The sequence below is a fragment of the Bdellovibrio bacteriovorus str. Tiberius genome, assembly GCF_000317895.1.
Classification (GTDB): domain Bacteria; phylum Bdellovibrionota; class Bdellovibrionia; order Bdellovibrionales; family Bdellovibrionaceae; genus Bdellovibrio; species Bdellovibrio bacteriovorus_F.
Window position 1 is genome coordinate 1,144,541 of sequence record NC_019567.1, and the last position, 57,671, is coordinate 1,202,211.

The window sequence follows — 57,671 nt, forward strand, 5'->3', positions numbered from 1 at the left end:
TGAACCATGCAAGGTTATGAATGGAGATGCAATGGGTGTACCGAGTTGCTTTCTTCTTGGAATAGTAGAAGGAACTGAGGTGTCAAAATAATGGACGGACACCTCAGACATGGACATTAGATTTCTAGTAAGGGGCAGTGCTTTTTTACAAAGATCTTGAGTTCCGAATCGCTGTATTTTAACGAAGGCTCCCCAGAACCGTATTTGAAGATATCTTTGTTTTTGATCCGGCAGGTTCTGTTACGTAGGTCCAGAAGTTGCGCTGTCCGATCCGGAAAACTTGAAGGGGACGAGCCTGTTTTGAATCCTAAATCTAGAAGTAAGCCATTAAAATTTTCGATTTCGACACCGCCGTTGTTATTAGGCGAGATATTAGGGGAACGGCGCAATGTGGCTCCGGACATGGCCAGGACTTCTGCGTCTTCATAGTCAAAGTAAATCTCATGGTCAGAGGTTGTCGATACTATTAATCGGCGATCTACATCGTTCCATCGGTATTTCGGTGCTTTTGCCTTGCGCGGAAAAAGATAGAATTCACGAGCGCCGGTCATTCGGCTTTCGGAGCCTGCGCCAAAAGAGTTGAATATCATAAACCTCCCGGAAGAAGTGAAAAGATAGCTTCGATATCGCGGATCAAAGTTTTTATGATTCCTAATAGAGACGTAGCAGGTGTTGCCATCGGCAGAAGGAAATCTTTGAACTTGAATGCTACCTTTTTTTTCAGAAATTCTTACGCAATCGGTGGTGTCTGCAAAGGTTTGAATGCTAAATAGGCTGAATGCGAGAATCGACTTTACTAGAATGGGCATAGGATTAGACCTCCAAAAATGGTTTTACCGTTTTTGGAGGTTCTGTCATCTTAAATATCATCAATGGAAAAAAAAGCATCAGCAAGAGAACATTGATTAAGCTGCGGGGGCGTTTTCAAAGCCCTCGTTCTTTTGTTCCTTTTGACGCTTTTCGCGTTCGATTTTTTCCAAAATATGGGCAGGAGGACCTTGTTTTTCCGGGACAGTGTAAACATCGGTCGGGACGGTGGTGCTGCGCTGGCGAGCCCTTTCGGTAATAGCCTCTAGCATTTCAAAGTAAGAACTTAGAAGCTTGTCTGATGGCCGACCTTTTTCGGGATTCAGAGCATCAATTTCTTCTTTGTGTTTACGATAGAAGAACTCGTTCCAAGTTTGAGTGTGCTTTAAATTCCTTGCAAGAGCTTTGTCTCGTTGAGGAATAACGTATTTTGAATAATTTGTAAGAAGCTTTCTGGCCGTGATATTATCGCCTTCCGTCATAATCTTATAGATGGCTTCGGCAGCGGATTCCCTATTTGGATAGAGGGTATTAATCCAACTGTTGAAGGAAGCTTCTCTGGCATATTTGCGGGCAAGTTCTTTTGGTTCAGGTAGCACAAGGAAATTAGAAGTGGCTTTGAGTTGCTTTTCGTTAAAAAGAGATTCCCCAGCTACCTGAAGCATTGATCGAATAACGACGTCGTGGCCATTTTTATCTACATGCTCGAAGATATAGTGGCCTACGCCAGGTTCAATGACCACTTCTGCGCCTGCTAAAACGTTGTGTACGGCCCTTTCCATGTCATAAGTTCGAGGGTCTTTTGTTGGTAAACCACGGTGGTCCAGAGGACCGGGGACATATTCCTCACGTTCCCCGGTCACAACCAAGACTTTAACTCTCGGATTCACGACAGTGGGGTCTGGGCTTTGAGTGGTTGGTGGACGATGCCAAGTGTGTTGGGAAGAGATGGCGCCAGCCCAGGCGGAGCCATCTTCATTGACGATAACTTCTCCCCAGAGTGCGCTCATATGAGCAGTTTTTTCAATGAACCAATCCTTAAGCTCTTTTGTAAATCCTGCGGGAGAGATCATAGCGATACCACTTAATGATTCGTTGTGTGGGTACCTTTTAAAGTATTCTGCCATTACATCAGGTCCGAACGAGTGTCCGACAAGGTAAACTGGCATGTCCTTTCTGGCCGTCTTGCGTATGAAGGTATCTAACATTGCATAGAATACCTTTGCGTCTCTCATTTTAGGATTGCGAGATCCTTCTGAGTGATACGGCAAGTCTATAGAGATCATCGAATATCCCATGGCGGCCATTTTGTTCATCTTGTAAGCGAAGTTGATGCCGCTGGCCTTATTTGTCCCGGAACCATGAAAATAAATAAAGAGACCACGGGATTCAGGGTCAACTAAAGGAAGCTCACCTTTTTGGTTTGGCAAACCGGTCGCTGTGAAGAAAATGCGGGTATCGAACTCCTTAGAAAAGATGGATCGAACAATGCCGGCCTTTTCTGATTTCTTTTTTTCCTTCAGATAGTGATAGTCATTCAAGTAGTTGAATTCTTCTTGGGTAAAAGAGCGTGGATCTTTTTTGAAATGCCATCTATAGACATTGTCGAAAAGACGGCGAAAGTATGGTTTAGGAGCTAGGGGGCTCGTCCCTTTGGAATCGAGTGCTTCGGAAAAAACCGCACTACACTTTTCAGTTCCTAACGAAGTCGCGGGGTAGGCACTGGTGAATAGAAGTGCTGATGTGACCAACATGATATTTATGAAGAAAGATTTGTTTGGCATAAGATACTCCCAGCGAACTTGTTTAAGTTATGCAGTGCCAGTTACATGCCAAGGCCGATTAATTTTTTCCTGTCGTAATTTGAAATTAATATGTGCAGACATGCCGGACATGGATGCTGGCCGGATTTTATTCTTTTCTTCACTTTGTATTTGCGCATGGTAGTGTTTAGTTAGATAAGCCAAATATGAATATTTTTCGAGGAGGATAAAGTGCTGAAGTGTCTTGTGACTATGCTATTGGTTTCCGGTTTTGCCATGAGTTCATTTGCTGCGGATAAGAAGGGGACGAAAAGAAAAGTCGCTTCTGATGAAGTTCAATGTTCTGCTAGTCCTGGTGATGGCGTTGATGTCGAGTATGTGGCACGCAAGATCAAAGAATCGGAGTCGTGTTACGATGCGAGCTATATTGTTGAAGGTTGCGGCGTTGGGACATCTTTGGATAACGTGATGGTCGAAGTTGCTGTGTCCGTTTGTGATAAACTCACAGGAAAGCTAAGTAAATCTGATACAGAGTTAAAAAGATTGATGAATGCGAGATGTGCTAAAGTGTGCAATCCGGATCGTGATGGCACGATGTGTATTTCCCGAGTCGCATATTGTAGTCTTGCTGTTTCTAAGTTCTTGAACTCGGTTAGTCGATAGTTCTAATATTTGACGAGGTCGGCTGCTGTAGACCTCGTCAAATATCTCTTTTATTCACATGTTGCTGAATATTCAGCTTGAATGCCGTCTTTGCCTTTTACAGTGATCAGATAGTTTCCGTTTTCATCAGAATCTACCAATGAAATTCGTCCGTCTTTGCTGAGATTCAATGGTGTTTGAATAGATGATAGCAGCCTAGCGTAAGTAGGTTGCCCCTGAGTTGTTACCAGCAAGGCCGTTGTACTCATTTCTTCTGTTGCATCCGCTAGGATCACAAAAGACATGGATAGATCTTCGACCCGGCAGTTCAAGATTGTTGTGATTTCATAGGCATGCACAGGAGTTGTGAACATCCACAACACAATCGCAATTAAGAATTTCATAGCATTTCCTCCAGTTCGGCATATTTTTATATGCGATATTGATGCCAACGTTTAGTTTGCAAATTGGTAATACGTGGAAGCACCCAATATCTGGTCAATGGCGTTTCCCGCCTGGCTTCATAGGTAGACCAGAAACACAACACAAGGCACACCGCTATTGAATCTGAGTACTTATACCGAAATATGTACCTACAGGAATTTGAGGGGGATGCTATGAAACGTTCTTTGAACAATCGCGGTATTGCATTGGTTCAGGTGATGATTGCGATCGGATTGATAGGAGTTATTTCTCTCGGTGTAATGACCTTGGCCGACAATATGTTTAAGAATCACGAGAGGGCTTCTAGGCTTCAGGAAGAGCTGGAGTTTAGACAGACCTTGATTAAGCACTTTTCTGATCAGGCGAGCTGTACGAATAGTATTAAAAATATTGGACCGGCAGGAAGTGCATCTGGTGACATTGCGGCAGGGGCAACAGGCACACAATCAATTAAATGGGATGGGTATTTTTGGGGAACTTTACGTGGATCAGATGGCAAGTTGATCAATTGTCCCTCTGCTCCTGCAACAACGAAGTTTTGTCCTTCCTATAACAATAACACAGAGCTTAGCTTCGGTAAAATTCGTACGAATCGAGTTTCTACTTTGAAGTACGATGCTACTCCGGGATTTAAAATGGCCGAGCTGACTTACGGATACTTGTCTGCTTCTGGGGAAGATAAGACTGGAAAAATTAAGATTTGGACAAAGGTGGATACGGCAGGACGCATTGAGTATTGTGCAGGGGCGGAGTCTGTTGACTATGACAAAGTGACAGCGACGATTTGCGAGCAATTCAATGTCGATGGAAAAAAAGGCGTCTATAATCCGATTGCCAAATCTTGTACGCTAGAAGCGACACATACGACAATCGTTACGTCTCCGGCGCCAACCGGCACGCCGGTTCCGCCAACTGGAACCTATGCGGTTGAGGTAGTTGGCTTTAATGGTCCACAATTCGAAAAATCGTGTCCAAATGGGGTGTCGAGCTGGAATCTTTCTTATTCGAAATGCTTCGGATTTTCAGGCACCTATCCAGGGATGGGGGACCAGGCTCAGTGTACGCTTTCTGGGAATGCGGTTCGATGTACTCAGCCCGCTTGTAATCAGGGGGCTTACTTGACTACAGAAGGTATCGTTAACTGTAAAAATGGTTCTTAGTGAGGGTGAATATTCTCCGTAGCTAATAGGCTTAATAAGACGAGGGAGGGGAGATGCGATCCTTACTACTTATCAATTTTGGTTTGGTCCTATTGTTCGCTCAGTCTTCATTTGGTGGCGATGCGCAGGGATTCGCGCGTTGCTACGCTCAGATCGTAGCTCGCCCAGTTCCAGTTCGTCATGAACTTCTTTTAAAAGTGAAGTCGGGGCAGATTTCTCTTGCAGATGCATGTATGTCACTGCTGGATTGGGGTAACATGACAGCGGACGGCAAACTGCAGCGTACTGACAGTCTTGCAATTTCGGTGTTGAATAACTTTTATAGTTTTCACAGGACTTGGTTTCCGACTGCAATTAAAGATCAAGTTCTAGGGTATCAGCATGAATTTGACTTTCCAACGGACTCATTTGTTGAATTCAGTGCGCCTGCACTTTTGATGACCTCTTCATTGTTTAATAAAACACCGTACAAAGATGTTTTATCGGGAACTGCCGTGGTGGCGCCTCATCGAGCGGTTGCGCCGGTGAAGGTTGATTTTGTTGAAAGTCTCGCGGTCCGAGGTCTCGCCATAAGAGCGGGTACAGAAGCCCCTTTTTCCGGGACGGGACTTCTAACGGGATTGTATGAGTCCAAGGCCTCTGTTGTCGTCGGTGACTATTTCGTACCGAAGATGGGCGACTTCGGTAAAGTGGCGCAGGATGTTGGGGCTACGCCGTTAGTTGATATTCTAAAAGGTCTTGGTGGGGGAATTTTAGGGCAACCGGGATTCTTTCTTTTGAACAGTGGACATGCCAAAGGTGTACTATATGACGGAGCTAGTAAGCTGCCCCGAAAATGGGCAAAGGCAGCATTGGAAAGTATGCTGTGTCTGAATCTTCCTGCGTTGCGAGAACGCGATATTTCCGAATACTACGCACCAAATTCTACGACTCCATTTAGAGCTTCCTCAAGTTGCATCACCTGTCACGCGACCATGGATCAGATGGCTCTTTCAGCGCGGAATCTATTTGTCGCAGAGACTGCCGGCGGTAATAACCAGAAAGTGATCTTAGTGGGGCGCTTTCCTGCCACTAAAGAGGTTAGAGGGTATTCCTGGCCGTCAGAGCCCGTGGCGGACTTTTATAAAGAGTCCACTAAAGGACGTATTTTCTATCGTTCCTTCTCTACAGGTCAGCTTGTCAATGAAACAACGGAAAATCTTGAGGATCTTGGTGGGAAGCTCGCCAATAAGGACGAATTTTACCAGTGCGCAGCGAAGAGATATTTCAAGTATTTTACCGGCTACGATGTTGCTCTGTACGACAGATCTGATCCTCAAAATGAATCTCTAAATCGTTCATTGGCCGCGAAAGATATCGAACTGAGAAAGTTTGTTGAAGGCCTTGGTCAAGGATTGAGAGAAACCCAGTCTCTGCGTGATCTTGTTAGACGAATAATCGATTCACCATACTATCAATCTTATAATCGAGGTGCTTATGAATAACGGGCGAAGAGGATTTCTGAAGAAAACAGCCGTTGTTGGTGGCTCGATTCTGACGGCAGGTGTTGTTGAAACATTGCTATCTAAAATTGGAGCAGGTTTTATTCAACAAGCCAGAGCGGAGTCTTTGGGTATGCATAATGATACCCGGAGACATATTGCTGTGTGGCTGTATGGAGGCCCACCACGGTATGCCTTTGATCAATGGGTCAAGGCATATGATGGAGATAATATTGTCTCTAATCCTTATGTGGCCACCGCGTTTACCAAATCTGGAAGTAAATATTCGGGCATGGAGTATAAGACCTTTAAGTATAATGGGTTTAACGTGCCTCATTTGTTCAGTCTCAATTTGAAAGATGGTCAGGGTAACATGCGTCCGGCCGTTGATGTGCTGGACAATATGTTGATTGTGCGAGGATTTGGCACCGGATTTGACGGTCATGATACGAACAAACTATTGGTTCAGATTCCCGTAACTGGCTTACCTAGTATGAGTGGCCTTTTAGCAGATCAATCGGAACGCCTATTTGCATCGATTCAGTTTGGGCGGACCGGGGTTCCGTTTAGTTCTCAAAAGAACAAAGCTGTAACTATTGCTGGTTCAGGATATTTGAATGATTTGATGAGGGGATTTGCCCTGGGTTCGGACGTGCAAGGCATTTCATTGGGGAAAGAGCAGTATTCAAGTGCATATGATAACACGATGGCATATTTAAAATCATACGCGCGTTCCAATAGACTTGGGGCTTCGATTTTAAATAAAAATCTTGAAAATGCTGCAAAGAAGATGAAAGAAGGGATTTCAGATGCCGACGCTTTTTGGGCGCCGGCCGTAAGCCGGTATAGAAATGCAATCGAAGGGTCTGCTCAATTGTTGAATATTGCAGGCATCAATGATGGTCCCATATTGGCACAAAATCTTTCCATGCAGGATTTGCTAATCTTCGGGATGGTAGATTTGACCGTAGATGGAAAAAGGATTACCCAAGCCCAAAATGTTAAGTTAGCCAATGATTTTGATTTGGGTTTGCTTATCCGAAACTTGAAGTTTAATGATTTTGCAGAACAGATGGCACTTGCTGAGTATTGCATTGTTAAAGATCTGACCTCATCGGTTTTGGTTGGGGCGACCAACTTTAATAATATCAATGTTCGAACACCGACTGGAACAAACGACGCCATTCACGATGCAATGAGTGAGGGTAAGAGGAATCTGCCGTACTGTCACACAGACATGGACAACCAGACTCACGCACCTGTGTCCGTCATGTTGTCACATGGTTTCTATTCTGGCATTCTTGGGGGAATTTTAGAGATGCGTGATGCTTTGAAGAAGCAAACGAGCAACGGAGTGAATCTTTGGGATGAGTCTGTTATTCAAGTCTCGAGTGAGTTTGCTAGAAATGTGGATACGAATGGCAAAACCACGCCGCATGGGTTTCAAAATATGGTTACCAGCGCATTTTCAGGAGCCATCAAGCGCGGCCCGTATTTGGTCGGAAATATTTTGCAACGGACCGGAACACATGGAACGAATGGGTATGGGGCGGCTATCGGCGAGGGTTATCCAGTAAAAGGAATTCCAGGGCCTGCTATGGTTAATGCCACATTGGCGCAAATTATGCGCGTCAAGGAAAACCCGTGGGAAAATACAGCGCCGTCCTTAATTGACTTCAATGAATCAACGGGCGTTGTCAGTTCAAGATTTGGAAAAGCTAAAGTTGCTTAGTGTCCGAGCCATAGGGGGATGCTTATGAAATCAAGTTATTTCAAGGTGGGTGCTGGGATATTGGTGTCATTTGCTTTATTGCAGGGATTCCAAAACTGTGCCCCCGCCTTGCAAATGTCAGGTCAAAGTGACGATTTAAGGTCTGTAGAGACACCAGTAGCGCAACCTGTGGATCATCCTGGCGGAAGTAAGCCGGGACTGACATCTCAGCACCCATTAATGGCCAATAGGAAATACGTCGCGGCTTTAATCGAAGATGTATTTACATTTTCTGGCATGACTGATCCTCAATTCAATGCGCTTAGAGCAATGGTGAACGCCTGGGTTAACAGAGAGCCCGGCTTATTTGGCTATCCGTGTGACCCGAAATTCGAGGAAGTTCATTGTAATGGGACCATTTTAGCGCCCATGGATGCGGGCGCTAATTCTTTGCGGACTGCATATAAAATGCAGCTTTGTCGGGCCATTTTAGATAAGAACGAGTATGTCGAGGGACTGATGGTTAAGGTTGCAGGAAGCAAAACTGCCGCGCCGACAGAAACCGCAGTTACGAATCTATACGAGCTTTTCTATCGTGGAGATAGTGTGGCAGATGAATTGGTATCAGCATTCTTAGCATCAGATAAAGGAATGTTGACCTTGAATCCGAAGATTTCCGTGATAGATAGATGGCGCTATTTGACATTAGCCATCTGCGACTCGTCTGGATGGGAATTGCTGTGACTAGATCATGTAAAATCCTGCCCAGGTTCTGTCTCTCTCAGTTCCCGGGCAGATTTTTTGTGGAAATTAGTTAGCAGATTCTAAAAGCCTCAGATTATCAATAAGCTGTTGTACGATCTCGTTGTCTCTTTGAATTAGGATAGCATTTGATTTCTTAAAGATGCCGCTTGCTTGAACCTGAATACCAATTACGGTAGTCTCCGCTGGACCGGAATCGATAAGATCTTCTTCTACTAGATCACCAACGCATAACGTTTGAGCCTTTCCCTTAAGGCAGGTCCCAGAGCCAATCGCAAAAATTTCTGTTCCGTGTGTTGGTACGCCATTTACCGAGTATAGAAGGCGCGTGTTGCTACCATTCTGATATCTGATGTCAGTGATTACACCCCTTCTAGGCAGGCTGAAGTCTTTATTCACTAAAACTGGGTCATTCATATTAAGCTTAATTTGTCGACCATCTTGAGTGGTGACGGCGTGAGCCTGACTTGTGACCAAAAATAGTGATGCAAGCGCCATAAGAACTTTTTTTGCAGCTGTTTGATTCATATATATCCTCCAAATAGGTATATGTGAAACTTATGCAGCAGCTATGCCAATATCAGTACGTATGTAATGTCGCCGCCGCCATATCCGGCGGCAGCGACATGCGGGACATGTGTATTCTTCTTAGAGAGATGTTATTTTTTTGGCGATGATATCGGCTGCTTTTTTTACACTAGCTTCGTCAGGGTGTAGACCATCGACAGTTTTGAAGTTGTTCTTCCATACATCTAAATAGATAACACCTGGAATTTGGGATACCTGTTGCTTGAATCTATTTACAAGATAGTTGTAGTCATTTTGATTGATCAAGTTAGGAAGCTGGAAAGCTGCACCGATAATAGTAAGATCTAGGTCTTTCCACGCAGGGTAGCCTGTGACAATAAGTCTAATTCCATTAGAGGAGGCAATTGAGGCCGTTTGTCGCAGGCTTTCAATAAGAACATTGTCGATATCTGCCGTAGAGCAAGGCACAGTGTGAAGGCAGTCATTCATAAGACTTGTTACAACGAATTTCGTTCTATTGTTGCCGTCGATCCAATGGGTGCGTGCAAGGAGCGCGTTCAATTGTGATACATATCCTCGATATCCAGTTCCTGGAAGATCATAGCTACGTGCGCCACCCTGAGCCGTCGTTTGAACCCGTAGTTTTTTGGAAATAATTCTATTGTTTTTGGTTAACGCGGTAGACAGCGTTTCGTGTGAACAACCAGAGAAACCCATCCCAGCAAGAGGTGATTGTTCTGGTGCGGCACATTCAGAGAAAGAGGCACCGATCATCCCAATGACAGAGTTTGTCGGCCATTGCTGAGCGAGGGAGACTGCTGGAACACACGCGAGCAGTACCGTAAAGATCATTGTTTTCATTAAAAATCCTTTTTGTTGTGTGTAGTCATCATGACTACGGTGCAATGATGTCCCTGAAGGTAATCAGTGGTCAAAGCTATATATACAAAAAGTACTTTAGTTTAGGGTTGGTGGAGGGAGTGTTTCCACACTCACGGCTAATGATGTGCGGAAACAGTACCTATGGATTGTTTCGATTCGAAACTCAAGAAGTCCAATTGAGTAGGCGCGTAGACTTTTTATAGAGATGTTATCGTTTTTGCGATGAGATCTGCCGCCTTTTCTACGCTGGCCTCATCCGGATGCAATCCATCGATAGTTTTGAAATTGTGCTTCCATACATCTAGATAGATAACGCCCGGTATTTGAGAAACCTGCTGTTCGAATCTAGTTTTAAGATAGTTATAATCTTGTTCACTGATCAAGTTTGGAAGTTGGAAAATGCCACCAATAAGAGCAAGATTGAGGTCTTGCCAGTCAGGATAACCGGTAACAATTAGCTTGATGCCTTTGGAAGAAGCAATTTGTGCCGTTTGGCGAACACCTTCTATAAGTACATTGTCGATGTCAGAGGTAGTGCATGGTACAGTGTGAAGGCAATCATTCATAAGACTTGCGACTACAACTTTTGTTCTGTTAGTGCCATCAATCCATTGAGTGCGTGTAAGAAGTGCATTTATTTGTGATACGTATCCTCTATACCCCGTGCCAGGAATGTCATAGCTACGTGCGCCACCTTGCGCCAATGTTTGCACTCGCATTTTTTTTGAAGTGATTCTGGAGTTTTTTGTCAGCGCAGTAGAGAGCGTTTCGTAGGAGCAGCCGGCAAACCCCATACCCGCAAGTGGCGAGTTTTCCGGGGCTGCACACTCGGAGAAAGAGGCTCCGATCATTCCGATAACGGGGTTGGTAGGCCACTGCTGTGCAAGTGTTAGGGTTGGGATAGACGCCAATAGAATCGTTAAGATCATGGTTTTCATAAAAAGCCTTTGGTTATTTGTGCCTATATTGAACAAATCGAACGGTTTTCGCGGATGATGGTCCCGAAAAGAAGCCTGGTCAAAGGGATATACAAAAAATGCTTTAGGGCAGAATTGGTTTGAGGAGGTGTTTCCGGGTTCGAGAATCTTTTACACGGAAACGGTAACTGCCATTTAGCTCGAATGGAGGCTCAGGATGTCTTGTTAAGAACCGATAAATTATTGAGGTTCCCTCGGGACAGGATTCATTATGAGACCATATTGGGTAGCACATTGTAGGGTATTGTGGTTTGTGATGGCGAGTATCGTCCATATTGTACTTGTTTTTGCACCGGTTTCTTTTGCTGAGAGTCTGGAAAAAAAAGAAAGATACTTTTATGTAGTTGGCTCAGGAGAATCGTTGGGGATGATTCTGCGTACTTTAGGCATATCCCCGAAGTGGGGAGTTGGCGGAGCCGTAGATCGAGTGGTAATGGAAAATACACAGGTATTTTCAAGTGAAAAGTCTGCAAATTTAGTTTTTCCCGGAGAAAAGATATTTTTCGATGCCATAGATCAGAAACAGATAGATATTGGAATTGCGGCCGGATTTATTAGCCGAACCTCTCATGGGCACATTCAATTTCTATGTTCTAAAGAGGCTCTTTCCGCCTGGGAAGCCTTCCGGAGAGAGCTTGCAATCGATGTTGATCCTTATGATCCCCGTTACGCAACATTGGCACGAAAATGTCGCCATACGTTGGTCGGCCACCAAAGGATAATCGCATCAGATCTTGAAGAACCTATAAATATTGATAGCAATGGTGCAAAGCTCATAAAGTATGAGTCCGTGGACTTAAAGACAAGGCGCTCGGGGTTGGGTCTGAATATTGGATTTGGATTCAGTAGGGAAGATTCGACTGACACGTCAAACGGTGCTTCAGCAACGTTACTAAGTGACCTTACTGTAGGATATAGCTTCGATTGGACTCAATATTGGTCAGAACGCTGGCAGACTGCATTCACTTTAAGTGCTGAACAAGCCAAATACAGACAGGTTGTCAGCGGGGCGGCTCAGAGCGATGAAATAGTGCTTGGGGGATTTGGCTTCTCAGTTGGCTATATTGGCAGTTGGGCGCTGTGGGATATTTCTATACGGCATCAACAGGAGCCTATAGTGCGTGCTGAGCAGATTGGGGATGCGACTATTGATGCTGTCGCGCAGACATTTGTCTCCGGAAGTGCTACTAAAGAAATAGTTTCTGCTGGTACTTTGTCCGCTGCTGGATTTGCGGGATTTGAATACGGCCTTGGAGCTTCGGTCGGGACTTTATATCGTGTGCAGTCTAGTTCTCGTTATTTTGGGGGAATTCTTTTAACTCAGGACTTGGTCGAAGGGCTACTGAGGTTACAAGTGAAGTTCTCTGAGCAGGAAACTCTTACCACCATTTCGGCCCAGCGTTCGAAGGATGTCCAAGCTCAGCTGGGATATGTATTCTTTTTGCCTTAGTGCTGTGGAAAGCCCCTGGTGAAGCAGGCAGGGGCCAGAACAAGCTACTTAATTAAGAAGAATTGCTGGTTGTTTCCAATAGTGAACATAAGCTGTCTATCTGCAGTGTGTGGAATTGTTGCACCAGTGGTTCTGTAAACTCCTTTGGACATTCTCTTAAAGCTGATCTGTGCTCCAGCATCGCCGCGCGCCTCGTTTAACTGGATTGTGACGTTCTCGGGATCAAGAGGATTTAGATATAGATCGGTGAACAACAATTGGAAAAACAGAATGTCTGACTTTTCCCTAAAAGGGGCGATCTTCAGGCAAATGCCTTCATCTTCGAACCAAAGGTCACAGATCTGAGGTTTAAATGTTTTGCCGGTTGACGGCGTTGGCTGCTCCAAATGAACGCAGTCATAGTTGGATTCTGTAAAAGGAGTTAGAGAATGGACTCTACCTTGCGATGGTAGCTTGGTGTATGGATCAATAGTCAGGAAATAATCATTTGTTCTGGCTCCATCTATCACCTCAGCAGAAAAGAACGATGTGTATGGAGTTTGAGTCATTTCCATATATCTCGTCACCTGACGTTTTTCCGTCTAGAGATTCGGCGCAACTTTTTTGAGTCGGATATTCAGGGCGATGATAATTGGTTACTCTTGATGTCAATATTGCCGGATCCTTTGTGATGGCGGCTGATTGAAATATAAATTGTGCTTCGACGTCGAAGCAGTGTTTCCCTTTTGTGTTGTTGGCTTCAACCCTCTGAACAACAACATAGCATTTACCTCCAGTGGGTTTTTCATTCACCAACTCTAGTCCTTGTAAAGTTAAGCCGGGATAGGCGTTAAGGGCACGGGCAAAGGCACTGTCTTGGCAGAATAGAAGTACCGTGAAAAGTATCAGATTGATCACTTTAGATTCCTTTTTAAAATTGTGGATGGTTGCTTTATCAATATCTAAGTTTGCCGGTAATGCAGCAAAGTGTTGCCTATTTTGCCCTGCTGTTTCCCGGGGGTCGCAAGTTGCCGAAGGAAACGTTTAATGTCTAAAGCGAGCGGCTGTGAGGAAACAACATATCTGTAATGTGGCCTTGAAGTCTTGTTGAACAGCAGCAATTCATCGAAAATTTAGGAGTGCGTAGTGCAAATGAGACGCTTTCGGGAGACTTCTGATGAGAGAGATTTTAGTAGAAATTGATGGCCAATATCTGATGGAAACTCTGAAAAATGCCGGGATTGCAAATATCACTTTTGCTAGAAGTGTCGGCGTAAATGTTAAGACTGTCCAGCGATGGATTCACGGTCAGGTGAAAAGAGTGACTGTGTCGACAGCAGAAAAGATCCTTGCTGCGCTTCCTTGTGATCGACAGAAGTTGGTCCTTCCGGACAGTGAAACAAAAATTGTATCTCAGGACCCAACGTTGGCGACGCTTCTTGATTTTAGATTTATCAATTCTTTAGAGACTAGGTCCCAGTTGTTGGTTCTTTTTAAAAGCCTAAAAACATTCTCAATTAATGACCTGTCAACAAAGCAATTCGCATTGTTGTATTCGGTTTTGGGCTTCATACACCTTAAGATTGGTAGTATTCGAGCAGCAAAATTTCATCTTACCTCATCTGTTACTACCTTCAGGAAGGTAGATGATAAGGAAAATACAGGGTGGGCATTGTACTATCTGGCCGTCGTTCGTGAAAGAGTAGGAGAGTATCAGGAGGCCTTAAACCATTTAGAGAGTATACGAAATGTCTACGCCTACTCAGATGACCTTGCTGTAAGAATGCATCATCTTCAAGGGAAAGTATTTAGCTCGATGGGAAGCACAGATCAGGCAGAGGACTCCTTTAGGTCCGCAATCAAGGTCGCTAAAGAGCAATGTCTTTGGACCGATGAGCTGCAGTTATCTTATTATCGTCTGGGGTGGATCCAGATGCAAAAGGGCCTTTTTGACAAGGCAATATGGCTGTTTCTGAGATCTTTCGTTGTGAGTAGAAAGAATGAGGACGGATTTGCGCAATTGATAAGTTATAGATCATATAAAGTTGCATGTACTTTATTAGGCAGATGTCCCAAAATCGGCCGGATCAATAGACTGATAAATCGGGAGTCTAAACTTGTTAAGACGAGAAGTCAGCGAGAGATTGTCGCACAAATCGATTTCTATATGGCTCTTGCAGAAAGAAATTTTGAATTGGCTCAGTCAATTCTGAATGAAAGAGCTGCGAGAAGTATTTCGAAGCAATCCACCCGGACAGCGGTTAGCTCGGATACGGAATTGATGAGAAGGATCGCCGGAGCATCAGGTCAAGCTGAGAGTTTTACGATCTATTTAAATGCAATTTAACCTTTCTAAGGTGGATGTTGATTTATGAGTCAGATTTTTAAAAAAGTCGGAATTTCCACAGCAAAGGCTATTTTCTCAAATGCAAAGGGACTTGGTTTTTCTGTCAGAGTAAAAATGGCAACCGGAGGCCGGATAGATGCCCAAGTTCGCGGATTGCAGGGTGATAAGTTGGTATGTGTATTATCTGAAGAGATGGTGGTTCCGATTGGTCGTGAACGCGTGACAGTCTGCTTAATTGGAGCGGAAGATAAGTATTTCTGCCAGACTGATTGTTGGTTTTTCTCTAAAGAAGTTTATATTGAGCTAAAATGTGATTTGTACCATCTGCAGCGCAGGAAGTATCATAGAACAATAATCCCCAATGAAGTTTTATTGGAGTTTGAGTTCGGATCTGGAAAGTACAAGGGTATCCGGGGTAAAGTTAGAGATATTAGTGTTGGGGGGGCTAGTCTTCTGTTTATTTCAGATGAGCCTGTTGCCGAAAACGAACAAATTTCTGGTCGTCTTTTTATGGACAAGAAGATTGATTTAAGGATTCAGGCAGTCGTTATGAGAGCAGATCCACCAGTGTCTGATGGTAGGCAATCGGTTGGGATTGAGTTTTTCCGTGGCGTGAATCACGAAGGAGTGATGTACTCACTTATTAGTACCATAAAGGCGAAAATTGCGCCGTACGAGCAGGCTAGCTAACTATGGATCTGATAGGGGTAGGCTCGTGAGGCTAATATAGCTTACGACAGGCGAGTCTGCGTCTTGGTTGATCGTCCGAATTTTTTGGAACGCCTCCTTTAGAATAGCATTCACTTGCTCAATACTTTCTGAGGGAAGAATGAGGTATGATGAGTATGCCGCTGTTTTCTGGGACAAGGCTTTGGAGTGATCAATCATCTTTCGGAGCTTGCTCGGATAATATTCGTTGAGATTTAATGGATCTTCAGAATGATCGAATTTTTCAAGATCCTTTTCGAGAGGTGTGATTTCTCGGGTATAACGATTGTATTTAATCGCACCTTTTCCTTTTAGGGCCATAAGATGCTTTTTTAGGACTCGTACTGGTGTTTTGAATTTTTCGCTTAGTTCCTCTGCAAGAATAGGTTCTCCGCGAGCGTGAACATAGGTGTGGATTGCAGCAGCTAGCCAGCTGTCAGCGCTATTATGAGCTTCCTCGCTGCTTGCGGGTGCAATCGAGGGAGATTGTGCTCTTTGAGGGGCAAAGGCGAGTTCGAGTTCGGCCTTTTCTTGAGGTGACAAGTTGCTGTCCTCAAGAATTGTGTCAAGTAGTGTCTCGGACAATTTACATTTACCATTTAGAGCAAGGCTCACCCTTGTTGGGGAAATGCCTAGGTCTCTTGCGAAAGCTCTTAGGGAATAGCGTTGATTTTTTTGCTGGCGTCTACTGAAAATGCTTCTAATTACGTCAATAGCTGTCATATGAATTAAGATTACAATATTGAAATGTTAATAAAAACGTCCAGCTCGCATTTTTGTGTTTCCCGAAGTGAGGACAAATTCAGAAACAGAAAACTGTTCACGGGAAATTCGGCCATTACGTTTTGGCAATAATGCATACTTTTATCCTCATATCTATTAAGTGTGATTTGACAACGGCGCTTCAAATTGCCCTCTTGTGGATGGACGCAGTATTGAGCGCATTCATTTTTTTTAGGCAACAGTCCAGATTGTACGCAAATATCGAGTGATTTTTTGTATTAATTCTCGCCTGCGTACAAATCCAAGGCTCTATTTAATGATTGGTTGGACTCAGAGCTCGGGCCTTGCTGAAGAGAATCTTGCAAAATAAATGAGTCATCGATGAATGTGCAAACGTTGTAGGTATGAAGTTTGTTGTGAAGACTGCCATCACGGGCGCCTTTGGATGCGCAAGTAAAATTTGGATCGGGATTCGATGTATTCAAGTATGACTCTATGGCCGTAGGAATCTCGAATTGAGACTTGTAAATAACGAGGGAACTTGCTGAAAGAATTGCATCGCCCAACTTACAGAGTGCGACTTCCTTCTTGCCGTCATTGGCGAGCTCATAAATGCCACCGCTTGTCATGCATACCCTGATCCAGGGGTGAATAGGATGCCCCGCTAAAGACAGGCTTGGCTGAATTAGTAAGGCCCACAGAATGAAATGTCTCATATTTCCTCCCAAATTACTGTGTTCCAAGAAATTACAGGAGCATTATTTTATTGTCCTTAACCTATGTTAAGTTCTGTGGATATTCCGAATTCCGGCCGATCTGCAATTTTTGCCCATCCACTTAGTCCCTTTTTCCAAATATGGTCGCTCCTCTTTACTTTTTTTAGGGCCAAGTTTGTACGTACTTCAGAGGTGCTGTAGGGGCCCGTTTGAATAAAGGCATTAAGTCGCCCATCGTAGGAAAGGATTGTCCAGAGTTCAGATATGGCTTCTAGAAGTTCAGTGTTGACCTCTTGAAGCGCAGGGAAATGTTTCGCCGGAAAGTACTGCCAGGTCGATGCTGGCTTCCAGTGTGCTTTGGTTCCAAGTGAAACAGGAGATGATGGGGAAAGGTCTCCTCTTCGGGCGAGAGAAATTATCTGGTCCTTTGTGAATGGGCCGATGATTTGTCGATTTATTATGGCATACCAGATCCGCATTGCATCTCCTGTGTACTATAAGGTAAGTGCTATGTTTATCTGAATGCGATCATTTTGAGAGTCTAGATCCGTGTTGTGTCTTCGAATGTGTTTATCACGGCTCTATCTTAATGGCGGGAAACGCAAATGTATTGGATGGGCATCTGAGGGACGGTATGTGGTCCCTCAGATTGAAAATTATGGCGAATGCTGTGGACTCTGGTCGAGACTTTCGAAACTTCGTACAATGTCGCAAAGCTCTTTGTTCTTAAGAGGCTTTTGATAGAACGCTTTGAAATTTGCGCTCTGATAGGCTTCCCTTTGGAGGCCCGCATATCCGGAGATAAAGACTACCGGAAGAGAATAAGGCAAAGTGTCGATCATTTTTAAAAGCTCTAGGCCATCGGCAATGGGCATTCTTATGTCCGACAGGACAAGTTGCGGGGATTCTGTGCTGATTTTTTCGAACGCCTCAAGTCCATTTTCGGCGGTAACTACAGTGAATCCTGCACGAGTTAGAAATAGTTTGTATAGCACTAGTATGTCTTTTTCGTCATCGACGACTAGAACTTTAAATCCCACATTAACCTCCATAGTATATTGGAATTTCAAAAATAAACTTTGTATGCTTCGAATTTCTATCTAGATATAGCTGTCCGCCTGCGTTCTCCGCGATAGATCGTGCCGAGCTAAGTCCAAGTCCTGTTCCCTTACCAACATCCTTGGTGGTGAAGAACGGCTCCATGATCATGGATGCAATATCGTCTGGAATAAATCCTGGGTCTCCGACTGAAATTTCTAAGTAAGTGTTCCGACTTTCCACATTAATACTTATTAGGCGCTCCTTGTGACCGTCTACGGCATCCAAGGCATTATCTACTATACTGTGAATCGCCTGATAGGCATCTTGCTCAGGGCATTGAATCGTACAAGAGGAAGGAGCTTGAAAATGAAACTCTACTTGTGCGTGAACTTTTTGTATTTTTGGGTTTAGATCCCTAAGAGTCATTTCAAGAACTGCTTTAATTTGAGTTCTTTGTCGTTCTGGTTGAAGCTGATCTCCCGCAATATGTCTTAGTTCGGTAGTTATCTTTTTCATTTGTAAAACGGCGGACTCGATACGCGTGCAAGACTGATCGACGTCGTCGCCATTGAGCTCGTTGCTTCGACTTTGCTCTCTCATGATTTCGACGTGCCCAAGAACGACTGCAAGTGGGCTGTTTAGCTCATGTGCTACGCCGCCGGCAAGTCGTCCAATGGTGGCTAGCTTTTGTGATTCCCATAAGTCCTTTTGAACGGATGTGAGTTCTGCGGCTTTGTCGGCGATTTCTTTCTCTAGTGAACGGGTTCGGACTGATAGATCATGTTCTGTTGCTGTCATTGGCATTAATACGGCGAGCAGATGATAAAGTCCGAACGCAAAAATTGCCCCCGGCAAGAAAAGATCTACGTGTTCGCGCACGAAAGGCCAGTCGATAAAATGTAGGGTTAAAATAAGGCCGGTAGCTATAAACAGTTTTTGGGCGATAGATATTGGAGTAGCTCTGTTCTTTCTTGCTAGGTAGGCAGCATAAGGGAAAGATACTACGGAACTCGCAATGGCGGGCAGGGCGTATATGGTGAAAGAGCCTCCTAGGGCCCAAATAGAAATAGTTAGAAGAATCCCTACCCCGTAAATTAAAAGAAACCGGCGGAATGGTAAGCTTATTGAGTGAGTGTGGGACAAGACTGAGCTTAGAATTAGCTGAGATATAAAGGTCCCTATGCTGCTGACAATTACCAACAGAATTGCGGGGAGGGTTGGGATGCTATTGGCTAATGATGAAACAAATACACCAGCCCAATAGAAGAAAATAATTTTCTGCAGGCGCGATCGGGAACTTGCATACTGAGTAAGAGAAATTGCCCCATTTAGAATGGTCGTTCCTAGGTAAAAATACATTAAAAGTGTAGTTGCAGAGGTCGTTGTGTCCACGCGTTCCCATTAATTCTTTACGTAAATTGTGGTCTAACAGTTTAAGCTTCGCAATATTTTTTTGCCTTTGTCTTATATAGGATAGTCACGGAATTGGCTACGAAGTGCTTTCTTACAAGTTTGTAGTGTTGACGGTGCGGACACGAATGACAGTACTGTTTCTCAAGGATGAGAGAGTGAATACGAAAATCAGAATAAAGAGAGAGGAGCAAATGTCAGTTTGTTTTGCCAAGTGGCAGTGTATCCTATTATTGGCGCTATGGGGGGCGATGGATGAGCAATGTTGCCTTGGTAAAGAGTGAAGGAAATAGATTTGTTATCGAGGTGGAAGGGCACTTGTCGGGAGGCAGCTCTAATTTGTACGCACTTGCGGTGCCGAATGACTGTGAAATTCATCTTGTCTTTAGGCGCTCTTTTTCTGTAAGTGCCGTTGGATTAAAAAAAATGGGAGAGTGGCTGCGGTCTATTTTGTCAAAAACAACGGTCATGCATCATTGCCCGTCTGGTATGGTTTGGCACCTTAGTTTCTTAAAGGGGGCTCTGCCTGAAAATGTCGAGTTTCAAAGTTTTTATGTGCCGTACTACTCTGCAAGCTCAGAGCTCGAATTGGACGTTTTGTTTGTCAAAGGCACGCACTTTAGCAAAGAAGGAAGTTCGGTGGTTCTTAAGGAACCCGAGGTCCTGGATGAGGATGGAAAAAGAATGAGTTTAGATATTTTGGACGGGAAATTTTTTGTTTTCTTGGAGGAGTATTCCAGATGAGTGATGGAGTGAAGGGGATCGTCGTGAAAAGAAAGATCTTCGGAAATGCAGCTGAAAAGATAGATACGTATGAAGAATCCATGGAGATTGAGGCGCCGGTATCCGTTGATGAGCAGAATGCGGCAAGGGAGCAAATTAAACGAATTTTAGAGAGTTTTATCCAGGCAATTGCCCCCGGCGTGGAGGCGAAGGTGTCATATGCATGTGGGCCTCGCACAACCGTTTACAAAATCGATATGCCCGAGAATTTGAGGGGGCGACTGATTGGCTCACAAGGGCGGAATATATGTGCATTGAGGCAGGTTTTAGCTGCCATGTCTGGAGCGGCTAAGTTTAGGGCAATTATCGACTTAGTTGTTTGAGGAAAATCCGGCTTCAATGTTTAAACGATACTCTGTGGAGATTCAGGGAGACTGCTCTGCTTGATCGCGAGCGAGTTATCACGAGAGGCGGGTACCTTGGGCGCTCAGGGTACCCTTAAGTTCCAGCATCGGGGACTTTGGTTCGCAAGTTGTAAGAATTTATAATTGTCTCAAATCTGCCAGAGCGTTTGAACTTGTCGATGGCAGCATTTAGATTAGAAATGGGAATTCCCGCATCCTTCGATATGACGCATTTTGCTCGCACCTCGCCGAGGTCGAAATTGAGTTTGGATATTTTGGGGTGTCTAATTTTGAAATAGTTATATTCGATATCGGTCATAATAGCGTAGTCGATTCGTCTATTAAGAAGTTTGAGGAGATTGCTTTGGGTTGTGGGGGCATCTTCTCTTATGACGAAATGTCTCTCAAAGTAGCTTTCAAGCTTTGGGTAGCGATAATTGACTAGTGTACCAATAGTCTTTCCTTCTAGCTTATGTATTTCGGTCTTCTCTAACGTCACAATAACGTCTCGGTTACGATAGAGATCTGTCGACCAAAGAACGTCGGTTTTCAGAGATTGCCAGCTTTCATTCATATGGCAGATCATTTGTACTTTCTTTGTTTTGAATGCTTGAGTTAGCCTTTTTTTAGGAATTGTCACGGTTGTCGTCGTAAATCCTATTTCTTTGAGAAGCTCTACCCCTATTTCAAGGAGAATGCCTTTTTCCACTGTAGGATTGGTATAGTTTTCGTAGCTTATATAGGCTAGCGGCGGAGTGTGGCTGGATGTGATGGCATATAAGATATTTCTCTTAGTGCGACCCTCTGCGGATACAGAAGTTAAAAGGAATGTGACGATCAAAGATAATAGGAACGGCATTTTTCTCATGGCTGTTCTATTAAGGTATTCGATGCAATAAAGGGATTACATGAAGGTTATTTAAGGAGAAACTGTTTCCCGGTGTATATCTTGAAGCTTTTTTTGGCGTCTTTGTGCGCGAAGCCGGCTTAGGGAGACGGCATTCACTCCGAGATATGAGGCAATCAAGTACTGCGGAATGCGATTTATGATCTCAGAATAAGTGTGGTTGAAGTTTTCATATCGTTGCATTAGTGGCAAGCAGAGCATGTCGTATTCCCTCTGCTCCTTTTCGATAAGTGCTTGTTCGACTAAACACCGGCCAAGGATGTTCCAGCAGATATGGCGTTGGTAAAGTTCCGCAATATCTTTGTATTGAATGAAAGTAATTGAAGTTTCTTCTAAGGCCTCTACGGAAAATGAACACAATGTTGAGCCTTTTGGGAGAGTCGTGTAAGGCGAAGTGATACGGTTTTCCCAGGAAAACTTTTTAACTTTAGGTTCATTGTTGTGATCGTTGTAGTAGGATACTAAGAGTCCTTTTTTTACGTATGCCACGATATCAGAGGGTTCGTCTTGTCTGAAAAGAAGCTCTTTCTTTTTTAAAACCTTATCCTTTGTCAGATGACAGAAGTAATCCCATTCCTCTGGAGGAATATCGGCTAGTTGCGAAAGTCTTTTAAAGAGAGGTATTGCCATTGGTTTGCCTAAAAGTGAAGTCCTTTACATATTAGACAATAGCCTATAGTAGTAGCCGATAGCCGGGATATTAAGGTTAAATCATTTTTTACTGTTTCCTTGCCCGCAGCATAGTGCTGCGGAAACAGATCAGTTAGAAGTACGACTCTCCCCAGCCAAGAAGAATGCTATTTATCCATGAAACCCTCTGTTGTTCGGTCATTTTTTTACTTTTCTTCATAAGGTCTAGCGTGAGACTCCGAATTTCTGTGGCAGTTTTCTTGGATAGAATCAAGGTGCCAGCTTCGGTGTCATGAATGAAGCTGCGATGGTTGAGGTTTATACTGCTGATGAAGCTGAGCTCGTTGTCGATAACTAGTATTTTGGCGTGCATTATGCTTTTGGGTATTTGCCACAGAAGGATATCCATTTCATTGAGGTGCCGATTTAACCCGTCTTTGCTGACGTCTTCTGCGATCTTGGGTGTCCCGTCTCCACCCAAATTAATACTTGTCAATAATTTGATTTTAACCCCGCGGGTATTCGCTTTGCTCAAGGCTTGGCTAATAGCGTTTGTTGGTCGGAAGTATGGAGTCGTGATTAGGATCTCCTTTGAAGAGCTATTGATTAGATCGACATAGATCTTTTCGAGTTGGAAGTTGTCGAAGTAGGGAACCGATAGGATGTGTCTGACAGCGAGGTCTGTTCTTTGGGTGGCATCTTCGGATCTTGTTGGAATGGCGGTGGAGTGGTAGCCATCCCCCTTAATGCTCCTGTGCCAAAAGGCTAAGGTCTGACTTAGAACGGATTCAACATATTCTGAGCCAGTGATTTTTATCTCGAAATCTTCGTAGAATACGTATGGGGCTTCGCCGCCTGCGTAATTTGTTAGTCTTAAAAAGCGAGCGTAATTTGGTCTTTCTCGAAATAGATATGAGTCGCGGATATTTCGCCCGCCGGTAAATACGAAGTTTGCAGATGGAGTAGTGGAAGAATGACCGATAAGAAGCTTGATGTGATTGACACGATGGAATTGATCAAGGAGGTCCCCGTCATCATTGTTGGAGGGCGTATAGGAATAGTATTGGATTTTTACATTGTGTGTATTCACTGCAAGCGATTCTAGTATGGCTCTATCTTTTTGTGCCAAGGCAAATCCGTAGTCTGGTACGATGACTCTTATTTGGGTTCCTTTGAGGGCATGATAGCGCAGCGCTCGTGCAAGAATGAGTCCGTGAAAATCGGCCGAGAAGTTGAGTGAAGATATCCAAATGATATCTAAATTTGGTGCTTTGGAAAAATCAAGATGGGCCTCCGGATTGTTTTTCAGAAAGTCTTCTTTGGACAAAGAGCTACCAGTGAGGGCCTTCACTTTTTCGTTTATGGAGTCGTAGGTTTCTTTTAAGGGCATTATCTGCGCTGCGGGTTGTGGGCATGTAACATAGCGGTAGTCAGCATCGTAGAAAACGCGTTCTGGCCCACTTAGGTCGTTATTGGATGGGAGCGAGCAAGTTTCTATCTGCGTAGCGATCTTATAATACTGAGGAGACAATAGTTTGATGCTAATAAGGTTTATTTCATGGCTCCAGGTATTGGTCTGTTCGGGGTCATAGAATAGAAATTTGCATTTTGTAACTTCCGGACTAAAGCTATAGCGATATAGATGGCCGCTGTCATTTTTGTTTGACCAGTTAAATTCGACGCTGCGGCTAGTTGTGTCTGTCAGGAAAAGAAACCCGCTCCTATAGGATATGTCACCGTCGCATTCTAAGCGTGCTTTCAAAGGTTTTGAGACCTTGGGTTCGCCACTGAATCCTTTTTTTGATTGTGGCAATTTGTTTTCCAAGCGTAATGTATATGAACGAAAGAGATTGTGTTCAAGCGGAAATGGACTTCCTGCTTCTGCAGAGCCAATGCGATAGCTATTTTGCTCCGTTATCGATAGGACCTCTTCTTTATTGTGCAAATAAATTGGTGAAAGATGTGTTGTTCCGTAACTGCCGGTGAGATTGTTAGCTTTTTCAGCGTAATAGCTTCTTTGTTTCAAAAGATGCTCTCCAAAATTTAGGTCTTCAATGGCAGCATCCCTCTTAAAGTTAATTGAAAAGACATCGCGGTGTTGAATATGTAGCCAATTTCGGTTCCAGAGTTCAGCAAGAGCGCTGTCTATATCGAGAACCTTTAAAATGGCGTCGTCGACGGATTGTGCTCCATTTGGAGTTCGTTTTATGCTTTGACATGAAAGCAACAGGCAGATTGAAAAAATCGTCGATAGTTGTCGGAACTTCATGACTCTCCTTTGAATCTTGGTGAATGATATACACCTCTTCGGCATTCCCCTTTCAAAGTAAATACGAATAAGTGCAAGAACGTTGTTTTTGGATGGAGCGGGCGCATGTCTGGCATGTCTGGCTTTATGTCCTGCAGGCAGATTGGTGCGACCTTAATTTGTATTCGATTTGGTTAGATTTCGAAAGGTCGCAAATTTGCATGGGATTGAGACATAAGGAGAGTTTATGAAAATTTCAAAACTATTTTTGGTTCTGGTTCTAGCTGTGACGTCAGGGGTTTCGACAATTGCATTTGCCGAACAAAATGAGCCTTTGATGGGCAAATTACAAGTGAATTCAGGCAATGCGGAATGTCCCGCGACGATTATAGTTGCGGAAGGAAATGAAAAGTATTGCGCAAAATTTGAGTTTGTAGATTCTTGGTTACAGCAAAGCGTGGCCCGCATGTTGGTAAAGCATGAGTCTTTGATCTTTTTCGGGGAATTCGAAAAACGGCAAGTAGCGCGAGGCTCTTCAAAGTATATTTATCTCATTTCTTACGTTAGTGCCGCCTTGGAGTAGGGAGGTCGCTATGCTTAGTCGGATTACAGGCTTCTTGTGTTTGATGTGTCTTGTGTCTCAGGCTCAAGCAAAAGCTAATCTCTGTGAAGTGTGGCAGCCGGCGTATTCTCAGAACGCCGAGCTACCAGCTCATCACTTCGGTGTATTGAATACAGGCGGGGGAGAGGTTTACTATCGGTATTTCGATGATGGCTCAACAGGTCCACTCGTTGTGCTGTTCTCAGGGCTTCCTGGAGCGAATTACCTCTCCGATTTTGCTGCCCGTCTGTATTCGAAAGGCAAGAGTGTTTTGATTTTGGACTATCCAGGAAAAATGAATACTTCGCTTGCGGGCAAAGCATCGATCCAGTTTCTTATGGATCAGTTTTATCATGTCTTTCATGCTCTAGGCATTTCCAGGCATGAGTCCTGGTACTTTGTTGGTGTTTCTATGGGCGGCCCCATTGCCGCGGGAATGGCCACGAACGCAGATGGCCGCGTGAAAGGTGTTATTTTTATGAATCCGGTGGGCCTGGATGTGAAGTATTCACCAACACAAAAGATCGCACAGGTCCCTGGGTTGAATTTGATCGTCGCCCCATGGGTGATGAAATCAGAAGTTCGGAAGAATATTGAGCAGGGGCTGGGTTGTTCAGGAAGATATTTGAATTTGCTGCGGGAACAGAATCTCTATTTGAGGTCTTATCAAGATAGAGTCAATTATCTGAATCTGATTTCCAACTATGCGATGAAGAATTCGACAGGAGTGTATCGCTCATTCGCCAAGGCTCATGTCGCGTCTCTTATTATTGGCGGCGACGATATGCAGGATTCTCGGGCGAATCGGGAGCAGATTAATCAGTTACGGGTGATTTTGCCAAAAGCTCGATTTGTAGCCGTCAGGAATACCTCTCATTTTCCTTTTATAGAAAATCCGGCAGATACCCTTGATGAGGTAGTTCGATTTGTGGATTCACTGAATTGATTTCCGGCGGGAGGTCTGATGTAAGTGTCCAGTGTGTCTGGATAAATTATTTGCACGTTTAATGTCCCGTTTTTACTTTGGCAACTGTTGTGATAATGATTCATTTTTTACGAAGGCCCTAAAATACATTTTTAAATAGGAGAAATTGAAATGGATAGACGTACTTTTCTAAAAAATGCTGGCATCGCGGCAGCTGCTGGCACAGCAATGAGTGTGAATGGAAATGCATTTGCGATGGCTCGTAAGCCAACGCCCCCTACTGGGAACGATTATCGTAAATACCTTCAAGCGAAAGATATCTCAAAGACAACATTGTCAGCGATGAAAAAGATTCAGCGAGAGGAAATCTTGGATCTTGCGCTGAAGAGAATTCCCACTCCAGATCGTGTAGAGCAAATTTTTGAAACGGTAATGACTCACATTGTTGCTGAAGAGCAGAACGATGTTGAGATGACAATGAGTACTATGATCGAGAACCCAGTATTCGAGGATGTTGCCGCCGGTGCGATTATCCAAGGGCACAAGAATATTGCGGCGGACTATGCGGGAAGATTCAACTCTTTCCCATCGATGAAGAGAACAATTACAAACTTTATGGTTGATGCACAAGGGGTTTGGGTGGAGCTAATCTGGGAAGGCTATCAGAGAGATTCCGTAAAAGGGGTCAAGCCTCCCAAGAATGTTGAAAAATTTGTGCTGCCGGTTGCCGCGTACTTTGATGTTAATGAACAAGGTTTGATTTCTCGCGAGACGGCTTACTATGACCAGTATTTGGGGTTAGTCAATTTGGATATTCTTCCAGATGTAATTAACAACAAGGCATTGTTGTTATTGGTGAATCCGGGGCTAGTTACTCGTCTTGATAGGAAGGGATATAGATAGGATTGCCAGAGCATTCCTATCTGCCTACGCATCGGGCTGCCGTTGTCGAAGACGACCTCGTCGACCACAAAATCTGGCCCGATGCAGAACTTGCGATCGTGTGGTTAAAAGTATAGGCGTCTATTCTAGAGGCGTTTGTTGAATTTAAAGTCGCGGTCCAGGCATTCTTGTTTGGATTGTCTGGAATTACGTATCTCAGCCCATTTTTCTCGGCTTCCAAGTAGTCCCAACGTGTCGGTAGGCGCCAAGCCACTTTCGGACTAGAGTTGATTCCGAGGCCAGCTTTTGAAGCATTGTCGATCGAGGGATCAGTAGAAGTAAAGTGACTTCCATCGTCTTCGTAGCAGCCACTAATTGCTTGCCCGGTGGTTGCTTGGTAGCTGGCGTTGTCACAGTAGTCTGCAGGGTCGTCCTGTGCGAAAGGGTTCCCTGTGATGTTGTTGCTTCCAGAGGCTTTGCACCAGTTTGTGTCAGTGGAGATCAAGGAACTCCAGATCAATCCAGTGGCCTGATCTTGCCAAACTTCACGGCCCTTTGTCGTCAAGCCGGCACCGCTTACAGCGCCGGTTCTTGTAACTAGTTTCCATGTGGATTGGCCAGCATGGCCATTGGTTTCTCCATTCCAAGTTGCATTGGTTCCGAACGTAGTTGCGCAGTCGGCAATACGGCCACTGATCGTACTCTGAGTCGTACCGCAAGTGGTAGCTCCCCAGCCAGTCCTGTTTACCACGGTAATACTATTTCCGTCTTTACCCTCATCGTCCTTTAGAATGTCGGGAATCGGTCGGTAGCCTGAGGGCAGCACATTGGTCCCTGCAAAAGTGGATGTTTCTGCTCCTTGGGATATTTGTACAGTTCCCTTGGTTCGTGCCATATTTGACCTTTGGGGGCTATAGGATCCTGTCACTCCGAGGATTGTTATTCCTAACTTAATATTGCTAGCCAAGAGATTTGGTTCTGAAACGGAACACGTATGGGTTCCATTTTGATACCCTGTAGGAATGGAGGCTGAGGTGCTGCCGGCGATAGAAATGTTACCACCCGCAGTATCAGAGACATATCGGTTTGCTGCCGTAGAGCATTGCGCGGTATTGAATTGGTTATCCGAGCAGTTGTTGTGGGCTATTGTAGCTGTTCCCGATACGCCGAAAATAGTCTTTCCTGAAATAATATTTGAGGCCGTGAGGTTTACATCTGAGACACTGGCGGTGGATGATCCGGTGTAGTATCCCGTTGGAATTGAGACGGATAGCGTATTGGTACCTGTGATGTTGGTACCAAGTGTAGGCGTAACGTAGCGATTTGAGGCTGTCGAGCATTGGCCCGAGTTGAGTTGATCGTCGGAGCAGGGGGCGTAAGCGACGGTGGCGGTTCCTGCCACGCCAAAGATGGTTTTCCCTGAAATAACATTTGATGCCGTGAGGTTTACATCTGAGACACTGGCGGTGGAAGATCCGGTATAGTATCCAGTCGGAATTGAGACGGATAGCGTATTGGTACCTGTGATGTTAGTGCCAAGAGTGGGCGTGACATAACGGTTTGCAGTTGTAGAGCATTGGCTCGCATTCAGTTGGTTGTCGCCGCATAGAGAGTATGCAGGAGTAAGGCTTCCGGCAACTCCGAAGACAGACACGCCGGACCTAATGTTTGCTGATGTTAGTGCTGCATCGGTGAATGAGCAGGATTTACCACTATAGAATCCCGTAGGGATGCTGCTGGTTAGTGTAGTTGAGGCTAAAATATTCGTCCAAAGTGAAATATTACTACCGGCCGTGCCCGTGACATAGCGATTGGCTGCCGTGGAGCACTGGCCGGCATTGATTTGATCATCCGAACAGGCTGCATAAGCAGCGGAGGCGGATCCTGCAACACCAAAGATAGATTTACCGGAAACTATGTTGGCGGATAATAGGTTGGAATCTTGGGCGGTGGCCATTGAGCTTCCATCATAATAACCTCTTGGAATTGAGATGGATAGTTGTCCGCCGAGTGAAAAAATATTGTTGCCGAGGTTAGAGGTTACATAGCGCCCAGAGGTGTGACATGGTTGCGGATTGAATATGTCATCTGAGCATGTCGGAAGACTGCTGGGTGTCTCAGGAAGGCCTGCCGAATAGGTAGGGTCTATATTTCCCGAGTCGTCTGCAAAAGGATTTTCGCACCCTAATAGGTGAGGAATTGTAAAAAGTAAAGTTACTAACGTGCTGGTTTTGAACATTGTGTTCTCCGTCCAAACTCTTCATCCGTGAATTTGGGGCTAATTAAGTGCATTGCACACTTAAGTTATCGGTTCTGATTTAACCTTTCTGAACCGCTGCCACCAATAGTCCGATTATTACTGTTCCTCGCTCTTGTCTCTTTGTAAACATCAAACAATTTATTTAGTGTGGTGAATTTGCTTTTTTGATTATGGTTCGGACTTAGATACAAAATAAGAGATTGTTATACGCTCTGAGCTTAGAACTCTCACAATTGCATTGAAGCATTTCAAGGCAAAAGGGGGAGAGAGCGACGGCATGGCCGGACCTCCAAAATATGCATAGAGTTGTACAACATTTTCTTTTTCGATCTTAGTGCGGAGCCCCCCTGTGCAGACTACGCCGGTCTGTAGGAATATCTCACGCAGTTCTTGGTCTGGCCAAGGTAAGACTGAGCCGATTGTGATTGTTCCGCCTGCAGCAATTGGAATATCTATGGTGCTAGAGTTTTTTTGGGGGGTAATTCGCAAGTTTTCAAACCTGATATTGCTAAAAAACTCGGCGCCTGTAGATCGATGGTATTCTGCGGGCTTTGTGGGCGCAGTAATCGGGAAAGATAGGAAGGCTGCAAGGAAGAGAGAAGCTATTCTATTCATAGTGACTCCTGGATCAGGGTGGTGCAGATTTGGTGCCAAAGCGGGATGTTTCCAGATCGTTACTGCGACAGTGGGAAACAGTAAATGATCAAATAGCTAATCGCATTGTCTTTTGTTTCCGATATGATTGCTTATGGAACATTTAAGTAGAGGACGCTTCTTTTTCAGATACTTCATCGTTGTTCTTTTCCCCTTTTTTTGCGGTTGCAGTCTAGAAGCTGAAATTGCAGGAATAAAAAGTGATCCACTTACCATTTCGCCATCGCCGTCGATGCCGGGAATCGGAAATACTGATAATATTACCGAAGAAAAGTTATTTGTAAGTGCGGAAGTAGTGGTGACCGAGGCGGGGGATCAAGGGTTTGAGGTCCAAGGGACACTTTCTGAATCCCCGGCGGCGGCAGTTCTATTTGGTGATTGGAAAGTCGAGGATGCTGTTTTTCAATAAGTGGCGCCGCTTGACGAAAGCCTCTTTGTCATTGAGCCTAATGGTAAATATAAGACACGGAGGACTTGAATGAAATTGGTCGCAATCGTTTTGGCCTTTGCCGGTAGTTCCGCCTTTGCTTCTACCAACGGCTATTATTTGAAAATGGATTTGTCTCTGAACGGAAAACATATCTCATCGCCGAAGTTAGCGGTTAAGGTTGGAGAGCCAGCCACAATTAGTCAAAAAATAGATACAGAAGAGAGTTTTATTGAAGTCGTCGTTACCGAAGGTTCTATTCAAAACCGCAAAGGCATTTTGATGAGTTTTGTTGTGGGTGTGGTTGACCAAAGTGGCCAGCGAGTTATCAAGTCTAAACCCCAAGTATTGTCTAAAGAAAATGAGTCAGCTCAAATTACCGTTGGTGAAAGTAATGGTGATGAAGTTTCTTTGTCCGTCGTAGCCAATAGAAGATCTCTTTAAGCCCACCACTGAGTGGGCTTTTTAGCTTTAATCTAATTTTTTGCTATGGCTAGTCTTGAGCCGTACTGGACTAGCAGTAATTTTTTCTTCTACGTTGGCAGCAATTCGCGGATTTCTTCGGCGATCTTCATAAACGCCTGCGCTTCAGCGCCGTTGCTGTTGGCTTCAACGATTGGAATGCCGGCTTCACATGCAAGACCCACAGACGGGTTGAATGGAACTTCACCCAGCTTGTTGATGCCTTTGCTTTGTGCGTAGGAATCGATTTCGCCTTTCGGGAACAAATGCATTTTTTCGCCGTTCGCCGGGTTGATCATGTAAGCCATGTTTTCAACCATGCCCAGCAAGGGCACGTTCACACGTGCGAACATGTCGACGGCTTTTTTCACATCCACCAAAGCCACGTTTTGCGGAGTGGAAACCATCACCGCACCAGACACTGGAACTTTCTGCGCCAGGGTCAGTTGGATGTCGCCCGTGCCTGGAGGCAGGTCCACAACCAGATAGTCCAACTCGCCCCAGTTTACGTCGCGCAGGAATTGATCCATCGCTTTGAACAACATAGGCCCACGCCAAACCACGGCCGCGCCTTCCTCGACCAGGAAGCCGATGCTCATCAGCTTGATGCCGTAGCGAACAACCGGTTCCAGTTGATTGGTGTCCGGGTTGATCTGAGGTTTTTGCGCCAGGGTGCCCAACATACGGGGAATGCTTGGGCCATAGATATCCGCATCCAGCAGGCCGACTTTGCCGCCTTTACGACCCAAAGCCATGGCAAGATTCGTTGCCACAGTGCTTTTACCCACGCCACCTTTGCCGGAACTTACGGCGATAATATGTTTCACTCCGGGAATCGCGGTCTGCTTTTCAAAAGGATTTGGGGCTGCCATGAATGGGACTCCTTGCTAATTTTGTCCACACAACCAATAATAGAACTTGGATGAATAGCCAAGACTTTTTGACATTGAACCTAGTGGGAGCGGGGGCTTTCATTGCCTGGTATCTTCTTTCTCGAGGAGGCAGCCGCCGGCCGACGCAGCTGAACTTGAATGCGAAGGACAGCGCTCCCCCTCTGATGGAGGCAGCTCCCCCTGAAAAGGCGGGTCTTGAGCCTTTGCGTCGTCACTCCGGGCCCCCTCAAGTGCATCCTGATCTATCTGGCGTAAAAACCAAGTGTCTGAATGTGATGTTTAATTACAACGGCCACAGCTGGGATGCGTACGAAGTTTTAGGGGTTCCGGCCGGAGCGTCGCTGAAGCTGGTCACTGAAGCCTATCAGGCTGCAATTCGCCGCAGCGACAAAGAATCCATGGAATTCCTGGAAACGGCTTACAAAGCCATCTTGAATAAATCCGCCTGACGCTATTGCCGACGGAACGGCATATAGCGTGGAGTGGAAACTTGGGTCCCGTCCCATCGAGACTTCGAACACCACAAGTATCCGGAATTATCCTTAGCGCAATACGTGTAACCTGCTCCATGACCTTTGATGCTGACAAAGGTTGTGGATGCCGCAATCGCCATCGGCGCCTGGTCAAAGCGGCCGGTCGGCCAGTAGTGCAGCTTTCCATCTGCCGTCAAAGCCAGGGCCGAGTAGTTTCCGAGGCGGATCTCTTGATAGGAAACCCCGCTGTTAATCACTGTCGGCGAGGTCACCGTGAGATTGCCGGTATAGTCGCCCCAATAGCCCCAGCATTTCAGCACCTGACCTGTGGTGATGGCGCAAACGGCGTTGTTACCCACGCTGAATTTCGAGAAGAATTCGGCAGAGTCCACAGTGTAAGGAACGCTGGTGTGGGTGGTGGTTCCGTTACCCACTTTTCCCTGAGAGTTACTGCCCCAGCACTTAAGTTTATCCGTCGAAGTCAGACCGCAGACAAAGTAAGTGGCCACCTGTACGGATTTGTAAAGAGTCCCACTGTCCAAGACCGTGGGAGTGCTGCGTGAGACACCGCCCAGATGCCCTTTGCCGTCATCATAGCCGTAACACTTCAACTGGTTTCCGGTGGTGATGGCACAAGCCAGGCTGTCAGCCACGGCCAAAGAGTCCGTAAGATAGTTCGTTGCCGAGTCGACTGTCGCAGGTGTGCGGCTGGTGCAGTTGGAGCCAGAACCCCAGGCATACAGCTTTCCGGCTGTGGAAAGACCATAGCCGCAATAGAACGTCTCGCGCTCGGTCATGGCAAAGCTCACTGATGGTGCAACCACCGACATATATTGGACCGCAGAATCCGGCGAATCATTTCCGACAGCGCCAAATCCATTGGCCCCCGCACACATCATACGACCACTGCCATTGATCACGCAGCTGCCATTGTTGGAGGGGCTTGCTACGCCTCCGGTAAAATCGGATCCATTATCCACAACCGCAGGAGTGGAAACGGAATATCCGGCTCCGGCATAGGTTCCGACACACACGGCCTGTCCATTGCTTTTGATGGCGCAGGCGCCGGCTGAGCCCACACCATAATTTGCAACGGTGGTGTTGGGGTCCAACTGGGCCATGTCAAACAGTGCTTGAGGCTCAAACAAGTTGTTGAAATTGTCACCCATACACACGATTTGTCCGTCCAGGGAAACTCCGCAGGCCCCATAGGCTGAGGTGGAAATTTGCGAGTACTTAATACCGTCATTGGTTAAAGTGGGAGTGTTCAGTACGGTGGTTTGCGCCGAGCTGACTATGCCGCGCACTTCCCCCCAGCATTTCAAATCATTGCTGGTGGTGATTGCGCAAAGATATCCACTGGCATCCGAAACGGAAAGATAGTCGGTGGTGGAATCGATGGTGGTGCGGGTGACAACGGGGTTGGTGCCGGTCATGGCGCCCACAACCGAGTTCGAGTTCCAGCCCCAGCATTTAAGTTTCTGTCCGGTCGTGATCCCGCAAAGTGTGCTGCCTCCAGCCACGGAAAGATAGCTGGTGCCCGCGTCGGTCACTGTCGGCAGCAGCACATTGGCCGTGCTGCCTGCAATAATCTGCTGCTGACTGTTGTCGCCCCAGCATTTCATCTCTTGTGCGGCAGTGATACCGCAGGTGGTTCCGGTTTTTTTATGAATGCTTGTATAGTCGACAGTTCCGTCAATCAGCTGAGGCGTGTAACGGTCCGTGGTGGTACCGTCACCCAGACCGGCCCAGGCGTTGCGCCCCCAGCATTTTACTTTGCCAAGCTCAGTCAGAGCGCAAGTTCCGTGAGCCCCTGTGGAAATCTGGGTGTAATTTTCACTGGCATCAACATCCACCGGCAGGGTTTGCTCGGTGTTATTACCGATACCCAGTTGGCCATAATAATTGTATCCCCAGCATTTTATTTTCTTGGTGGTGGTGACTGCGCAGGCATATTGTTCGGTGATTGAAATGTCCTGGACGGTGAATCCGGCCAGCGGTTCAACCATAGTGGCGACGCGGTTTTTGTGGCCGATTCCAAGTTGCCCGTAATAATTATCGCCCCAGCAGAACAGGCGGTCATCAGAATAGATGGCGCAGTGATTGTACCGCATGGAAACGACTTTTTTCACAGTCTTAAAGACGGCATCATTATCCCGGATCAGGTGATAAACCAGACTGGTCGTGCCGATGCGCACTGCCGTCTGGTCGGTGTGACTTATGAACACTCTGAGGTTGCGATCATTTTGAACCACACCGTTGTTGAAGGTGTCATAGTTTAACGAGGCGGTCAGGGATCCCGCCGGGATGGTCACAAAACCCGGTGCCAGATTGTGATCCACCATATAGATCTGATCACCGAAGTAGTTATAGTAAACCTTCACGTCATAGGTTTTGACCCCAGAAAGACTGAAGGTGACGACGTTGTTGGTCGTGCCTTCTTCAAAGGAAATATTTGTGGATGTGATGGAAGCAACCACTTCTGAATCTTTAATCCACGTCGCGGTGCTGGCTGATGAAAAGTTTTGCCAAAGTCCATTCACGCTGCTTTTTCCGACGGCACAAAGAGTGACGTTGCCGTTGGTAAGGGCGGAGATATTCAGGTTTTGAGTGGTCGGTGCGGCAGTTTCCGCCGTATAGCCCGTCGACGAGGAACAGTCGATGGAATTTCCCACTTTATAGCGGACGGCGCTGACGTTGGTGCCGGCAAAAGACACGCTGACCGAGTTCAGGGTGCTGATGCCCGAAGGTGCGCCAGAGATTGTGACAGTCGGTGCCACCGTGGATAGAGTGTAAGTCGCCGATTTTGATTCTTGAACAACCGCGTTTTGCATAAGCTGTGCGGTGAAGTTGATCGTGGCCCCATCCGCACCGGGTATATTCAGGGTCGTTGACCAGGAATTGCCAGAACAAGTGGTTGTGGTCGTCACCGGGCTGGTAATGTTGATCGTGGCGCCATTGACATTGCAGTAGCCAATAAACTGCGCCGTGGGGCCAATGAAAGGACCTGTGGGCGTGTCGATGGTAAGGCTACGGGTGATCGTGAATGTTTTGGTCTGACTTGCGACGGTCACGCCATTTTCTTTCATGCTGGCAGTGATCGTTACATTCGAGTTGTTGGCGGCGCCGGAGGTGTCAAAGATATGCTCCCATTCCTGATCAACTGAACATGTCGTGGTGGCGCTGAAGGTTCCGGTCAGTTGAACCTGGCTGTTGGGTACAGAGCAATAGCCACCCATGGTCAGGGTGTTGGTCAGCTGGTCTTCTTCGGCCGGATAGTCGATAGATACTTCCGGAACTTCCAGGGTGACTTCGGCGTAGGAACAGAAAGTTTCACTGCCAAAAGCGTCGCGGAATTTTACGAATAATTCCTTGGGTCCCGAGACCGCATTAGCGAATGTCCAAGAGGTGTTCGATGCAAAAGTGGACCACGTCCCACCGGCAGAACACGACGGATCTTCCGTCAGATAAGTCTGACTCATTGGTGCAGGGACGCTGAGTGCGACACTGACCGTGGCGTTCGTCGAAACCGGAGCGCCTCCATTTAGGGTCATGACCGGGACAATCGCGGGGCTGCTGCCGGCAGTTTCCCAGCGGATGTCCAAACCGTTTTCGACATAACTGATATCAGATTGAAATTCGACTCGGACCGCAGTGGAAGTGGTGGTCAATGGAGCCGGCGAGAGCTCTCCGGCTTGATTGAAAACCTCGATGCCGTTGTCATAGATTCTTAGCCAGTCATAACCACCTTCGGTGCTAAACGTATCAAAGTAAAATGTTGTCGGGCCCGTCAGAGTCAGGTTCAGGATGCAGAGCTCGTTGTTTTGATATTGGCCGGCCAGCCCGCCCGAATCCACAATTCGGCCTTTTGCCTGGCTCGAAGCTGTGGTGGTGCAAAGTGTGTGAGTGGTGTACATCGGCCACTGGATCGAGTCGTGATAGCAGGGTGACTCTTCCTGCGAAGCTGTGCGGAATTTCACGCTGACATAAGCTGTTCCGCCTTCGGATGCGGGATCCAGATTCCAGCTTTCGATGAAGGATTCGGTGCTTTCCCAAGTGGGTGCGCCGGTACAAGTCTGATTGTTGAACAAGGCCATTTCAGGCAGCGATGCCGGGGCCAGGATATTCAGATCTTCAGTCCCGTTAGAAGTTGCATCTTTGATCAAAGAACCAATAAAGATCCGTGGAGTTCCCACATTGATCTGCACCTGAACCGGAGCGGACAGGTTCAGGGCCTTATCAGCAGCTTGGACATAAAGGTATCTTGTTCCCGGAGTGCTGAGGGTGATTCCACTGGAAGCGGCAAAATTTTCGGCGATAAAAACAAACGCAGGTGAAGAGCTTTCAATATAACGGAACTGACACAGATCCGCCGGATCCAGGCAGTTCCAGGCTGCGGCCTGAGACTCTGCGGGGATTAAAATGTTATTCAATGTGCTCAGCTGCGGAAGGACAGTGTCTTTCAGAATCAACGCGGCGACGGTGCGGACTTCGCCACCCGGTAACGCTTCCATGGCCTCAAGGTTCATCGAGCTGGAATCCGCCAGGGCGGAAAAGTCGTGAGTCCAGGACCAAGAGTGGCTGTTACAGCTTGCGGAGCCTTGCTGGACGGAATCAATTTTGATTTCCACCGTGCCCCCATCATTGGCACAGGTTCCAGCTATGGTCTTCGCGGCGACATTGCCGGCGTTGACAATTATATAAGGGTCTTTCTCCGAAATCTTTAACTCTGCCGTGACCGGTTCAGAGGACAAAAGATTCTGAAGCTTGGCGCTGAGGTTGCATCCCGATAGAAACAGGGATGAAGACAGCAAAAAGATGCCGAGTGATCCGAGACGTTCCGAGTGTTTCATGAGGTATTTATCGGAATAAATCCTCACATTGTTTAGAGGGGCCTACGCTTTATCAAATTGAGACAAATTGAAACTGATCTTCGGCGACTTTTTCGCCATTCACCCATACGGAATAAAAAATCGGACAGGCCTTGGAAAGCATCGCGGCCGTGCCGCTGTACTGATGGGTGGAGCGTTTTGCCGCTTCCGCCACCTGGGTTGCATCAATTGCTGAACCTTTTACGTGATAGCTAAGGTCAATGCGGGAAAAGATTTTCGGGTGTTTCTCGGTCAAAGGCGCCTTGGCTTCCAGTTCAAACGAGTCATACTGAACCTGAAACTTCGCCATCAAATCAATGACGTCGGTGCCGGTGCAGCTGCAAAGAGCGGCCAACAAAAGCTCTTTCGGGGTCGGGCCTTGCGGTGTCTGATCCGGTGCAGTCACGTCGATGTCGCCCTTCATGCCACGAACTTCAAATTTAAAATGATGACCATCTATACGTTTTACGTGTGCGCGCATGAGCCCGTCCTTGTTGTCAGGTGAAAGATGGGTCTGATTTTAGATCAGGGATTTACAATGACAAGATTATTTTGAGTAAAGGCAGCTGAACCCACGCCCGTTGCGGCTGTGTTCCCACAGGAATTTGCCGGGGCCGTCCTGAATGACGGTGTCTTCCTGCATCAGGCTAAGCGAATTGTCTTTGTCGATATAGATCGTGGTTTCCTGTTTGCGCACGTAGTTGTCGCGACTGACGACCTCTCTCAGGATTTTTTGTCCGGGCTTTTGCTGAACTTTGAATCCTTTGTTGATCTGACAAAAGCGCACACTTTCGTGCGCGACACCATTAGATGACGGATGCAGGGCGAAGCCGTCGCAGTCCTGGATGCGCTCAATTTCAAACGGACAGTTGTCGGTGCCGCTGTTCAGACGGAACAGTCCTTCGGACGACTCCGGAGCCGGTGCCTGAGCCATCGCAGAACCAGGTGCTATCAGTCCTAAAATGAGAATTAAACAAGACCAGTGCATCCACACTCCTTCATTCTTTTATGAAGGAGCAAGCTTCGTGCTTGCCGGGGAGCTGCTAAAGAGGCACGGCAGAGTGCCAATCCCAAATTGACATGTCAAAGTGCCCGATATCGTCACAGGGAGAGGTGTCAAATATCTTACTGGCAAAGAATCTGGCCAATGACGTGGCAGTCGCCGCCGTTTTTATCGTATTCGCGGCAGGAATAGTTCAGATAAGTCGAACCGACGGAGGCCCTTACAGAAGCGTTGCCAGATCTTAAGATCACATTGTCGATCTGGCAGCGGCCGTCGTTGACGTTATCAGAAGCTCTTTGAACCGAAGCGGTATTCAAACCCACGGCATTGATGTATGACGCTGGCACGCGGCCGTTTTCAAGATTGCACGCGGCACGAACGCCAATGATTCTTTGGCCCGAGTCGCAGCGTACGGTCCCGCCGCAGCCCGAGTTGTTGCCAGAAACCTGACATTCAAAAGGTTTGGTTTTGACACTGACGCCTTGGCACGTGGCCTTGGACGTGGACAGAACGCCGTCTGTACAGGTGTATTTGGTTTCTTTGCAGACCACCGCACCACTGACCATAAACTGCTGGGTGGATTGTCCGTGTCCGAGCAATTCTGATGGGAATGCGGCCTTAAGATAACATCCGGAAGCGCGCTTGATGTCGGCGGAAACAGTTTCATTTGCCAGCAGATAATTTGGCGATTCACTAAAGCGCACAATCTGTTCTGGTTTGAATTTATAGAACTGATTCTGGGCAATCACGTTGTTGCGGGCCAGATCGTTGTTGTTGGCGCTGCTGCCAAAGGCATAACCATTGTCAGCATTGCAATAGTTGCGGTTGCCGTTGCGGGACGCAACCCACACCGCCGGGTCTTTCCCGTCGTATTTTTTGTAATAGAAGATATTGTTAATAATATGATTGCCGCTCGGGGTTTGATGGCGAACGGTGCCGCCTTCACCGCAGTTGCGGTAAAGGTAAATACCGCCGTTATCCAAAGCCGACAGCCTGTTGCCGACGATGCGATTGTTGGCCGATCCATCCACCGCGATCAGTTCGCGTTTGGCCGTGTCGGTGTGAATGGAGTTGTTCTGAATCAGATTGTGCGCACTTTCCGCATCCAGATAGATCGCCACACTGCTGGAAGATCCTCCGACGTTGGAATTGGTCAGGCGGACATAAGTCACACCCGGAGAAATATAAAGTGGAATGCGCGCGCTGCCTTGAATCTTCATGCGATCCAGGGTGATGCGGGTGGGGGCTGCGGCCTGGGCTCTTGCGGTATGACCTTCCGAAATGGACGAAGCACGCAAATAAGCGCCTTCTCCGTTGGTATTCATCCCGTAAATGCGCACGGAACCCAGGACAGTACAATTCTTGATTGTCACATCTGAAGGGCGGGCCCAGGTGGTTTCACCGTTTTTTTGTATTTTGCGGGAAAGAACCTGAATCATGTCTTTGCCGGCATTCACCCCGGCTTCGTTCAGGGTGCTGCCATTACAGTCAAATTGAACACCCGTGGCTTCAGCACCGCGGAACACCAGTCGTTTGCTGATGGTGCTGCCTTTGGGAAGCTTGGCCGAGCAGTCGATATTCACAGCGCTGGCCTCGGCTGTGGCGCCTGCCAGAATTTCATTTATTTTGGCGGCAGAACAAGTGCGTGCCGCAGTGACATTGCTGGGAGTAAAGTTCTGATAGGCAAAAAGCAAAATCGCACCTGAACAGATTGCCCCGAGCTTCAACAAAGAATTCATCGCCATGAATGGTCCCCCTGGATAAAACTCTTCGGCTGGAAATTTCCGGCGGAACAGGGGGTTAGCTGCAATCTTGAGAAAAAATTAAGGGGCTTTTTCGACTGTCAACGAGTTGTCCAGGCGGTTGTGTGTATAGTAAAGATTCGGGTTTTAGCCCTGTAAAACTTATGAACGCGTACTTATCTGAGACCGTTCATCTTTCTTACGCGAAGGCCTTGTCCAGATGAAAATCAGCACGCAAGAGCAGACTGCCGCTGCTGATATTTTTGCGTAAATGGGAACGTTCCCAAAGAACAAAGACAGCGAAACCAGGGGCACCATCAAGCCGGTGGCCATCAGTTTGGCGCGAGTGCGGATCACACCGTGTTTTTGCCAGTCTAAAATCAACGGCCCCATGTGTGGTTGCGCCAGCAGCCACTTGTGCCAGCGGATCGAGCTTCGCGCAAAACAGTAAGCTGTCAAAAGCAGAAACGGGGTTGTCGGAAGCAGCGGCAAAAAGATGCCGATAAATCCCAACCCCAGAAAGATCCAGCCTGCCACAAAGTAGGCGGTTCTTCTTGTCTGCTTAATCAGCTTCACAGTTCGACCTCTTTCTTTTTGCTTTCAAGCGGGGACAGCATCAGATACAACGCCGGAACCACGAACAAGGTCAGCAGGGTGGAAACGATCGTACCACCAATAATTGACAGACCCATTGGCACCCGCGTTTCTGAACCGATACCATGGCCGATCACCAGCGGCAAGGCAGCGGCAACAGTGGCTACGGAAGTCATCAGAATAGGTCGCAGACGGATCGGGCAGGCTTCAAGCAAAGCTTTGGAAATATCCTTTTCCCCGTGATACCGGACCTGATTGGTGAATTCCACCAAAAGAATCGAATTCTTTTTCGCAATACCCATCAAGACGATCAATCCGATAAAGCTGAAAAGATTCAGCGACACATCAAACGCCCACAGGGCCACCAAAGCTCCGGTCACACTGAACGGCAATGCGACCAGGACAGACACCGGATGAATGAACGAGTTGAACTGCACGGCCAGAATCAAATAGGCCACCAGGATGCCGACCAGCATCGCGGAATAAAGACTTTTGAAAGAATCGGCAAATCCGGCGGAGGCACCCTCAAGAGCAAAGGAATAGCCTGTCGGCAGAATTTCTTTGGCAATCGCACTGGCACGTTCCAGAACCGCGGCCTGAGACTGACCCGATGCCAGATTTCCGAACACCGAAATGGCCCGCTGACGGTTCACCCGGCTGATGCCCTGAATGGCGGACTGTTCTTCGATTTTCACAAGCTGTGAAAGTGGGATCAGGTTTCCGAAGTTATTACGCACATACAGCTTTTTGAAGTCTTCCGGTTTTTGGATTTGGTCTTCCAGGAACTTGAAACGAATGTCATAGCGGCGTCCATCGGCGGTGTAGCGGCCTTCACGCAAACCACCGACGCCGGCCGAGAGGATGCGGCCCACGTCTTCCACCGACACACCACGCGCGGCCATAGCCTTGCGGTCCGGGGTCAGAACAAGTTCTGGAATCCCTTTGCGGAAATCTGAATCCAGATCCACTGCCAGTTTTTCTTTTTCCAGCCGGTCCATCAGCTCCTGGGATTTTTCAAACAGGACGTTCAGGTCGGGTCCGCGCAGATTGATCGCCAAAGGATTCTGACGGCCGGAAGAAAGATTTCGCGCGGAAATATCACGCATGGAAACACGCATGTCTTTCAGTTTGCGGAACTCGGCACGCCATTTGGTCATGATTTCAAGGTGACCTTGTTGGCGGTCGGCACGGGCTTTCAAAGCCACTGGCAGGAAGACCTGATTGACGTTGGATCCTCCGCCGCCACCGCCGACCGACACGACAAAGCCTTCAACCGAGGCATCCTGTTTCAGGATGGCTTCAATTTTTTCAGCTTCACGGCTGGTCTTTTCCAGGGAGGTTCCCGGAGGCATCTGGGCACTGATAATAATGAAATCCTGATCCTGCGCGGGCACGAATTCCTGACGGACTTTGGCCACCAGGAACAGGGACACGACGAAGAACACCAAAGAACCGATCACCACCACGTACTTATATCGCAAAGTTCCGTGCAGAACCTTCTGATAGGAATGGGCGAACTTTTCAAACAATTCATCCAGCCAGTGTTCCAGTTTGGAAACTTTCGGTTCGCTGGACAGCAGGGCTGCGGCACGCATTGGTGTGATGGTGACGGCTTCAAGCAGGGACAGGGATACCGCGGCACTCATGGTCACACCGAACTGGAAGAAGAACTTCCCGATGATGCCATCCATGAATACGACTGGCAGGAACACGGCGATAACTGCCAATGTTGCTGCGACCGCCGCGGGCAGAACCTCTTTCGAGCCATCGGAAGCGGCTTTGGCCGAAGGTTTTCCCATGCGATAGTGCCGCACGATATTTTCCAGTAACATGATGGCGTCATCCACCACGATGGAAATGGACAGCGTCAGCGCCAGCAGGGTGAACAGATTTAAAGTAAACCCAGAGAAGTACAGGATGACGAAGGTCCCCACAATCGAAGTCGGGATCGAGAACAGGATGTTGACGGCAGCTGAAATACTTCCCAGGAACAGGAAACACACCAAAATGGTGATCAAGGCTGCGACCCACAGCTTTTCAATGGTCAGATTCACCGTCGCATCGGTCGGACGGGTGAAGTCGACGTTCACGCGGTAATTGAAGCCTTCCGGGAAGGTGTCTTTGATGCTGTTTAGCTTTTCGCGGACTTCGTTGGCAACGGTGACTTCGTTGGTGCCGCGCTGTTTGCGCACCTGAATGGAAACAGCTTGACGGCCATCGACACGGGCGACACGACGGATGTCAGAAAGACCGTCTTCGACGCGGGCAACGTCACGAATAAAGATCTCGCGGTCATGAATACGCTGGCCGCCCCGGCGCAGAATCTGAATGTTGGCGACATCCTGCACATTGGTGGCTTCACCCAGCCAGCGCACGCGCAGTTCGCGTTCGCCTTCGGTGAATTGGCCGGCGGCACTTTCAAGGTGCTGGGTGCTGATGGCATCCACAACATCAGTAAGAGTCAGATACAGTCCGGATAATTTTTTAGTGTCGACCCAGATGCGCAGGTTGCGCTGACTGAAGCCCCCGATGCTGACTTCACCGACACCTTCAAGAAAACGCACCTGATCCAGCAGATAGTTTTCGGTCCAGTTGATCATGTCGCGCAGTTCAGCTTCGCCGTAAATGGAAAGGATGATGATCGGGTCTTCTTCCGGATTCTGTTTGCGGATGGTGGCAGGGTCCACGCCGGGCGGCCAGCGCATGCGGCTGAGTGCGGTTTGCACTTCCTGCAAAACGACGTCGACGTTACGGTTGATATCAAATTCCAGGGTCACAGAACCGGAACCCTGACGCGCGGACGAGCGCATTTCCTTGATGCCCTCGATGGCGAGCAGTCGTTCCTCGATAGGATCCAACAGCTCGGCTTCGACGATTTCAGGGGCCGCCCCTTCGTAGTCCACAGAAACGCTGACAATAGGGAAGTCCACGTCCGGAAGCTGCGAGATACCCATGCGGTTCATGCAAATGGCACCGAAGACAATTAAAGCAAACATGAGAACCCATGCAAACACCGGGCGTCGAATCGAGAGGTCAATCAGGTTCATAGTGGTCCTTTCGCACAATACATTTTTCCCCAATTGGCGACGGAGTCAATGCGGGGACAATAAGGCATGTCAGTTTAGACGAAAAGAAAGGGGGCGAGGTTCACGCCCGCGGGTCTTTTATTGTGAAAAAACGGGAATTTCTAGAAAGCTTTCGCGTTAGCGGGCTCTTTGAAGTCGGGCATCAGTTTGCCGCGATGGCACATATAGCAAGTGGCTTTGGCGCTCTTCTTACCGTCCATGCCATTTTCACGAAGCATCTGAGTCAATTTCATATGCTCTTTGCCTACTTTGAAGGCTTTTTTGTCATCAGCTTTGAAGTTCTGAACATTGTGGCAGGCATTGCAGGTCACACCCAGTTCGCGAGATATCACGATCATTTCTTCGCGGATCTTTTCTTCTTTTGTTACAAATTTGGACACAGACTCGGAGTGAGCCTGGGGAATCAGAAGGACCAGCAAGAATGGAAGGGCGAACCATTTTCGGATGCGCTGCATAGGAATAGCTTGTCCGAGGTCCCGCTCTCAGGCAAGGCAAGACCCCTAATTCTTGACTGGTTCTGGACCCAAGTGTAACCATAACGGTGGCTTTGCCAGACAAGCTTTTTCGGCGTTGCTCGTCGTCGCGGTACGAATGTACAGCTTCCTCCTCGCGCCTTGAAAAATCTTGTCTGGCAAAGCCACTTAGCTTTTCTAAATTTGGAGCCCTGCATGAAAATTAAGCATCTTGAGGACCTAAACACTCTTGTGAGCCTCAGCAAACGTCGTGGTTTTGTATTCCAATCCAGTGAGATCTATGGCGGTCTTGCAAGTTGCTGGGATTACGGTCCTTTGGGCTCTTTGATGAAGCTGAATGTGAAGCGCGCGTGGTGGAATGCCATGACTCGCAGAAACGACATCGTGGGTCTGGATGCTGCTATTTTGATGCATCCGATGGTGTGGAAAGCATCCGGTCACGTCGATGGATTCTCTGATCCCTTGGTGGACTGTAAAGAGTGTAAAACACGCTTCCGTGCGGATAACACGGATTCTTATATCAACGAAAAGAAATGCCCGAATTGCGGCAGCAAAAATCTTTCTGAAGAAAGATCCTTCAACCTGATGTTTAAAACTCACATGGGTCCATTGGAAGATTCCGGCAGCGTGGTTTATCTGCGTCCGGAAACTGCACAAGGTCACTTCGTGAACTTCCAGAACTGTCAGCAGGCATCCCGTTACAAAATTCCATTCGGTATTGCGGCGATTGGCAAATCCTTCCGCAACGAAATCACGCCAGGAAACTTCATCTTCCGCACGCGTGAATTCGAACAGATGGAAATGCAATACTTTGTTGAGCCGGGCACTGACGAAAAATTCTTCACAGAATGGAAAGAGCGCCGCTGGAATTTCTATATCAAGTACGGCATCAAGCCTGAAAACCTGAAATTCAAAGATCACGACAAGCTGGCGCACTATGCGAAAGCTGCTGTGGATGTGGAATTCAAGTTCCCAATGGGCTTCTCAGAGCTTGAAGGTATTCACAACCGTTCAGACTTCGATTTGTCCCAGCACATGAAGTTCTCTGGTAAAAACCTTGAGTACTTCGATGAACCGAACAAAAAGAAATACATCCCATACGTGATCGAAACAGCCGTGGGCTGTGACCGTCTGTTCCTGGCATTCCTGTGTGATGCTTACCGCGAGGAAGTAACGACAGACGAAGCGGGTAAAGAAGACGTGCGCGTGGTGATGGGTCTGCACCCTGACATCGCTCCGTTCAAAGTTGCGGTTCTGCCTCTGTCCAAGAAAGAGGAGCTGAGCTCGATTTCTGAAAAACTGCGTGACCAATTGGCTGAAGACTTCGACGTGAATTACGACGAATCCCAGTCCATCGGTAAACGCTATCGTCGTCAGGACGAAATCGGAACGCCGTTCTGCGTGACTGTGGACTTTGACACCATCAACGATCAGGCCGTGACAGTTCGTCACCGTGACAAGATGACTCAAGAGCGTGTGGCGATCACTCAGTTGAACACTTACATCGCTGCCAAACTGAAGACGTTTTAAACTAAAAAGGGAGTGCATCGCACTCCCTTTTTTTATTCGAAATTTCTATCGAATGGATTCAGACTATTTTCCTGCCTGAGACAATTCCCAGCAGCTGTAAGAACCGTTGTCGGTCAAAAGCACGATGCTATCGTCACCGTTGTGAGCAACAGCTTTCAATTTTTTCGTGTCAAAGATCAAAGCGTAAGGGTTGTCACCTGGATAGGACTTCACTTGCGTGTAAATGCGGCCCGTAACGTTGGATTTGAAAGTGATGATATAAAGATCATTGTAGTGCTGATCGCCGCCTTCGCTGAACAGTGCTTTGATTTCAGCAAAAGTCAGGTTGGCAGTGGTGTATTCTTCGCCGATCAGGTGAGCGTTGGTCATGATCAGTTCTGCTTCAGTCAAAGAACTGATTTCTTTGATATCCAAGGTGGAGACCGTGGTGAACGCATTTTCGTAAGCGTTTTCGTCATCCTGAGCGGCATCCAAAGCGCAAAGCTCTTTCAGGTCAGATAGTTTTTGGCCCGGCACTTTGGCAGAAGCGGTGTTGGCAGCTAGAATCAAAGACAATGCAAAGATCATTTTTTTCATGGGAAAGCTCCTTAATCGTGGTTCGCCGGGATTTCTATCAAAAGCCAATCAGAATAGTTAGCGCATAAAGAATAAAATATTATTCCTTATGCGCATAAATACTGGCTAGTACAGATAGATTTCCATCGGAGTCGCATTGGGGCTGCGGAAGGCAATGCCGTCGATCTGTTCGCCGACTTTTGCATCACAGTGGGCGATAACGCCGAAAGAACTCACTTCATCGATATCCAAAGGGCAGGCATAAGCAGGATTGAACATCCAGCGTCCGGTCCAGGCCATTTTCACACGGCACAGGCGGCTGTTGGCAATAGGCTCTACAGAAGCAACCTTCGCAATTATTTGGGCTTCCAGACTGGTGCATGCAGAATGAGCAGAAGAAACGCTTCCAACGAACAGAACAAGCGTGAACAGAACCTTTTTCATGGGATGACTCCTTGGGTTTTTGAGATGCGCGATTTTCTAGCACAGCCATTCCTGAAAGGCAGGTTAGGATTTGGTCGGGAAGGGGTTCCTGTAAAAACTCCTAAGTGCTCGATAAACGTGTGGTTTTTAGAGAGGAGCGGAACACCCCGGAGCACTCCTCAGGGGGTGGAACGAAAACTCTATAACTCAGAGCATATTGGGCCCCAAAATTTCATTGATATTAAGGGCTTAGGGATGTTCTATGTCTACTAGATAGGACAACTAATTTTACTTTTCCGGTGGGGGAGACTAATGCACCAGAATGTAAACTCTGACAAACAAACATCCAAAACAGCTGTACCACAGAAGTTCGTGTACTTCTTTGCTGCCGGTGAATCCGAAGGCAATGCGGGCATGAAGAACATTCTGGGTGGTAAAGGCGCCAACCTGGCCGAAATGACCTCTTTGGGCATTCCGGTTCCTCCGGGCTTCACGATCTCTACCGAGATCTGTGCTCACTTCTATGAAGCCGGCGGCAAGCTTCCTGACTGGGTTCGTCCTGCAGTTCAGGATTCCATGAAAAAAGTTGAAGCCAAAATCGGCAAAAAATTCGGTGACGTAAACGATCCTCTGTTGGTGTCTGTGCGCTCGGGCGCGCGTGCCTCCATGCCAGGGATGATGGATACGATCCTGAATCTGGGCCTGAATGACCAGACGGTTGAAGGCTTGGCGAAATCCTCTGCGAATCCGCGTTTTGCGTGGGATTCTTACCGTCGCTTCATCCAGATGTACTCTGATGTCGTGATGGGCATGAACTCTTCACTTCTGGAAGTGACTCTGGAAGACATGAAAGAGGAAAAGCATTATAAACTGGACACGGAAATGACCGTGGAAGACCTGAAACTGCTGGTGAAAAAGTTCAAAGATCTGATTCATCAGATGACCGGTCAGTCCTTCCCGGCGGACCCTTGGGAACAACTGTGGGGTGCTATCTCTGCGGTCTTCCATTCCTGGAACACACCGCGTGCGATCACTTACCGTGAATTGCACTCCATCCCGGCAGCCTGGGGTACAGCCGTGAACGTTCAGTCCATGGTCTTTGGTAACATGGGCGATGACTCTGCAACGGGTGTGGCGTTTACACGCAATCCGTCCACAGGGGAAAAAGCCTTCTACGGCGAATTCCTGATCAATGCTCAGGGTGAAGACGTGGTGGCGGGTATTCGCACTCCGCAGCCGATCACCAAGATCGCTGCGGCAGCCGCGGGCGTGATGTCTTTGGAGGAAGCTCTTCCTCAGGCTTACGGTCAGCTGGTTGATATTTATAAAAAGCTGGAAGGTCACTATCGTGACATGCAGGACATCGAGTTCACAATTGAACGCGGTGTTTTGTGGATGCTGCAAACCCGCAACGGTAAAAGAACCGCGGCGGCAGCATTGAAAATCGCCTGCGACATGATCGATGAAAAGTTGATCACGCAGGACGAGGCTATCCTGCGTCTGGATCCTTCTTCCCTGGATCAGCTGCTGCATCCGACTTTGGATCCGAAAGCGGCGAAAACCACTTTGGCCAAAGGTTTGCCAGCGTCTCCGGGCGGAGTGAACGGTCAGATCGTCTTCACATCTGAAGAAGCGGTTGAATGGAAAGAGCAAGGCAAGAAAGTCATCCTGGTGCGCATTGAAACTTCTCCGGAAGACATTGCCGGCATGGTGGCGGCGCAAGGCATCCTGACCACTCGTGGTGGTATGACATCCCACGCGGCCGTTGTGGCACGCGGTATGGGTAAGTGCTGTGTGGCGGGTTGTGGTGATATCGAAGTCGACTATCGCAATGAAACCATGAAAGTGAAAGGTTACGTCCTGAAAAAAGGCGACGTGATCACGCTGGATGGTTCCACTGGTGAAGTTTATCTGGGCGAAGTAAAAACCATCGAGCCAAAACTGGATGGTAATTTCGAGCGCATCATGAAAATCGCTGACGGCATCCGCAAACTGAAAGTTCGCACCAATGCTGACACTCCGAAAGACGCACAAACGGCGCGTAATTTCGGTGCGGAAGGTATCGGCCTTTGCCGTACAGAACACATGTTCTTCGGCGCAGACCGCATCGATGCGGTTCGTGAGATGATCATCGCTGACAACAAAATGGACCGCGAAAAAGCACTGGCGAAACTTTTGCCAATGCAACGTGAAGACTTCTATCAGTTGTTCAAAATCATGGACGGCCTGCCAGTGACGATCCGTTTGCTGGATCCACCTCTGCATGAGTTCGTTCCGCACACGGATGAAGAAACCAAAGAATTGGCAAAACGTCTGAACACGGACTATGAGCGTCTGCGCTCTAAAGTAAAATCCCTGCACGAGTTCAATCCGATGCTGGGTCACCGTGGCTGCCGTTTGGCGATCACTTATCCTGAAATTTATCAGATGCAGGTTCGTGCGATCGCGGAAGCGGCTGCACAACTGATGGCTGAAGGCAAAACACTGGCTCCGGAAATCATGATCCCGCTGGTGGCAACAGACAAGGAACTGGACACTTTGCGTGCTCAAAGCATCGCGGAAGTGAACAAGGTTCAGTCTGAAAAGAACGTGAAGTTCGAATACACCGTGGGTACCATGATTGAGCTTCCTCGTGCGGCGATCACAGCAGATGCGATCGCGGAACATGCGGACTTCTTCAGCTTCGGTACGAACGATCTGACTCAGACGACTTTGGGATTGTCCCGTGATGATTCTGGTCGCTTCCTGGGCACTTACGTGTCTCACGGAATTCTGCCGAAAGATCCATTCATGTCCATCGATCAGGTGGGTGTGGGTTCTTTGGTGAAAATGGGTGTGGACCTGGGCCGTCGCACGAAGCCGGACTTGAAAGTCGGCGTCTGCGGTGAGCACGGTGGTGACCCTGAATCCATCGAGTTCTTCCACAAGGTGGGGCTGGATTATGTGTCTTGTTCTCCGTTCCGTGTGCCTATCGCCAGACTGGCGGCAGCCCGCGCGGCGCTGATGGGTAAAAAACTGCACTAGTTTAAAACTTAAAAAGCCCTCTTGAAAAAGAGGGCTTTTTTTATTTCTCCAGCGATGGATTCCATTTCTGATAGTCTTTTGGGGGACCAGCCTGCAGCGGGAATTTGTGCCCATACTTGGCGATTTCGCCCGCAGGTTCCGGGGTGAACAATTCAACCCCGCCACGCAATAATGTTTCCAGTGAATTGATTTTAAGCTCTGATTTGAACAGCCCCAGTTTGGCCTGCACGCCCACTTTGCGCCAGAACTGAGTGTTGGTGCGCACCAGGCGCGCGTATTTGCTTTGCAGGTTGATCTGCACCAGCAGCGTCTGGGCGGTTTTGCTTAAGGTGACTTTCGTGACGGTTCCCACGTTCATGCCGCGAAAGCTGACATCATCACCGGGGTTGATGGATTCGGCGTTCGGGGTTTCAAGCCGGTAAATCACGGTGTCCACCAGCGGATCTTCGGTTTCGCTTTCCTGCTTTCCCTGAAACTCGGTTTTTTTGTCACCTTCGCCGGGTTGGGCTGCGATGTAGGGGCCTTTGATCAAGGTCTCAAGCCCCGTGATGCCCTGGATGCTGACCTTCGGGGTGACGATCCAGAACTTGGCGCCTTCGGCGGCAAAGCTTTTGGCGTCTTTCTGCAAGCGGGCATGCACGATGACTTTTTTCTGGTCCTCAGAAAGGGTCACGTCAGTGACTTTTCCGATGGTGACCCCGCGATAGTTTAAAAGTGTTTTTTCGGCTTCGATACCATTGCCGTCGTCAAAGCGGATTTCAATTTCCGGCCCTAGGTTCGTCACATACTGGATCAGCAGCCAGCCGGAAATCAGCACGGCAAACAGCGGAAACAGCCACACATACCACCGTGAATTGAAATTGCTAACTTTCTGTTTCAGTTCCTTGTCCATGTCTTTCCTTGTCTTCGCAGGCGGGTCGTTCAAAGTAAGCGGAAGCCAGCATGGTGAAGATCACCACCAAAGCAAACAACAATGCGCCGGGTTTGGGTTCTACCGTGGCCCATTTTCCCAGTTTTAAAATGGCAATCATGATCGCCAGCAGAAAGATATCCAGCATCGACCAGCGACCGATGGCTTCAACAATCCGGTACAGCCGGTCTTGCAGTTGGGGATTGGCATCCGCCGCCCCCAAAGACAGATAAAACAGAATCACCAGCTTTAAGAGCGGGATCAGGATGCTTGCCAAAAACACGATGATGGCTATAGGCCACGAGCCGGCTTCAGCCAGCGACACGATCCCGTCCCAGATGGTGGCGGTGTTGCGCCGGCCATAAAGCTCGATGCTCATGAACGGAAGCAAGTTGGCTGGTATGTAAAGCACCAAAGCCGTGATTGAAAAAGCCAGCGTCAGCTGTTGAGACTGCGTGTTCATCGTTTCATCTTACGCGGCCCAACCTTGGGGGATATTTGTATTTCCACAGACGCTGGTGGCGGGGTTTGTTTTGACTGACACAGCAATAAAATACAACTCGCGGTGATTTAATCTTTGTCCTTATGCTTAAGGGGTTCGTTCCAAAATATCATGAAAGGATGCATGTTATGGCCCGATCCAAAAAGGGTTTGACGACGACCAATGGAGCTCCCGTTTCTGATAATCAAAATTCTCTGACAGTCGGTCCCCGCGGGCCGCTATTAATGACGGATGTCGCGCTGGTTGAAAAACTGGCGCACCAAAACCGGGAACGCGTGCCGGAAAGAACGGTGCATGCGAAAGGCTCCGGAGCCTTCGGGACCCTGACGGTGACCGGGGATATTTCCAAATACACGCGCGCAAATTTTTTGCAGGTGGGGGCGAAGACGGATCTGCTGATTCGTTTTTCCACCGTGGCGGGTGAACGGGGCGCTGCTGATGCCGAACGCGATGTGCGCGGCTTTGCTTTGAAGTTTTACACCGAAGAAGGAAACTTTGATCTGGTCGGCAACAACACGCCGGTGTTTTTTGTGCGCGATCCCTATAAATTCCCGGACTTCATCCACACCCAAAAACGGGATCCCCGCACCAATCTGCGCAGCCCCACGGCCATGTGGGATTTCTGGTCGCTAAGCCCCGAGACCTGTCACCAGGTGACGATCCTGTTTTCGGACCGCGGCCTGCCGGCGTCTTATCGCCACATGCACGGCTTTGGCTCGCACACGTATTCACTTATTAATGACAAAGGTGAACGTCACTGGGTGAAGTTCCATTTCAAAACTTTGCAGGGGATTAAAAACCTGACGAACGAAGAAGCCGCTGATCTGGTCGGGCGTACACGCGAAAGCCATCAAGAGGATCTGTTCAACGCCATTGAATCCAAGGACTATCCAAAGTGGCGGGTGTATGTGCAGATCATGACCGAAGAGCAGGCCAGAAAAACCAGCTACAATCCGTTTGATTTGACCAAGGTGTGGCCGCATGGCGAATTCCCGATGAATGAAATCGGCACCATGGAGCTGAACCGCAATCCGAAAAACTATTTTGCCGAAGTCGAGCAGGCGGCGTTTAATCCGAACAACATGGTGCCGGGGGTTTCGTTCTCTCCCGACAAAATGCTTCAGTCGCGCACCTTTGCCTATGCGGATGCCCATCGCTATCGCATCGGCACCCATTACGAGATGTTGCCGGTGAATAAACCCAAAGTGCCGGTGAATCACTATCATCTGGACGGGCAGATGCGCCTGGATGTGCCTGAATACAATCATGCTTACTATGAGCCGAACTCCTTCGGCGGCCCGGTTCAGCAGGAAGAATTCCGTGAACCGCCGTTAAGGCTGGATGACGCCACCGTGGACCGCTTCAATCATCGTGATGGAAATGATGACTATTCCCAGGCCGGGGCTTTGTTCCGTCTGATGAGTTCTGATCAAAAGCGCCAGCTGCTGGACAATATCGCCGAGCACATGAAGGGCGGTAAAGTCCCGGAAGAAATCGTGCGCCGGCAGATTGATGTGTTCATGCGCGTGGATCCGGCTTATGGCGGTGGTCTGGCGGATCGAATGGGAATAAAGGTTTATACCGACAAATATGAAAGTGGCAGCGCCCATCACTAGGGTCGCTGCAAAAGGGGGGGATGTATGGCAACCTGGGAAGAATATAAAAAAACAATGGTGACGGAACCGATGATCTTTGAAGAAGCCCGCAGCGGCAACTGCGAAGCCCTGATGCAGTATCTGGATCTGGGCGGTGGAATTGAGATTCGCAACTTCAAAGGTCACACGCTGCTGATGCTGGCGGCGTATAACAACCAGCATGAAGCGGCGGAGCTATTAATTGATCACGGTGCGGATGTGAACTCCACCGATGATATGGGGAATTCGGTGCTGATGGGGGTGTGCTTCAAGGGTCATGCAAATATGGCAGAACTGCTTTTAAGCAGCGGCGCCCGCATGGAGGAAAAGAACCCGCATGGGATGACGGCTTTGGATCTGGCCCGGGTGTTTGGGCGCAAGGACGTGGTTTCATTATTAAGTGATCGCCCGGCTTCGTGGACCGATCCGATGGAAGTCGCCTGCCGTCTGATTGCACGCAAGCCTTCGCGACCGACTCCGGAAGCTTGATATTATATATAGAGAAGGCACTGCCAGATTGTGTAAACACTGTGCAGTGCTAAGTGCTTTGTTTCATTGTGGTACGTGATATTTTTGTAGAGACGCTTTTCAGAAAGCCAATTGTCGTCACTGTCGAATTAAAAGACAGCGTGAGCTTAATCCATGATCCTTCCTAAATGCTGTAAGTGTTCGAAATCCGTTGGTGAAACGCGTGCCAGAGCTTTTTGGCCGCTGATTTGCTTTAAGGATCTGCATAGAGAAGGAAACAAATTTATGAAATTCAAAAACTATGTTCTGACGATCTTGAAAGCCCTTGTACTGACTGCTATGACTGTAGGTTTGGCGAACTGTAGCAAGGATGACAATAACAGCGGTACCAGCAATATCTATTACTGGGGTGCTAACAACATCTGTTATCAGAACGTAAACGGGCAGGCGGTTCAGGTGAACCAGACTTACTGCTCTACGAATTCCACTTACGCTTACAACTCTGCCGGTCAGTGCACGATCAAGTCCACAGGTCAGCAAGTGGCACAATCATACTGCACGAACGGTACAACCGGTCAGTACATCATGAGCGGCAACCAGTGCTACCAAGTCAGCGGTACACAGTACATCCCAGTGAACTACACTTACTGCATGGGTAACACAGGTGGTGCGACGACGTCCCAGACTTGCTCCGGTGTTTACTACTACGGTGGTCAGCAGTACAACTGCGGTGTGACTCACAACTGCTCTGGCGTGATCATGCAGAACCAGTACGGCCAATCCGTACAGTGTTTGTAAGATTTCGCGGAAAAATTCCTTCTTGATTCCGACAATCCACGGCGCTCCGGTTACCCGGTGCGCCGTTTTGCATTTGGCTGCGTTGAGTCGATTTTCATGATGCAGCAGGTAAATCGGTTGTAAGTCTGCTTAAGTTTTCAGCGTTAAGCCCTCTTTTAAGAGCCTATGGTTGACATGCTTCCCAACACTCGCGAAATTCTAATGGTCTTTGGTCTAGCTAGACCAAGGGCTTGTGTTTGAGGGGAAGTACTCAAGAGGGGATATACCTTGAGAATTAAGAAGATTGAACTCATTGGTTTTAAATCGTTCAAAGACCGCACTGTCATCCATTTCGATGCTGGTATCACGGGTATCGTCGGACCGAATGGTTGCGGTAAATCCAATATCGTGGATGCTCTTATGTGGGTTATGGGTGACCAGTCCGCCAAGGATCTGCGTGCATCCCAAATGACAGACGTCATCTTCGGTGGAGCCGAAGGTTACGCTCCACTGGGCATGTGTGAAGTGTCTCTGACACTTGAAAATGACGGTGGTCCATTCCCGGCAAAATATATTAAACATTCTGAAATCATGGTGACCCGCCGTTTGCACAGAAACGGTGAAGGTGAGTACTTCATCAATAAAGAACCTGCTCGTTTGAAAGACCTGCAGGAGATCTTCATGGACACGGGTGCCGGTTCCAAAGGTTTCTCCATCATCGCTCAGGGTATGATCGGTAAGATCATCACGGCGAAACCTGAAGACCGCCGCATGCTTATCGAAGAAGCTGCCGGTATCACCAAGTTCAAAGCCCGTAAAAAAGAATCCCAGCGCAAATTAGTAGCGACCGATCAAAACTTGGTGCGTTTGCAGGACATCATCGGCGAGTTGAAACGCCAGATCGATTCCTTGCAAAGACAGGCGCAGCGTGCTGAACGCTATCGCAATATCAAAAATCAGATCGAAGATCTGGATCTGTGGCTGTCCACCGCCCAGTACGTTGAATTGAAACGTGCTGCGGATGAAGCCCAGGCGATCTTCAATGAAGCGCAAAGCATGGAAGTGGAAGGCGAAACAAACCTTTCCACTTTGCAGGGCCAGCTGGAAGTTCTGAAACTGCAGATCCTGGAAAAGGAAAAAGCGGTTGAAGAACAACAGACCGAATACTTCACAAAACAATCCACTGTTCAAAAGAAAGAGATGGAGATTCAGGAGCTGCGCTTCGAGATCGAACAGGCTCGCCGCAATGAACAGATGACCGGCACTATCCTGCAGGAACAGGAAGCCCGTAAAGAGCTTCTTTCCCGCGACAAGGCCGCGTTGGATGAACAGGTGGCTGAACTGAAGGAAGAGTCCGAGACTCTGTCTGCAGCATTCACCGAGAAAAATGAAATCTTCCAGAACTTCAATTCCCGCATCGGCACTGTGGACGAGGATCTGACGACGAAACGTCGTGAGCTGTTCGCTGTCGGTCAGACCGAATCCTCTTTGGATGCGCGTGTGAATTCCCTGTCTTCTCAGATCGCGGACCTGACTGACCGTCAGGACAACGAACAGCAGGTTTTGAACGAACTGCGTGAAAAACAAATCGAGTTCGAAAACCGCCGCAAAAAAGTGATCACCGAGCTGGATAAAGAGCGTCAGATGCAGCTGGATCTTGCCAGCGATGTGGACTCTTTCGAAGCCAATAAAAAAATCCTTCAGGATTCCGTGGCGGCTAAAAAAGCCGAAGTGGATTCCTTCAAAGATTCTTTGAATGAAGTGGCGTCCCGTCTTTACGGCCTGGAAAACCTGCAAAATAACTTTGAAGGTTTCCAAGAGGGCGTGAAGCAGGTCATGCTTTGGCAGAAAACCCGCACTCAGGAAATGATGGCGGATGGTTCTGTTGTGTCTCACTTCCAGCCGGTTTCTGAGGTTGTTGAAGTTCCTGCTGAATACGAAGTGGCGATGGAAGCGGCTTTGGGTTCCCGTTTGCAGATGTTGTTGTCTTCTGACTCCAATATCGCCGTGGACGCTGTTTCCCACCTGAAAGAAAACAAATCCGGTCGTTCCAGCTTCATGGCTGCTGACGGTCAGGGTCTGTCTTTCAACCGCGCTGAAGCCCCAATGGGCCAGGAAGGTGTTCAAGCCATCCTGAAAGACGTGGTTCAGGCTGCTGATAAATTCAAAAACACTGTGTCTTACATGCTTGATGGCGTGGCGATCGTGGATTCCATCCGCACCGCTTTGAACCTGCGCCCAAGTTATGAAGGCTGGACATTCGTGACTCTTGACGGTGACACCCTGACTGCTGACGGCGTTTTGACAGGGGGCTCTTCCGAGTCTGCTGATTCCGGCATGCTGAAGCGTCGTCGTGAAATCAAGGAATTGTCCGAGAAAAAAGACGAATTCGCAGGAAAACTGCAACTGGCTCAAATGGCTCTGAAAAAGACCGAAGAGCAGTTGGCCAACGTATTGAATGATTTCGAAGGCGCGCAAAAACGTAAGATCGATCAGGAGATTAAAGTTGCCGAATTGAGAAAAGACACCGAACGCGCTGAAAACGAAGTTCAGAACGCTTTGGCGGCAGTCGAGCGCCAGGAACGCGAAGTCAAAAAACTGACAGAACAACTGGAAGCTCAAGAGCAGAAGCTTGAAGAATTGAACGAGGCTCTGATCGAGGCTCGCGAAAGAAAAGTTCTGCTTGAGACTGAAGTTGAGACTTTGAATTCTGAAATGAACTCTGTTCGTCTGGGCTTTGACGGTCTTCAGGCGGAAGTGACGGATCTTCAGGTGAAGTCCGCTTCCAAGACCCAGGAATACACTGGTGTTTTGAGACAGCTTGAAATGGTGACCAAATCCCTGACGGATCTGGAAGCTCAGTTGACCCGCATGAGTGAAGAGGCTGAAGGGTACAATTCCCAGATGACCGACACTCAGGTGACTCTGGAAGAAAAGAAAATCGAATTTGAACGTCTTTTGGACGAAGTCGAGACCCTGAAACTTCAGGCCGCTCGCGCGAAAGACGAATACGAAGTGATGTCTGAATCCATCCGTGCGATCGAGGAAGAAGCTACGTCTTCTCAGCGTGCACGCAATGAACGACAGCACAAAATGAACGACTCCCAGTTGAAACTGGAGCAGGCGAAGATGAAAGAGCAGTACCTGATTGATCAGGTGCGCGAGCGCTACATGCTGAACCTGCCTGATGTTGTTGAGAAATACGTGAACCGCGAAGGCGACTTCCTGGAAGCGGATGCTCAACTGAAAGACCTGCGTGAGAAGCTGGCGAAGATCGGTGAAGTGAACCTGTCTGCGATCGAAGAGTACGAAGAGACTGCTCAACGTTACGAATTCCTGACCAAACAGCACGCGGACCTGACCGAGGCCAAAGATCAGTTGCGCAAGGTTATCGAGCGTATCAACAAAATCTGCTCCAAGCGTTTCAAAGAAACCTTCGAGCTGGTTAACGACCGTTTCACCCGCGTATTCCCGGTATTGTTCGGTGGCGGTGAAGCTTGGTTGGAACTTGTTGAAGAAACTGAAAAGAACGAAGCGGGTATCGAGATCATCGCGCGCCCTCCAGGCAAAAAGACTCAGAACGTGTCTTTGATGTCCGGTGGTGAGAAAGCTTTGACTGCGGTTGCGCTGGTGTTCTCGATCTTCCTGGTGAAACCATCTCCATGGTGTTTGCTGGATGAGGTTGACGCTCCACTTGATGACGCCAACGTATTCCGTTTCAACGACCTGGTTCGTGAAATGGCCAAACGTTCTCAGATCATCGTTGTTACCCACAACAAGCACACCATGGAAGTGGCGGGCAAGTTGTACGGCGTGACGATGCAAGAGCGCGGTGTTTCCACGATGGTTTCTGTTTCCATCCAGGACATCAAATAGTCCGAAGAAGACAAAACGAATGCCAAAGACCCCGTTGATGACCTCAACGGGGTTTTTCTTTTTCCGGGGTGTTGCGGGTTGAGACGTTCCGGGAACTGCTGATTTTCGTGTTCCAGATTTTTGCCGGTATTCTGCCACAGGCTGTCTCAATGTGAGAACCCGAGTCGAGTTTCTGATGATTCC

At 47.7% G+C, this 57,671-nt stretch carries 52 protein-coding genes; 22 read left to right on the top strand and 30 right to left on the bottom strand.

Features of this window, described 5'->3' with window-relative positions:
- Positions 1-116: 116 nt before the first annotated feature.
- Positions 117-809 (bottom strand): hypothetical protein, encoded by a 693-nt coding sequence (locus BDT_RS05530; protein WP_041577143.1) that lies wholly within the window; start codon positions 807-809, stop codon positions 117-119.
- A 96-nt stretch (positions 810-905) separates the two neighbouring features.
- The gene (locus tag BDT_RS05535) at positions 906-2,591 is read right to left on the bottom strand and encodes an alpha/beta hydrolase (protein WP_015090272.1); all 1,686 of its coding nucleotides are present in this window, start codon (positions 2,589-2,591) and stop codon (positions 906-908) included.
- 210 nt (positions 2,592-2,801) lie between these two features.
- On the opposite strand from BDT_RS05535, the gene BDT_RS05540 reads away from it, so the two are divergent.
- Positions 2,802-3,233, top strand: a complete 432-nt coding sequence (locus BDT_RS05540; RefSeq protein WP_041577145.1) for a hypothetical protein — start codon at positions 2,802-2,804, stop codon at positions 3,231-3,233.
- 50 nt (positions 3,234-3,283) lie between these two features.
- On the opposite strand, the gene BDT_RS05545 is transcribed toward BDT_RS05540, so the two are convergent.
- On the bottom strand, positions 3,284-3,616 hold the full coding sequence (locus BDT_RS05545; protein ID WP_015090273.1) for a hypothetical protein: 333 nt from the start codon (positions 3,614-3,616) through the stop codon (positions 3,284-3,286).
- A 213-nt stretch (positions 3,617-3,829) separates the two neighbouring features.
- Between BDT_RS05545 and BDT_RS05550 the strand changes: the two genes are divergently transcribed.
- Genes BDT_RS05550 through BDT_RS05565 form a run of 4 tightly spaced genes read left to right on the top strand, consistent with a single transcriptional unit; the run spans position 3,830 to position 8,752 of the window.
- A complete protein-coding gene (locus tag BDT_RS05550; protein WP_041577147.1) occupies positions 3,830-4,816 on the top strand; it encodes a hypothetical protein in 987 nt (328 codons plus the stop codon).
- A gap of 53 nt (positions 4,817-4,869) precedes the next feature.
- Positions 4,870-6,300, top strand: coding sequence for a DUF1585 domain-containing protein (locus tag BDT_RS05555; protein ID WP_015090275.1), 1,431 nt, complete (start codon positions 4,870-4,872; stop codon positions 6,298-6,300).
- Complete coding sequence (locus BDT_RS05560) at positions 6,293-8,029, top strand: hypothetical protein (RefSeq protein WP_015090276.1); 1,737 nt, start codon at positions 6,293-6,295, stop codon at positions 8,027-8,029. The genes BDT_RS05555 and BDT_RS05560 overlap by 8 nt, the downstream gene beginning before the upstream one ends.
- Positions 8,030-8,053: 24 nt before the next feature.
- Complete coding sequence (locus BDT_RS05565; RefSeq protein ID WP_041577149.1) at positions 8,054-8,752, top strand: hypothetical protein; 699 nt, start codon at positions 8,054-8,056, stop codon at positions 8,750-8,752.
- 66 nt (positions 8,753-8,818) lie between these two features.
- Here BDT_RS05565 and BDT_RS05570 read toward each other — a convergent pair whose 3' ends face one another.
- The 3 genes from BDT_RS05570 to BDT_RS05580 all read right to left on the bottom strand — a co-directional run bounded on the left by BDT_RS05570 (position 8,819) and on the right by BDT_RS05580 (position 11,118).
- Complete coding sequence (locus tag BDT_RS05570) at positions 8,819-9,298, bottom strand: hypothetical protein (RefSeq protein WP_041577151.1); 480 nt, start codon at positions 9,296-9,298, stop codon at positions 8,819-8,821.
- Between the two features lie 120 nt (positions 9,299-9,418).
- Complete coding sequence (locus BDT_RS05575; RefSeq protein ID WP_015090277.1) at positions 9,419-10,159, bottom strand: SGNH/GDSL hydrolase family protein; 741 nt, start codon at positions 10,157-10,159, stop codon at positions 9,419-9,421.
- A 218-nt stretch (positions 10,160-10,377) separates the two neighbouring features.
- A complete protein-coding gene (locus tag BDT_RS05580; protein WP_015090278.1) occupies positions 10,378-11,118 on the bottom strand; it encodes a hydrolase in 741 nt (246 codons plus the stop codon).
- Between the two features lie 295 nt (positions 11,119-11,413).
- On the opposite strand from BDT_RS05580, the gene BDT_RS05585 reads away from it, so the two are divergent.
- Positions 11,414-12,607 (top strand): hypothetical protein, encoded by a 1,194-nt coding sequence (locus BDT_RS05585; protein ID WP_235046275.1) that lies wholly within the window; start codon positions 11,414-11,416, stop codon positions 12,605-12,607.
- A gap of 44 nt (positions 12,608-12,651) precedes the next feature.
- Here BDT_RS05585 and BDT_RS05590 read toward each other — a convergent pair whose 3' ends face one another.
- Positions 12,652-13,161 carry a hypothetical protein gene (locus tag BDT_RS05590; protein WP_148278726.1) on the bottom strand — a complete coding sequence of 170 codons (510 nt, stop codon included), beginning with the start codon at positions 13,159-13,161 and terminating at the stop codon, positions 12,652-12,654.
- Positions 13,118-13,504: a hypothetical protein gene (locus BDT_RS19280; RefSeq protein ID WP_041577155.1), complete on the bottom strand. Its 387-nt coding sequence runs from the start codon at positions 13,502-13,504 to the stop codon at positions 13,118-13,120. Before BDT_RS19280 ends, BDT_RS05590 begins: the two co-directional genes overlap by 44 nt.
- Positions 13,505-13,763: 259 nt before the next feature.
- Here BDT_RS19280 and BDT_RS05600 point away from each other — a divergent pair, with 259 nt between their 5' ends.
- On the top strand, positions 13,764-14,933 hold the full coding sequence (locus BDT_RS05600; RefSeq protein WP_015090280.1) for a tetratricopeptide repeat protein: 1,170 nt from the start codon (positions 13,764-13,766) through the stop codon (positions 14,931-14,933).
- A gap of 24 nt (positions 14,934-14,957) precedes the next feature.
- Positions 14,958-15,623 (top strand): PilZ domain-containing protein, encoded by a 666-nt coding sequence (locus BDT_RS05605; protein ID WP_041577157.1) that lies wholly within the window; start codon positions 14,958-14,960, stop codon positions 15,621-15,623.
- Here BDT_RS05605 and BDT_RS05610 read toward each other — a convergent pair whose 3' ends face one another.
- The 5 genes from BDT_RS05610 to BDT_RS05630 all read right to left on the bottom strand — a co-directional run bounded on the left by BDT_RS05610 (position 15,624) and on the right by BDT_RS05630 (position 19,513).
- Entirely contained in the window at positions 15,624-16,184 is a 561-nt protein-coding gene (locus BDT_RS05610; protein WP_158320227.1) for a hypothetical protein, read from the bottom strand. It abuts the gene before it with no gap.
- Positions 16,185-16,642: 458 nt separating this feature from the next.
- Positions 16,643-17,080, bottom strand: coding sequence for a hypothetical protein (locus BDT_RS05615; protein WP_041577161.1), 438 nt, complete (start codon positions 17,078-17,080; stop codon positions 16,643-16,645).
- Positions 17,081-17,136: 56 nt separating this feature from the next.
- Positions 17,137-17,559, bottom strand: coding sequence for a DUF4339 domain-containing protein (locus BDT_RS05620; RefSeq protein ID WP_041577163.1), 423 nt, complete (start codon positions 17,557-17,559; stop codon positions 17,137-17,139).
- Between the two features lie 177 nt (positions 17,560-17,736).
- Positions 17,737-18,120 carry a response regulator gene (locus tag BDT_RS18955; protein ID WP_051026271.1) on the bottom strand — a complete coding sequence of 128 codons (384 nt, stop codon included), beginning with the start codon at positions 18,118-18,120 and terminating at the stop codon, positions 17,737-17,739.
- Position 18,121: 1 nt separating this feature from the next.
- On the bottom strand, positions 18,122-19,513 hold the full coding sequence (locus BDT_RS05630) for a sensor histidine kinase (protein ID WP_015090282.1): 1,392 nt from the start codon (positions 19,511-19,513) through the stop codon (positions 18,122-18,124).
- Between the two features lie 273 nt (positions 19,514-19,786).
- Between BDT_RS05630 and BDT_RS05635 the strand changes: the two genes are divergently transcribed.
- Complete coding sequence (locus tag BDT_RS05635) at positions 19,787-20,275, top strand: hypothetical protein (protein WP_041577165.1); 489 nt, start codon at positions 19,787-19,789, stop codon at positions 20,273-20,275.
- Between the two features lie 23 nt (positions 20,276-20,298).
- On the top strand, positions 20,299-20,637 hold the full coding sequence (locus BDT_RS05640; RefSeq protein WP_158320228.1) for a KH domain-containing protein: 339 nt from the start codon (positions 20,299-20,301) through the stop codon (positions 20,635-20,637).
- Between the two features lie 115 nt (positions 20,638-20,752).
- Here BDT_RS05640 and BDT_RS05645 read toward each other — a convergent pair whose 3' ends face one another.
- The 3 genes from BDT_RS05645 to BDT_RS05655 all read right to left on the bottom strand — a co-directional run bounded on the left by BDT_RS05645 (position 20,753) and on the right by BDT_RS05655 (position 24,464).
- Positions 20,753-21,526: a substrate-binding periplasmic protein gene (locus BDT_RS05645; RefSeq protein ID WP_015090284.1), complete on the bottom strand. Its 774-nt coding sequence runs from the start codon at positions 21,524-21,526 to the stop codon at positions 20,753-20,755.
- Positions 21,527-21,577: 51 nt separating this feature from the next.
- Positions 21,578-22,195, bottom strand: coding sequence for a Crp/Fnr family transcriptional regulator (locus BDT_RS18960; RefSeq protein ID WP_051026273.1), 618 nt, complete (start codon positions 22,193-22,195; stop codon positions 21,578-21,580).
- 133 nt (positions 22,196-22,328) lie between these two features.
- Positions 22,329-24,464 (bottom strand): phospholipase D-like domain-containing protein, encoded by a 2,136-nt coding sequence (locus BDT_RS05655; protein WP_041577169.1) that lies wholly within the window; start codon positions 24,462-24,464, stop codon positions 22,329-22,331.
- 226 nt (positions 24,465-24,690) lie between these two features.
- On the opposite strand from BDT_RS05655, the gene BDT_RS05660 reads away from it, so the two are divergent.
- The 3 genes from BDT_RS05660 to BDT_RS05670 all read left to right on the top strand — a co-directional run bounded on the left by BDT_RS05660 (position 24,691) and on the right by BDT_RS05670 (position 26,872).
- A complete protein-coding gene (locus BDT_RS05660) occupies positions 24,691-25,026 on the top strand; it encodes a hypothetical protein (protein WP_041577173.1) in 336 nt (111 codons plus the stop codon).
- A gap of 10 nt (positions 25,027-25,036) precedes the next feature.
- The gene (locus tag BDT_RS05665) at positions 25,037-25,990 is read left to right on the top strand and encodes an alpha/beta fold hydrolase (RefSeq protein WP_041577175.1); all 954 of its coding nucleotides are present in this window, start codon (positions 25,037-25,039) and stop codon (positions 25,988-25,990) included.
- A 150-nt stretch (positions 25,991-26,140) separates the two neighbouring features.
- Positions 26,141-26,872, top strand: coding sequence for a nuclear transport factor 2 family protein (locus BDT_RS05670; RefSeq protein ID WP_015090287.1), 732 nt, complete (start codon positions 26,141-26,143; stop codon positions 26,870-26,872).
- A gap of 16 nt (positions 26,873-26,888) precedes the next feature.
- Here BDT_RS05670 and BDT_RS19185 read toward each other — a convergent pair whose 3' ends face one another.
- Both BDT_RS19185 and BDT_RS05685 read right to left on the bottom strand, forming a co-directional pair.
- The gene (locus BDT_RS19185; RefSeq protein WP_015090288.1) at positions 26,889-29,090 is read right to left on the bottom strand and encodes a hypothetical protein; all 2,202 of its coding nucleotides are present in this window, start codon (positions 29,088-29,090) and stop codon (positions 26,889-26,891) included.
- Between the two features lie 189 nt (positions 29,091-29,279).
- Complete coding sequence (locus BDT_RS05685; protein ID WP_041577181.1) at positions 29,280-29,726, bottom strand: hypothetical protein; 447 nt, start codon at positions 29,724-29,726, stop codon at positions 29,280-29,282.
- A gap of 133 nt (positions 29,727-29,859) precedes the next feature.
- On the opposite strand from BDT_RS05685, the gene BDT_RS19190 reads away from it, so the two are divergent.
- Complete coding sequence (locus tag BDT_RS19190) at positions 29,860-30,174, top strand: hypothetical protein (RefSeq protein ID WP_148278727.1); 315 nt, start codon at positions 29,860-29,862, stop codon at positions 30,172-30,174.
- Positions 30,175-30,243: 69 nt separating this feature from the next.
- Positions 30,244-30,636, top strand: coding sequence for a hypothetical protein (locus tag BDT_RS05690; RefSeq protein WP_041577183.1), 393 nt, complete (start codon positions 30,244-30,246; stop codon positions 30,634-30,636).
- An 89-nt stretch (positions 30,637-30,725) separates the two neighbouring features.
- On the opposite strand, the gene BDT_RS05695 is transcribed toward BDT_RS05690, so the two are convergent.
- On the bottom strand, positions 30,726-31,526 hold the full coding sequence (locus tag BDT_RS05695; protein ID WP_015090290.1) for an Mrp/NBP35 family ATP-binding protein: 801 nt from the start codon (positions 31,524-31,526) through the stop codon (positions 30,726-30,728).
- 185 nt (positions 31,527-31,711) lie between these two features.
- Between BDT_RS05695 and BDT_RS05700 the strand changes: the two genes are divergently transcribed.
- Positions 31,712-31,996, top strand: coding sequence for a hypothetical protein (locus BDT_RS05700; RefSeq protein ID WP_015090291.1), 285 nt, complete (start codon positions 31,712-31,714; stop codon positions 31,994-31,996).
- 2 nt (positions 31,997-31,998) lie between these two features.
- On the opposite strand, the gene BDT_RS05705 is transcribed toward BDT_RS05700, so the two are convergent.
- The 7 genes from BDT_RS05705 to BDT_RS05735 form a co-directional block, all read right to left on the bottom strand.
- Entirely contained in the window at positions 31,999-36,873 is a 4,875-nt protein-coding gene (locus tag BDT_RS05705) for a hypothetical protein (RefSeq protein WP_051026274.1), read from the bottom strand.
- Between the two features lie 52 nt (positions 36,874-36,925).
- A complete protein-coding gene (locus BDT_RS05710; protein ID WP_015090293.1) occupies positions 36,926-37,372 on the bottom strand; it encodes an OsmC family protein in 447 nt (148 codons plus the stop codon).
- Between the two features lie 66 nt (positions 37,373-37,438).
- Positions 37,439-37,825, bottom strand: coding sequence for a hypothetical protein (locus BDT_RS05715; protein ID WP_015090294.1), 387 nt, complete (start codon positions 37,823-37,825; stop codon positions 37,439-37,441).
- Positions 37,826-38,016: 191 nt separating this feature from the next.
- Positions 38,017-39,639, bottom strand: a complete 1,623-nt coding sequence (locus tag BDT_RS05720) for a hypothetical protein (RefSeq protein WP_015090295.1) — start codon at positions 39,637-39,639, stop codon at positions 38,017-38,019.
- A 159-nt stretch (positions 39,640-39,798) separates the two neighbouring features.
- Positions 39,799-40,212: a YbaN family protein gene (locus tag BDT_RS05725; protein ID WP_148278728.1), complete on the bottom strand. Its 414-nt coding sequence runs from the start codon at positions 40,210-40,212 to the stop codon at positions 39,799-39,801.
- Positions 40,209-43,277 carry an efflux RND transporter permease subunit gene (locus tag BDT_RS05730; RefSeq protein ID WP_041577189.1) on the bottom strand — a complete coding sequence of 1,023 codons (3,069 nt, stop codon included), beginning with the start codon at positions 43,275-43,277 and terminating at the stop codon, positions 40,209-40,211. The genes BDT_RS05725 and BDT_RS05730 overlap by 4 nt, the downstream gene beginning before the upstream one ends.
- A gap of 140 nt (positions 43,278-43,417) precedes the next feature.
- A complete protein-coding gene (locus BDT_RS05735; protein ID WP_015090298.1) occupies positions 43,418-43,771 on the bottom strand; it encodes a photosynthetic reaction center cytochrome c subunit family protein in 354 nt (117 codons plus the stop codon).
- 213 nt (positions 43,772-43,984) lie between these two features.
- On the opposite strand from BDT_RS05735, the gene BDT_RS05740 reads away from it, so the two are divergent.
- Positions 43,985-45,319 carry a glycine--tRNA ligase gene (locus tag BDT_RS05740; RefSeq protein ID WP_015090299.1) on the top strand — a complete coding sequence of 445 codons (1,335 nt, stop codon included), beginning with the start codon at positions 43,985-43,987 and terminating at the stop codon, positions 45,317-45,319.
- Positions 45,320-45,382: 63 nt separating this feature from the next.
- Here BDT_RS05740 and BDT_RS05745 read toward each other — a convergent pair whose 3' ends face one another.
- Positions 45,383-45,895 carry a hypothetical protein gene (locus BDT_RS05745; protein ID WP_015090300.1) on the bottom strand — a complete coding sequence of 171 codons (513 nt, stop codon included), beginning with the start codon at positions 45,893-45,895 and terminating at the stop codon, positions 45,383-45,385.
- Positions 45,896-46,000: 105 nt separating this feature from the next.
- A complete protein-coding gene (locus BDT_RS05750; protein ID WP_015090301.1) occupies positions 46,001-46,318 on the bottom strand; it encodes a hypothetical protein in 318 nt (105 codons plus the stop codon).
- A gap of 291 nt (positions 46,319-46,609) precedes the next feature.
- On the opposite strand from BDT_RS05750, the gene ppdK reads away from it, so the two are divergent.
- Positions 46,610-49,321 carry a pyruvate, phosphate dikinase gene (gene ppdK, locus BDT_RS05755; RefSeq protein ID WP_015090302.1) on the top strand — a complete coding sequence of 904 codons (2,712 nt, stop codon included), beginning with the start codon at positions 46,610-46,612 and terminating at the stop codon, positions 49,319-49,321.
- Between the two features lie 40 nt (positions 49,322-49,361).
- Here ppdK and BDT_RS05760 read toward each other — a convergent pair whose 3' ends face one another.
- Together BDT_RS05760 and BDT_RS05765 are read right to left on the bottom strand one after the other, a co-directional pair.
- Positions 49,362-50,213 (bottom strand): MlaD family protein, encoded by an 852-nt coding sequence (locus tag BDT_RS05760; protein ID WP_051026275.1) that lies wholly within the window; start codon positions 50,211-50,213, stop codon positions 49,362-49,364.
- Positions 50,185-50,694 (bottom strand): paraquat-inducible protein A, encoded by a 510-nt coding sequence (locus tag BDT_RS05765; RefSeq protein WP_015090304.1) that lies wholly within the window; start codon positions 50,692-50,694, stop codon positions 50,185-50,187. The genes BDT_RS05760 and BDT_RS05765 overlap by 29 nt, the downstream gene beginning before the upstream one ends.
- Before the next feature lie 167 nt (positions 50,695-50,861).
- Here BDT_RS05765 and BDT_RS05770 point away from each other — a divergent pair, with 167 nt between their 5' ends.
- The 4 genes from BDT_RS05770 (at position 50,862) to smc (ending at position 57,488) form a co-directional block, all read left to right on the top strand.
- Entirely contained in the window at positions 50,862-52,349 is a 1,488-nt protein-coding gene (locus tag BDT_RS05770) for a catalase (RefSeq protein ID WP_015090305.1), read from the top strand.
- A 24-nt stretch (positions 52,350-52,373) separates the two neighbouring features.
- Complete coding sequence (locus BDT_RS05775) at positions 52,374-52,856, top strand: ankyrin repeat domain-containing protein (RefSeq protein ID WP_015090306.1); 483 nt, start codon at positions 52,374-52,376, stop codon at positions 52,854-52,856.
- A 264-nt stretch (positions 52,857-53,120) separates the two neighbouring features.
- The gene (locus BDT_RS05780) at positions 53,121-53,633 is read left to right on the top strand and encodes a hypothetical protein (protein WP_015090307.1); all 513 of its coding nucleotides are present in this window, start codon (positions 53,121-53,123) and stop codon (positions 53,631-53,633) included.
- A gap of 267 nt (positions 53,634-53,900) precedes the next feature.
- Positions 53,901-57,488: a chromosome segregation protein SMC gene (smc, locus tag BDT_RS05785; protein ID WP_015090308.1), complete on the top strand. Its 3,588-nt coding sequence runs from the start codon at positions 53,901-53,903 to the stop codon at positions 57,486-57,488.
- Positions 57,489-57,671 lie beyond the last annotated feature (183 nt).

What these genes read in the sequence shown, in the direction of transcription:
- BDT_RS05530 (WP_041577143.1), bottom strand. Translation starts at nt 809, where the DNA reads ATGCCCATTCTAGTAAAGTCGATTCTCGCATTCAGCCTATTTAGCATT.
- BDT_RS05535 (WP_015090272.1), bottom strand. Translation starts at nt 2,591, where the DNA reads ATGCCAAACAAATCTTTCTTCATAAATATCATGTTGGTCACATCAGCA.
- BDT_RS05545 (WP_015090273.1), bottom strand. Translation starts at nt 3,616, where the DNA reads ATGAAATTCTTAATTGCGATTGTGTTGTGGATGTTCACAACTCCTGTG.
- BDT_RS05550 (WP_041577147.1), top strand. Translation starts at nt 3,830, where the DNA reads ATGAAACGTTCTTTGAACAATCGCGGTATTGCATTGGTTCAGGTGATG.
- BDT_RS05555 (WP_015090275.1), top strand. Translation starts at nt 4,870, where the DNA reads ATGCGATCCTTACTACTTATCAATTTTGGTTTGGTCCTATTGTTCGCT.
- BDT_RS05560 (WP_015090276.1), top strand. Translation starts at nt 6,293, where the DNA reads ATGAATAACGGGCGAAGAGGATTTCTGAAGAAAACAGCCGTTGTTGGT.
- BDT_RS05565 (WP_041577149.1), top strand. Translation starts at nt 8,054, where the DNA reads ATGAAATCAAGTTATTTCAAGGTGGGTGCTGGGATATTGGTGTCATTT.
- BDT_RS05570 (WP_041577151.1), bottom strand. Translation starts at nt 9,298, where the DNA reads ATGAATCAAACAGCTGCAAAAAAAGTTCTTATGGCGCTTGCATCACTA.
- BDT_RS05575 (WP_015090277.1), bottom strand. Translation starts at nt 10,159, where the DNA reads ATGAAAACAATGATCTTTACGGTACTGCTCGCGTGTGTTCCAGCAGTC.
- BDT_RS05580 (WP_015090278.1), bottom strand. Translation starts at nt 11,118, where the DNA reads ATGAAAACCATGATCTTAACGATTCTATTGGCGTCTATCCCAACCCTA.
- BDT_RS05585 (WP_235046275.1), top strand. Translation starts at nt 11,414, where the DNA reads ATGGCGAGTATCGTCCATATTGTACTTGTTTTTGCACCGGTTTCTTTT.
- BDT_RS05590 (WP_148278726.1), bottom strand. Translation starts at nt 13,161, where the DNA reads ATGGAAATGACTCAAACTCCATACACATCGTTCTTTTCTGCTGAGGTG.
- BDT_RS05600 (WP_015090280.1), top strand. Translation starts at nt 13,764, where the DNA reads ATGAGAGAGATTTTAGTAGAAATTGATGGCCAATATCTGATGGAAACT.
- BDT_RS05605 (WP_041577157.1), top strand. Translation starts at nt 14,958, where the DNA reads ATGAGTCAGATTTTTAAAAAAGTCGGAATTTCCACAGCAAAGGCTATT.
- BDT_RS05615 (WP_041577161.1), bottom strand. Translation starts at nt 17,080, where the DNA reads ATGAGACATTTCATTCTGTGGGCCTTACTAATTCAGCCAAGCCTGTCT.
- BDT_RS05620 (WP_041577163.1), bottom strand. Translation starts at nt 17,559, where the DNA reads ATGCGGATCTGGTATGCCATAATAAATCGACAAATCATCGGCCCATTC.
- BDT_RS05635 (WP_041577165.1), top strand. Translation starts at nt 19,787, where the DNA reads ATGAGCAATGTTGCCTTGGTAAAGAGTGAAGGAAATAGATTTGTTATC.
- BDT_RS05645 (WP_015090284.1), bottom strand. Translation starts at nt 21,526, where the DNA reads ATGAGAAAAATGCCGTTCCTATTATCTTTGATCGTCACATTCCTTTTA.
- BDT_RS18960 (WP_051026273.1), bottom strand. Translation starts at nt 22,195, where the DNA reads ATGGCAATACCTCTCTTTAAAAGACTTTCGCAACTAGCCGATATTCCT.
- BDT_RS05655 (WP_041577169.1), bottom strand. Translation starts at nt 24,464, where the DNA reads ATGAAGTTCCGACAACTATCGACGATTTTTTCAATCTGCCTGTTGCTT.
- BDT_RS05660 (WP_041577173.1), top strand. Translation starts at nt 24,691, where the DNA reads ATGAAAATTTCAAAACTATTTTTGGTTCTGGTTCTAGCTGTGACGTCA.
- BDT_RS05665 (WP_041577175.1), top strand. Translation starts at nt 25,037, where the DNA reads ATGCTTAGTCGGATTACAGGCTTCTTGTGTTTGATGTGTCTTGTGTCT.
- BDT_RS05670 (WP_015090287.1), top strand. Translation starts at nt 26,141, where the DNA reads ATGGATAGACGTACTTTTCTAAAAAATGCTGGCATCGCGGCAGCTGCT.
- BDT_RS19185 (WP_015090288.1), bottom strand. Translation starts at nt 29,090, where the DNA reads ATGTTCAAAACCAGCACGTTAGTAACTTTACTTTTTACAATTCCTCAC.
- BDT_RS05685 (WP_041577181.1), bottom strand. Translation starts at nt 29,726, where the DNA reads ATGAATAGAATAGCTTCTCTCTTCCTTGCAGCCTTCCTATCTTTCCCG.
- BDT_RS19190 (WP_148278727.1), top strand. Translation starts at nt 29,860, where the DNA reads ATGGAACATTTAAGTAGAGGACGCTTCTTTTTCAGATACTTCATCGTT.
- BDT_RS05690 (WP_041577183.1), top strand. Translation starts at nt 30,244, where the DNA reads ATGAAATTGGTCGCAATCGTTTTGGCCTTTGCCGGTAGTTCCGCCTTT.
- BDT_RS05695 (WP_015090290.1), bottom strand. Translation starts at nt 31,526, where the DNA reads ATGGCAGCCCCAAATCCTTTTGAAAAGCAGACCGCGATTCCCGGAGTG.
- BDT_RS05700 (WP_015090291.1), top strand. Translation starts at nt 31,712, where the DNA reads ATGGAGGCAGCTCCCCCTGAAAAGGCGGGTCTTGAGCCTTTGCGTCGT.
- BDT_RS05705 (WP_051026274.1), bottom strand. Translation starts at nt 36,873, where the DNA reads ATGAAACACTCGGAACGTCTCGGATCACTCGGCATCTTTTTGCTGTCT.
- BDT_RS05710 (WP_015090293.1), bottom strand. Translation starts at nt 37,372, where the DNA reads ATGCGCGCACACGTAAAACGTATAGATGGTCATCATTTTAAATTTGAA.
- BDT_RS05715 (WP_015090294.1), bottom strand. Translation starts at nt 37,825, where the DNA reads ATGGCTCAGGCACCGGCTCCGGAGTCGTCCGAAGGACTGTTCCGTCTG.
- BDT_RS05720 (WP_015090295.1), bottom strand. Translation starts at nt 39,639, where the DNA reads ATGGCGATGAATTCTTTGTTGAAGCTCGGGGCAATCTGTTCAGGTGCG.
- BDT_RS05730 (WP_041577189.1), bottom strand. Translation starts at nt 43,277, where the DNA reads ATGAACCTGATTGACCTCTCGATTCGACGCCCGGTGTTTGCATGGGTT.
- BDT_RS05735 (WP_015090298.1), bottom strand. Translation starts at nt 43,771, where the DNA reads ATGCAGCGCATCCGAAAATGGTTCGCCCTTCCATTCTTGCTGGTCCTT.
- BDT_RS05740 (WP_015090299.1), top strand. Translation starts at nt 43,985, where the DNA reads ATGAAAATTAAGCATCTTGAGGACCTAAACACTCTTGTGAGCCTCAGC.
- BDT_RS05745 (WP_015090300.1), bottom strand. Translation starts at nt 45,895, where the DNA reads ATGAAAAAAATGATCTTTGCATTGTCTTTGATTCTAGCTGCCAACACC.
- BDT_RS05750 (WP_015090301.1), bottom strand. Translation starts at nt 46,318, where the DNA reads ATGAAAAAGGTTCTGTTCACGCTTGTTCTGTTCGTTGGAAGCGTTTCT.
- ppdK (WP_015090302.1), top strand. Translation starts at nt 46,610, where the DNA reads ATGCACCAGAATGTAAACTCTGACAAACAAACATCCAAAACAGCTGTA.
- BDT_RS05760 (WP_051026275.1), bottom strand. Translation starts at nt 50,213, where the DNA reads ATGGACAAGGAACTGAAACAGAAAGTTAGCAATTTCAATTCACGGTGG.
- BDT_RS05765 (WP_015090304.1), bottom strand. Translation starts at nt 50,694, where the DNA reads ATGAACACGCAGTCTCAACAGCTGACGCTGGCTTTTTCAATCACGGCT.
- BDT_RS05770 (WP_015090305.1), top strand. Translation starts at nt 50,862, where the DNA reads ATGGCCCGATCCAAAAAGGGTTTGACGACGACCAATGGAGCTCCCGTT.
- BDT_RS05775 (WP_015090306.1), top strand. Translation starts at nt 52,374, where the DNA reads ATGGCAACCTGGGAAGAATATAAAAAAACAATGGTGACGGAACCGATG.
- BDT_RS05780 (WP_015090307.1), top strand. Translation starts at nt 53,121, where the DNA reads ATGAAATTCAAAAACTATGTTCTGACGATCTTGAAAGCCCTTGTACTG.